Source organism: Pseudomonas sp. NPDC086112, assembly GCF_044746425.1.
Lineage (GTDB): Bacteria > Pseudomonadota > Gammaproteobacteria > Pseudomonadales > Pseudomonadaceae > Aquipseudomonas.
In genome coordinates this window covers 1-56,467 of record NZ_JBIVCD010000039.1, presented here as the reverse complement: position 1 = coordinate 56,467, position 56,467 = coordinate 1, and the positions used below count along the sequence as shown (strand labels likewise).

Annotated in this window: 54 protein-coding genes and 1 pseudogene; 30 read left to right on the top strand and 25 right to left on the bottom strand. The window is 57.8% G+C overall.

Annotation, left to right across the window (positions count from 1 at the left end):
• Positions 1-114: 114 nt before the first annotated feature.
• A complete protein-coding gene (locus tag ACIPLA_RS22875) occupies positions 115-387 on the top strand; it encodes a DUF4242 domain-containing protein (RefSeq protein ID WP_401176182.1) in 273 nt (90 codons plus the stop codon).
• Positions 388-423: 36 nt separating this feature from the next.
• Entirely contained in the window at positions 424-1,236 is an 813-nt protein-coding gene (locus ACIPLA_RS22870; RefSeq protein WP_401176179.1) for a class I SAM-dependent methyltransferase, read from the top strand.
• Positions 1,237-1,381: 145 nt separating this feature from the next.
• Here ACIPLA_RS22870 and ACIPLA_RS22865 read toward each other — a convergent pair whose 3' ends face one another.
• The 5 genes from ACIPLA_RS22865 to ACIPLA_RS22845 all read right to left on the bottom strand — a co-directional run bounded on the left by ACIPLA_RS22865 (position 1,382) and on the right by ACIPLA_RS22845 (position 4,979).
• Positions 1,382-2,308, bottom strand: a complete 927-nt coding sequence (locus ACIPLA_RS22865; RefSeq protein WP_218396655.1) for a universal stress protein — start codon at positions 2,306-2,308, stop codon at positions 1,382-1,384.
• A gap of 324 nt (positions 2,309-2,632) precedes the next feature.
• A complete protein-coding gene (locus tag ACIPLA_RS22860) occupies positions 2,633-3,019 on the bottom strand; it encodes a DUF488 domain-containing protein (RefSeq protein ID WP_095053438.1) in 387 nt (128 codons plus the stop codon).
• An 11-nt stretch (positions 3,020-3,030) separates the two neighbouring features.
• Positions 3,031-3,753 carry a phosphatidylcholine synthase gene (gene pcsA, locus ACIPLA_RS22855; protein WP_032830527.1) on the bottom strand — a complete coding sequence of 241 codons (723 nt, stop codon included), beginning with the start codon at positions 3,751-3,753 and terminating at the stop codon, positions 3,031-3,033.
• Positions 3,754-3,970: 217 nt separating this feature from the next.
• Complete coding sequence (locus ACIPLA_RS22850) at positions 3,971-4,336, bottom strand: VOC family protein (protein WP_401176174.1); 366 nt, start codon at positions 4,334-4,336, stop codon at positions 3,971-3,973.
• A gap of 190 nt (positions 4,337-4,526) precedes the next feature.
• Complete coding sequence (locus ACIPLA_RS22845) at positions 4,527-4,979, bottom strand: cupin domain-containing protein (protein WP_218396645.1); 453 nt, start codon at positions 4,977-4,979, stop codon at positions 4,527-4,529.
• A 180-nt stretch (positions 4,980-5,159) separates the two neighbouring features.
• Here ACIPLA_RS22845 and ligD point away from each other — a divergent pair, with 180 nt between their 5' ends.
• A complete protein-coding gene (ligD, locus tag ACIPLA_RS22840; RefSeq protein ID WP_401176170.1) occupies positions 5,160-7,784 on the top strand; it encodes a DNA ligase D in 2,625 nt (874 codons plus the stop codon).
• Positions 7,785-7,827: 43 nt separating this feature from the next.
• Here the strand turns inward: ligD and ACIPLA_RS22835 are convergent, their stop codons facing one another.
• Positions 7,828-8,109: a DUF3303 domain-containing protein gene (locus tag ACIPLA_RS22835; RefSeq protein ID WP_123499616.1), complete on the bottom strand. Its 282-nt coding sequence runs from the start codon at positions 8,107-8,109 to the stop codon at positions 7,828-7,830.
• A gap of 212 nt (positions 8,110-8,321) precedes the next feature.
• Complete coding sequence (locus ACIPLA_RS22830; RefSeq protein ID WP_008073195.1) at positions 8,322-8,723, bottom strand: hypothetical protein; 402 nt, start codon at positions 8,721-8,723, stop codon at positions 8,322-8,324.
• A 313-nt stretch (positions 8,724-9,036) separates the two neighbouring features.
• Here ACIPLA_RS22830 and ACIPLA_RS22825 point away from each other — a divergent pair, with 313 nt between their 5' ends.
• Positions 9,037-9,909 carry a DNA/RNA non-specific endonuclease gene (locus tag ACIPLA_RS22825; protein ID WP_401176166.1) on the top strand — a complete coding sequence of 291 codons (873 nt, stop codon included), beginning with the start codon at positions 9,037-9,039 and terminating at the stop codon, positions 9,907-9,909.
• 147 nt (positions 9,910-10,056) lie between these two features.
• On the opposite strand, the gene ACIPLA_RS22820 is transcribed toward ACIPLA_RS22825, so the two are convergent.
• From ACIPLA_RS22820 to ACIPLA_RS22795, 6 genes are all read right to left on the bottom strand, one after another.
• Entirely contained in the window at positions 10,057-11,283 is a 1,227-nt protein-coding gene (locus ACIPLA_RS22820) for a hypothetical protein (protein WP_401176163.1), read from the bottom strand.
• A gap of 576 nt (positions 11,284-11,859) precedes the next feature.
• Positions 11,860-12,627, bottom strand: coding sequence for a phosphonate ABC transporter, permease protein PhnE (gene phnE / locus ACIPLA_RS22815; protein WP_401176160.1), 768 nt, complete (start codon positions 12,625-12,627; stop codon positions 11,860-11,862).
• Positions 12,624-13,451: an ABC transporter permease gene (locus ACIPLA_RS22810; protein ID WP_218396635.1), complete on the bottom strand. Its 828-nt coding sequence runs from the start codon at positions 13,449-13,451 to the stop codon at positions 12,624-12,626. The genes phnE and ACIPLA_RS22810 overlap by 4 nt, the downstream gene beginning before the upstream one ends.
• On the bottom strand, positions 13,445-14,242 hold the full coding sequence (locus ACIPLA_RS22805; RefSeq protein ID WP_218396633.1) for a phosphonate ABC transporter ATP-binding protein: 798 nt from the start codon (positions 14,240-14,242) through the stop codon (positions 13,445-13,447). Before ACIPLA_RS22805 ends, ACIPLA_RS22810 begins: the two co-directional genes overlap by 7 nt.
• Entirely contained in the window at positions 14,239-15,090 is an 852-nt protein-coding gene (locus ACIPLA_RS22800) for a putative selenate ABC transporter substrate-binding protein (RefSeq protein WP_401176156.1), read from the bottom strand. Before ACIPLA_RS22800 ends, ACIPLA_RS22805 begins: the two co-directional genes overlap by 4 nt.
• 236 nt (positions 15,091-15,326) lie before the next feature.
• A complete protein-coding gene (locus ACIPLA_RS22795; RefSeq protein ID WP_123499602.1) occupies positions 15,327-15,554 on the bottom strand; it encodes a hypothetical protein in 228 nt (75 codons plus the stop codon).
• A gap of 325 nt (positions 15,555-15,879) precedes the next feature.
• Between ACIPLA_RS22795 and ACIPLA_RS22790 the strand changes: the two genes are divergently transcribed.
• On the top strand, positions 15,880-16,893 hold the full coding sequence (locus ACIPLA_RS22790) for a GlxA family transcriptional regulator (protein WP_218396629.1): 1,014 nt from the start codon (positions 15,880-15,882) through the stop codon (positions 16,891-16,893).
• Between the two features lie 112 nt (positions 16,894-17,005).
• Here the strand turns inward: ACIPLA_RS22790 and ACIPLA_RS22785 are convergent, their stop codons facing one another.
• Together ACIPLA_RS22785 and ACIPLA_RS22780 are read right to left on the bottom strand one after the other, a co-directional pair.
• Positions 17,006-17,386 (bottom strand): RidA family protein, encoded by a 381-nt coding sequence (locus ACIPLA_RS22785; protein ID WP_401176152.1) that lies wholly within the window; start codon positions 17,384-17,386, stop codon positions 17,006-17,008.
• A gap of 101 nt (positions 17,387-17,487) precedes the next feature.
• Positions 17,488-18,129, bottom strand: a complete 642-nt coding sequence (locus ACIPLA_RS22780) for an FMN-dependent NADH-azoreductase (protein WP_401176149.1) — start codon at positions 18,127-18,129, stop codon at positions 17,488-17,490.
• A gap of 95 nt (positions 18,130-18,224) precedes the next feature.
• On the opposite strand from ACIPLA_RS22780, the gene ACIPLA_RS22775 reads away from it, so the two are divergent.
• The 5 genes from ACIPLA_RS22775 (at position 18,225) to ACIPLA_RS22755 (ending at position 25,705) form a co-directional block, all read left to right on the top strand.
• Complete coding sequence (locus tag ACIPLA_RS22775) at positions 18,225-19,079, top strand: LysR family transcriptional regulator (RefSeq protein WP_401176146.1); 855 nt, start codon at positions 18,225-18,227, stop codon at positions 19,077-19,079.
• A gap of 298 nt (positions 19,080-19,377) precedes the next feature.
• Positions 19,378-20,598, top strand: coding sequence for a helix-turn-helix domain-containing protein (locus ACIPLA_RS22770; RefSeq protein ID WP_218396608.1), 1,221 nt, complete (start codon positions 19,378-19,380; stop codon positions 20,596-20,598).
• Positions 20,599-20,634: 36 nt separating this feature from the next.
• Positions 20,635-21,264, top strand: a complete 630-nt coding sequence (locus ACIPLA_RS22765; RefSeq protein ID WP_401176144.1) for a PQQ-binding-like beta-propeller repeat protein — start codon at positions 20,635-20,637, stop codon at positions 21,262-21,264.
• Positions 21,265-21,367: 103 nt separating this feature from the next.
• The gene (locus ACIPLA_RS22760; protein ID WP_401176141.1) at positions 21,368-22,090 is read left to right on the top strand and encodes a DUF2238 domain-containing protein; all 723 of its coding nucleotides are present in this window, start codon (positions 21,368-21,370) and stop codon (positions 22,088-22,090) included.
• A 414-nt stretch (positions 22,091-22,504) separates the two neighbouring features.
• Positions 22,505-25,705 carry a glycogen debranching N-terminal domain-containing protein gene (locus ACIPLA_RS22755; protein WP_401176138.1) on the top strand — a complete coding sequence of 1,067 codons (3,201 nt, stop codon included), beginning with the start codon at positions 22,505-22,507 and terminating at the stop codon, positions 25,703-25,705.
• 19 nt (positions 25,706-25,724) lie between these two features.
• Here ACIPLA_RS22755 and ACIPLA_RS22750 read toward each other — a convergent pair whose 3' ends face one another.
• Entirely contained in the window at positions 25,725-25,988 is a 264-nt protein-coding gene (locus tag ACIPLA_RS22750; RefSeq protein ID WP_218396600.1) for a hypothetical protein, read from the bottom strand.
• Between the two features lie 456 nt (positions 25,989-26,444).
• Between ACIPLA_RS22750 and ACIPLA_RS22745 the strand changes: the two genes are divergently transcribed.
• Complete coding sequence (locus tag ACIPLA_RS22745) at positions 26,445-27,506, top strand: hypothetical protein (RefSeq protein ID WP_401176135.1); 1,062 nt, start codon at positions 26,445-26,447, stop codon at positions 27,504-27,506.
• 16 nt (positions 27,507-27,522) lie between these two features.
• Positions 27,523-27,876: a DUF1428 domain-containing protein gene (locus ACIPLA_RS22740; RefSeq protein ID WP_008068166.1), complete on the top strand. Its 354-nt coding sequence runs from the start codon at positions 27,523-27,525 to the stop codon at positions 27,874-27,876.
• Positions 27,877-27,890: 14 nt separating this feature from the next.
• Here ACIPLA_RS22740 and ACIPLA_RS22735 read toward each other — a convergent pair whose 3' ends face one another.
• Complete coding sequence (locus tag ACIPLA_RS22735; RefSeq protein WP_192343516.1) at positions 27,891-28,085, bottom strand: hypothetical protein; 195 nt, start codon at positions 28,083-28,085, stop codon at positions 27,891-27,893.
• A 126-nt stretch (positions 28,086-28,211) separates the two neighbouring features.
• Here ACIPLA_RS22735 and thpR point away from each other — a divergent pair, with 126 nt between their 5' ends.
• From thpR to ACIPLA_RS22715, 4 genes are all read left to right on the top strand, one after another.
• Positions 28,212-28,751, top strand: coding sequence for an RNA 2',3'-cyclic phosphodiesterase (thpR, locus tag ACIPLA_RS22730; RefSeq protein WP_401176131.1), 540 nt, complete (start codon positions 28,212-28,214; stop codon positions 28,749-28,751).
• Positions 28,752-28,984: 233 nt separating this feature from the next.
• Complete coding sequence (locus ACIPLA_RS22725) at positions 28,985-30,376, top strand: AAA family ATPase (protein WP_401176128.1); 1,392 nt, start codon at positions 28,985-28,987, stop codon at positions 30,374-30,376.
• The gene (locus tag ACIPLA_RS22720) at positions 30,373-31,032 is read left to right on the top strand and encodes a DarT ssDNA thymidine ADP-ribosyltransferase family protein (RefSeq protein WP_401176125.1); all 660 of its coding nucleotides are present in this window, start codon (positions 30,373-30,375) and stop codon (positions 31,030-31,032) included. The genes ACIPLA_RS22725 and ACIPLA_RS22720 overlap by 4 nt, the downstream gene beginning before the upstream one ends.
• A 7-nt stretch (positions 31,033-31,039) precedes the next feature.
• On the top strand, positions 31,040-32,902 hold the full coding sequence (locus ACIPLA_RS22715) for an ADP-ribosylglycohydrolase family protein (RefSeq protein WP_401176122.1): 1,863 nt from the start codon (positions 31,040-31,042) through the stop codon (positions 32,900-32,902).
• 241 nt (positions 32,903-33,143) lie between these two features.
• Here ACIPLA_RS22715 and ACIPLA_RS22710 read toward each other — a convergent pair whose 3' ends face one another.
• The 5 genes from ACIPLA_RS22710 to ACIPLA_RS22690 all read right to left on the bottom strand — a co-directional run bounded on the left by ACIPLA_RS22710 (position 33,144) and on the right by ACIPLA_RS22690 (position 38,419).
• Positions 33,144-34,241: a polyamine ABC transporter substrate-binding protein gene (locus tag ACIPLA_RS22710; RefSeq protein ID WP_401176119.1), complete on the bottom strand. Its 1,098-nt coding sequence runs from the start codon at positions 34,239-34,241 to the stop codon at positions 33,144-33,146.
• 131 nt (positions 34,242-34,372) lie between these two features.
• The gene (locus ACIPLA_RS22705) at positions 34,373-35,257 is read right to left on the bottom strand and encodes an ABC transporter permease subunit (protein WP_218396593.1); all 885 of its coding nucleotides are present in this window, start codon (positions 35,255-35,257) and stop codon (positions 34,373-34,375) included.
• Complete coding sequence (locus ACIPLA_RS22700; protein ID WP_401176201.1) at positions 35,254-36,135, bottom strand: ABC transporter permease subunit; 882 nt, start codon at positions 36,133-36,135, stop codon at positions 35,254-35,256. Before ACIPLA_RS22700 ends, ACIPLA_RS22705 begins: the two co-directional genes overlap by 4 nt.
• A 29-nt stretch (positions 36,136-36,164) precedes the next feature.
• Positions 36,165-37,307, bottom strand: a complete 1,143-nt coding sequence (gene potA / locus ACIPLA_RS22695; RefSeq protein WP_008011735.1) for a polyamine ABC transporter ATP-binding protein — start codon at positions 37,305-37,307, stop codon at positions 36,165-36,167.
• Positions 37,308-37,657: 350 nt separating this feature from the next.
• Positions 37,658-38,419, bottom strand: a complete 762-nt coding sequence (locus tag ACIPLA_RS22690) for a gamma-glutamyl-gamma-aminobutyrate hydrolase family protein (protein ID WP_401176116.1) — start codon at positions 38,417-38,419, stop codon at positions 37,658-37,660.
• A 280-nt stretch (positions 38,420-38,699) separates the two neighbouring features.
• Between ACIPLA_RS22690 and ACIPLA_RS22685 the strand changes: the two genes are divergently transcribed.
• The 10 genes and pseudogenes from ACIPLA_RS22685 (at position 38,700) to ACIPLA_RS22640 (ending at position 50,576) form a co-directional block, all read left to right on the top strand.
• Positions 38,700-40,076, top strand: coding sequence for a glutamine synthetase family protein (locus ACIPLA_RS22685; RefSeq protein ID WP_008011729.1), 1,377 nt, complete (start codon positions 38,700-38,702; stop codon positions 40,074-40,076).
• Between the two features lie 323 nt (positions 40,077-40,399).
• Positions 40,400-41,890, top strand: a complete 1,491-nt coding sequence (locus ACIPLA_RS22680; protein ID WP_192343522.1) for an aldehyde dehydrogenase — start codon at positions 40,400-40,402, stop codon at positions 41,888-41,890.
• 52 nt (positions 41,891-41,942) lie between these two features.
• A complete protein-coding gene (locus ACIPLA_RS22675) occupies positions 41,943-43,241 on the top strand; it encodes an NAD(P)/FAD-dependent oxidoreductase (protein WP_401176111.1) in 1,299 nt (432 codons plus the stop codon).
• Positions 43,242-43,793: 552 nt separating this feature from the next.
• Positions 43,794-44,342: a cupin domain-containing protein gene (locus tag ACIPLA_RS22670; RefSeq protein ID WP_008011722.1), complete on the top strand. Its 549-nt coding sequence runs from the start codon at positions 43,794-43,796 to the stop codon at positions 44,340-44,342.
• Between the two features lie 300 nt (positions 44,343-44,642).
• Positions 44,643-45,110 carry a GNAT family N-acetyltransferase gene (locus ACIPLA_RS22665; protein ID WP_401176107.1) on the top strand — a complete coding sequence of 156 codons (468 nt, stop codon included), beginning with the start codon at positions 44,643-44,645 and terminating at the stop codon, positions 45,108-45,110.
• A 180-nt stretch (positions 45,111-45,290) separates the two neighbouring features.
• Positions 45,291-46,286 carry an L-tyrosine/L-tryptophan isonitrile synthase family protein gene (locus ACIPLA_RS22660; RefSeq protein WP_401176104.1) on the top strand — a complete coding sequence of 332 codons (996 nt, stop codon included), beginning with the start codon at positions 45,291-45,293 and terminating at the stop codon, positions 46,284-46,286.
• On the top strand, positions 46,286-47,002 hold the full coding sequence (locus ACIPLA_RS22655; RefSeq protein ID WP_401176101.1) for an HAD family hydrolase: 717 nt from the start codon (positions 46,286-46,288) through the stop codon (positions 47,000-47,002). The genes ACIPLA_RS22660 and ACIPLA_RS22655 overlap by 1 nt, the downstream gene beginning before the upstream one ends.
• Before the next feature lie 27 nt (positions 47,003-47,029).
• Positions 47,030-48,790 (top strand): L-tyrosine/L-tryptophan isonitrile synthase family protein, encoded by a 1,761-nt coding sequence (locus tag ACIPLA_RS22650; RefSeq protein ID WP_401176098.1) that lies wholly within the window; start codon positions 47,030-47,032, stop codon positions 48,788-48,790.
• Between the two features lie 232 nt (positions 48,791-49,022).
• A pseudogene (locus tag ACIPLA_RS22645) lies at positions 49,023-50,176 on the top strand (polymorphic toxin type 44 domain-containing protein).
• Positions 50,154-50,576 (top strand): hypothetical protein, encoded by a 423-nt coding sequence (locus tag ACIPLA_RS22640; protein WP_401176096.1) that lies wholly within the window; start codon positions 50,154-50,156, stop codon positions 50,574-50,576. Before ACIPLA_RS22645 ends, ACIPLA_RS22640 begins: the two are co-directional and overlap by 23 nt.
• A gap of 42 nt (positions 50,577-50,618) precedes the next feature.
• Here ACIPLA_RS22640 and ACIPLA_RS22635 read toward each other — a convergent pair whose 3' ends face one another.
• On the bottom strand, positions 50,619-50,912 hold the full coding sequence (locus ACIPLA_RS22635; RefSeq protein WP_123495364.1) for a fructose-bisphosphate aldolase: 294 nt from the start codon (positions 50,910-50,912) through the stop codon (positions 50,619-50,621).
• Positions 50,913-51,502: 590 nt separating this feature from the next.
• On the opposite strand from ACIPLA_RS22635, the gene ACIPLA_RS22630 reads away from it, so the two are divergent.
• Positions 51,503-51,853 carry a hypothetical protein gene (locus ACIPLA_RS22630; protein WP_218396572.1) on the top strand — a complete coding sequence of 117 codons (351 nt, stop codon included), beginning with the start codon at positions 51,503-51,505 and terminating at the stop codon, positions 51,851-51,853.
• A gap of 15 nt (positions 51,854-51,868) precedes the next feature.
• Complete coding sequence (locus ACIPLA_RS22625) at positions 51,869-52,291, top strand: HD domain-containing protein (RefSeq protein WP_401176092.1); 423 nt, start codon at positions 51,869-51,871, stop codon at positions 52,289-52,291.
• A 132-nt stretch (positions 52,292-52,423) separates the two neighbouring features.
• On the opposite strand, the gene ACIPLA_RS22620 is transcribed toward ACIPLA_RS22625, so the two are convergent.
• On the bottom strand, positions 52,424-52,642 hold the full coding sequence (locus ACIPLA_RS22620; RefSeq protein WP_183678331.1) for a PLD nuclease N-terminal domain-containing protein: 219 nt from the start codon (positions 52,640-52,642) through the stop codon (positions 52,424-52,426).
• 507 nt (positions 52,643-53,149) lie between these two features.
• Between ACIPLA_RS22620 and ACIPLA_RS22615 the strand changes: the two genes are divergently transcribed.
• Positions 53,150-53,842, top strand: a complete 693-nt coding sequence (locus ACIPLA_RS22615; protein WP_401176088.1) for a formyl transferase — start codon at positions 53,150-53,152, stop codon at positions 53,840-53,842.
• A 362-nt stretch (positions 53,843-54,204) separates the two neighbouring features.
• Here the strand turns inward: ACIPLA_RS22615 and ACIPLA_RS22610 are convergent, their stop codons facing one another.
• A complete protein-coding gene (locus tag ACIPLA_RS22610) occupies positions 54,205-54,597 on the bottom strand; it encodes a VOC family protein (RefSeq protein WP_401176086.1) in 393 nt (130 codons plus the stop codon).
• A gap of 812 nt (positions 54,598-55,409) precedes the next feature.
• On the opposite strand from ACIPLA_RS22610, the gene ACIPLA_RS22605 reads away from it, so the two are divergent.
• Positions 55,410-56,467: filamentous hemagglutinin N-terminal domain-containing protein (locus ACIPLA_RS22605; protein WP_401176083.1), on the top strand; the 1,058-nt coding region annotated here is incomplete at its 3' end.

The window sequence follows — 56,467 nt, the reverse complement described above, 5'->3', positions numbered from 1 at the left end:
ATTTGGTGAACTCTCCGGACGATCGGCAGGACGCCGGCGTATCCGGGAGCGATAGTTTGTGGACGACGGGATCATTGCCGACCCTGTCATCACCCTCAAGAAAAGGACGTTGCCATGCCTAAATACATTATTGAACGCGAGCTTCCGGGCGCCGGCGCACTGCCGCCACAGGAACTCAAAGCGATCTCGCAAAAATCCTGCGATGTGTTGCGCGAGATGGGACCAGAGGTGCAGTGGCTGGAGAGTTACATCACTGGCGACAAGATTTACTGCGTGTACATCGCGCCGAATGAGGGACTGATCAGGGAGCACGCCCAAAAAGGTGAATTTCCCATCAACAGCGTTTCCCGGGTCATGAACATCATCGATCCCACCACGGCGGAGTGAGCCGGACGAGTTCCAACCCGCAACGGAGCAGATTTCATGAGTACCCCCATTGACCTCACTGCCCTGAAAAACCGTCAAATGGCCTCGTGGGCCAGCGGCGACTACGCCGTGATCGGCACCACCTTACAGATCGTCGGCGAACAACTGGCCGAAGCCTGCGACTTGCTCTGTGATGAGCAGGTGCTGGACGTCGCCGCCGGCAACGGTAATGCAACGCTCGCCGCCGCGCGCCGGGGCTGCAAGGTCACGTCCACCGATTACGTGGCCAAGTTGCTTGAACGCGGCGAAGACCGCGCACGGGCGGAACACCTGGACGTGACCTTTCAGGTGGCCGATGCCGAGGACTTGCCGTTCGAGGACGCCAGTTTCGATGCCGTGCTTTCGACCTTTGGTGTGATGTTTACGCCGGATCAGCCCAAGGCCGCAGCGGAACTGGCGCGGGTGTGCCGTCATGGAGGGCGGATCGGCCTTGCCAACTGGACGCCTGAAGGCTTCATCGGCCAGATGTTCAAGACCCTGGGCCGCCACCTGCCGCCACCGCCAGGAGCGCAACCCCCTTCGAACTGGGGCACCGAAGCCTGGTTGCACTCGCAGTTCGATCAGCGCGACTTTCAGCTCCAGGTGACACGGCGGTTGTTCAACTTCCGCTATCGCTCGGCCGCGCACTTTATCGACACCTTCCGCACCTGGTATGGCCCGGTTCACAAGGCCTTTGCGACCCTGCCACCCGAAGAGGGCGCGGCCCTGGAAAACGACATGACTGAACTGCTGAATCGCCTGAACCGGGCGGGAGAGCGGTCGCTGGTGGTGCCCAGTGAATACCTGGAGGTGGTGATTACACGGCGTTGAAACGACAACACAAATCCCCTGTGGGAGCGGGCTTGCTCGCGAAGGCGGACATTCAGTCAACATCACTGTTGAATGTAAGGTCCTCTTCGCGAGCAAGCCCGCTCCCACAGGGGTATGTGCAGAATTGACTACCTGACCAGGCCGATCACTCATCCAGCCTCTCGGTGTACACCACCCACACACTGCACGGCATTTTATACAGCAGATGTTCCACGGTGCTGCCGATCAACCGGCCCATGCCGCGATGACCGACCCGGCCCATGACAATCACGTCGACGTCATAGGTATCGGCGTAGCGAGTCAGCACCTTGGTCGGGCTGCCCATGAGCATGTGCCGTTGCTCCGGCGCGATGCCGTTGCGCGCGGCCAATTCGTTGAAGGCATCCTCCTGGAAGTCGAACAGGGTCTTGGCCTTGTCCGAGGCGAAAAAAGCCGAACCGTTCTCGAAGCTGAACTCGTCCGAGCTGATCGACGAAAGGTCATAGGCGTAGACCACGTCGAGCTCGGCATTGCAGGCGCTCGCGAGTTTTGACGCTTCGTGCAGAATCCGGTCATTGAAGCTTTTGTAGTGATCATCACGATGGAAGGGGTCCACCGCTGCAACGATCTTGCGCGGCAACGCATGCTTGGCATGGCTGACGAAGTGCAGCGGCACCGGGCATTCGCGCAGCAAATGCACGTCGAGAGGGGTAAAAACCAGCCGCGACAGCCGTGATTGGTGCTCCAGCGCCTTGATCAGCACGTCCATCGGCTGCTCTTTGAGGTGCGTCAGGATTTCCTCCAGCGGATTTTCGACCCAAGTCACCTCCGTGGTGACGTGCACTCCGATCTTGCGCAAGGGGCGAGCCTGTTCCTCAAGCCACTGGCGGTGACGCTCGACATAGCCCAGACGCATCTGCTCCAGAGCCTTTTCGTTGACCAAGCCGGCGGTCGCCAGACCCTCCAGATAGTCGAAGGCCACGATATGCAGGGCCGCATCTTCGGCTTTGGCCAGCGCTGCGGCCCGGTCGAAGGCAGGGCTGTGTTCCATCAGGGGCGAGGCGACCAGCATGAAACGAGCTTGACCAGACATGACAAACCTCCCGTGGGTAAACGAGCAGACGACGGGCCCCCTGGATTGCGATGGGGAAGCGCCTGTGCGCCCGACGTGTGGTCATTCGATAGCCATTCAATCCTCTAAGTATTGACCATGATCAAAATCTCGTCCGCAAGCGCATCAGCGGGACAGGATGATGAAAGGGATCCGCGGTGTGCAGGCGATGGGTGTCACGCCGAAGTTCTAATGTGGGAGCGGGCTTGCTCGCGAAGATGGCCGTTCAGTCGATAGAGATGTCGCCTGACATTCCGCCTTCGCGAGCAAGCCCGCTCCCACAGGGATTTGTGGGGTTTTCTTTATCTAAACAACCTTCGCGCCCCGTGCCTCCAGCAACTCCCGTAACACGGAACGGTGGCAGTGAGCCTCGTCCTCGCAATAACACCCTACCGCCAGCGACGTTTGATGGGAGAGGGCGGCCAGCAGGTCGAGCAGTTGACTGGGCGCGGGATGGTTCATCTCGGCCTTGAACTTGCGCTTGAAGGCGCCCCAGGCCTTGGCATCTTCCGCCGCTTTGGCTTCAGCCACCAATTCGGGGCTGGGGGACAGCAGCGGTTGCCACACGTCGTAAAAATCCCGGCTGGCAAATTCGGCCTTCGGTACACCACGGGGCGGGCGGCGTACCGTGCCCAGGCGCAGCCCTTCATTCGCGGTGCGGGGTGAGCCGAGTTGGACGATGTGGATGGGCATGATCGCAGTGCCTATTTGAGCCGCGAGCTGTCGAACCACTCCAGCGCCGTGCGCCAGAAGCAGATCCCCAGGAAGTAGGCCGACATCAGCAGCCACAAACCCATCACCAGCGGATTGATGACCGGGTGGTTGACCACCAGCGACAAGCTGCACAGCAGCCAGATGGCCGTCACGGCAATGTTGATCGGCATGAACCGGCGCACGCGGAACGGGTGCAGGAATTTCATTCGGGTCACGGTCAACAGCGCCAGGCCGATGACGGTGAGCAGGGTGATCCACGGCGATGGATCGATGATGTACAGGCATAGCGCAACCACGTTCCACGCGGCGGGAAAGCCCTGGAAGTAGTTGTCTTTGCTCTTCATGTTGACGTTGCAGAAGCAAAACAGCGACGACACCAGAATCAGCGACACGGTCAGCAGCAGGGTGTAGTCCGGCAACGGGATGTAACGGTAGATGAACAGGGCCGGGATAAATACATACGTCAGATAGTCGATCACCAGGTCGAGGATCGAACCGTCGAAACTTGGCAGCACCGACTGCACATTCACCTTGCGTGCCAGCGCGCCGTCCAGACCGTCGACGATCAGCGCCACGCCCAGCCACAGCAGGCAATTGGTCGGCTGGTTCTCCAGCAAGGCGAGGGTCGCGAGGAAGGCTGTGACCACGCCAGTGGCGGTAAAACCATGGGCGCCCCATGCTTTTAGCCTGGCAATGTGTACGGTGGATATCACGGGGGCGTTCTCCAGAAAGTGAAGCAAGCCAATGATCACCCTGTTGTTTAGGGCGTCGGCAAACCGGGTCGGGTTGCAGGTATCGACCGGATTTGCAGGGATAAGGTTCACCAACCTTGAATCTTAGTCGCCGCGCAAAAAAATACCCCGGAAATATCCGGGGCATGTAGTGAACGCTGTACGCCTGCGCCTGACTGATGTCGAGGCGGGCACCGGCTCAGTGAGGGGAGAACACGCGCAGACGATGGTTATCCGGGTCAAGCGCGACGAAGGTGCGACCGAAGTCGAGTTCTGTAGGCGCTTGCACCATGGTCAACCCCAGAGCGCTCCAATCGGCATACAGCGCATCGACCTGTTCGGCGGACTCCACCGAGAACGCCAGCTCGGTGCCGCCGCCCGTTACATCCACGGCAGGCTCAGCCGTATGCCGTGACCAGAGCCCCAGCTTGTAGCCGCCATCCAGGATAAATAGCGCGAAAGCCGGTGACTCTTCCACGGGCTTGCGCTCCAGCAGAAACTCATAGAACCGCGCACTGACAGCGGGGCTTTCCACGAAAAGCAAAATAAAACGGGGAGTGATCATAGGGCTGCTCCATTCAAGGTGGGCGCAGCATAAAAGGAGGCAGTGTCAGTTTCTGTCAGGAGTGTGAAGGGCAAGGGCTGCACCCATGACGTCAGCCAGACGAAGTAGGAGCTGGCGAAGCCTGCGATCTTTTGATTTTCAGCGGTTTTGAAAATGCCCAAGATCAAAAGATCGCAGCCTGCGGCAGCTCCTACGCGTGTTCTGGTGATTTCGGCAGCAGAAACGTAACGCCAAAGCCTTCAGATATCTCCAGTATCCGAGGCAGGTCTTCAGGCACTTTGAGCTGATCCAACGCCGCAAAGAACTGACCGCCGCGTGGATCGGAAACCACACCGATCATTTTCGCGGTAGGGCTGATGTTCTTGTAAGCATGGATCGCCCCAGCGGGGATGTGCACGTAACCCCCGGGCGAGACGGTAGTGGATTGACCCGCGACGGTCACTTCGACCTGCCCATCGATGACATAAAACGCCTCGTCCCAAGGGTGAAAGTGCAGCGGTGGTCCGCCACCCTGCACACCTTCCTGGATATGCACTTCAAAGGGTTTGGTCAGATCGCCGCCGGCAAGAATAGTGATGGTCTCTCCAACAACTTTGACCGGCGCGGGCGTTTTCCCGGCTTCGATGACGTGAACCGTTCGCATGATTTGCTCTCCGAGGCATGAATCCCCCATCCGCTGAGTATATTCACTGCGTTGCGAGCCAGTGCCGAGGCACTGGTCCGTCTGTCCGGGCAATTTCAACGGCGATGGAATTTTCTTCCGGGCCAGTCGCTCTGCTGATGTAGAACCTGCCCACTCAGCGTTCGGCAACGAGCATCAGCCATGAACAAGAACCTGGACGATTACAACCGCATGCGCGATTTCTCGGCGACCTCGGAACCGGCCGCCGTCAAACGCTCGGGCAAAAAAACAGCGAAGGATCATGCGTTGCAATTCTGCATTCAGAAGCATGATGCCTCGCACCTGCACTATGACTTTCGCCTGGAGCTCGACGGCGCGCTGAAAAGTTGGGCCGTGCCCAAAGGGCCGTCGCTGGACCCCAAGGTCAAGCGCCTGGCCATCCATGTCGAAGACCATCCGCTGGAATACGCTACGTTCGAGGGCACCATTCCCGAAGGGCATTACGGCGCCGGCGATGTGATCGTCTGGGACCGTGGGGTGTGGATTCCCCTGGACGATCCGGCCAAGGCGTACGCCAAGGGCCGGCTGAAATTCGAGCTGCAGGGGGAAAAGCTTGGCGGCCTGTGGAACCTCGTGCGCACGCACATGCCGGGCAAGCAGGAACAATGGTTTCTGATCAAGCATCAAGACAGCGCCGCCAGACCTGACAGCGAATACGACGTGGTCGCCGCCGAGCCAGACAGCGTGCTCAGCGACCGTACAATTCTGGAAAAAAAGCACGGTACTGAAAAACCCAAACCGATCAAAAAAGCCCCGGCCAAGGCGCGTAAGGAAAAGTCGGCACAACTGACGGGCGCGCGCAAAGCCAAACTGCCGGAGCTGCTCAAACCGGAACTGGCGACACTGGTCGAATCCGCGCCAAGCGGCGAATGGAGCTATGAGATCAAATTCGACGGCTACCGGGTCATGGCGCGCATCGACCACGATGAGGTCAAACTCTTCACCCGCAACGGTCACGACTGGACCCATAAATTACCCGGGCAAGCCGAGGCATTGGCAGCGCTTGGCCTGGAGTCGGCCTGGCTCGACGGCGAAATGGTGGTGGCCAACGAGCAAGGCGTTCCGGATTTTCAGGCGCTGCAAAATGCGTTCGATTCCGGTCGAAGTGGCAGCATTGTTTACTACCTGTTCGACTTGCCCTACCTCAATGGCGTGGACCTGCGCGAAGTGCCTGTCGAGGAGCGCAGGGCGGCGCTGGCGACCGTGCTCAAGCCCAATGAAAACCCGCTGTTGCGATTCTCCGACGCATTCGGCGAATCCCCGGAGGCGTTGCTCAACAGTGCCTGCGAAATGAAGATGGAAGGACTGATCGGCAAGCGCCTGGGGTCGCCTTACGTGTCCCGGCGCACCCGTGACTGGATCAAACTCAAGTGCAAGCACCGGCAGGAATTCGTTGTGGTCGGCTTCACCGACCCCAAAGGCGCACGCAGTGCCTTTGGCGCGTTGCTGCTGGGGTTGCACGACCGCGACAGCGGAGAATTGCGTTATGCCGGCAAGGTTGGCACCGGGTTCAATGAGGCGACTCTCAAGCGCATTTACGAACAATTGAAACCGCTGCAGACGAAAAAGCCGTCGGTGGTCAATCCGCCTAGCGGTTTTGAAGCCAAGGGTGTGCATTGGCTTAAACCCACTTTATTGGCGGAAGTGGCCTTTGCCGAAATGACCAAGGACGGCTCGGTGCGCCACGCCGTGTTCCATGGTTTGCGTGATGACAAGCCTGCCAAAGAAATCACCGAGGAGTTGCCGACAACCGTGAACACATCAGCCTCGAAAACTGCCGCAGCAAAATCCGCAGCGAAGAACAAATCCGCCGCCGAGAAACCTGACGCCGCCGACCCGAAAACTGCCCAGTCGACTGTCGCGCCGTCGCAGATTGGCCTGGCCAGCGGCAAAGTGCGGATCACGCACCCGGACCGGGTGATCGACGCCAGCAGCGGCACGACCAAGATGCAACTGGCGCAGTACTATGCCAGCGTCGCCGAATGGATACTGCCGCAACTCAAGGACCGGCCGGTGGCGCTGGTGCGCGCGCCGGACGGCATCGCCGGCGAACTGTTCTTTCAGAAGAACGCCGAGCGCCTGGCCATTCCGGGGATTGTTACCCTGGACAAGGAACTGACGGGCCAACCGGTGATGATCATCAACAACGCCAAAGCGCTGATCGGCGCGGTGCAGATGAGCACGGTGGAACTGCACACGTGGAATGCCACGTCAGTCGATCTGGATAAACCCGATCGCTTTGTCCTCGATCTCGACCCGGATCCGGCGTTGCCCTGGAAAAGCATGATCGAAGCGACTCAGCTAACCCTCACGGTGCTGGATGAACTGGGGCTCAAGGCGTTTCTCAAAACCAGCGGCGGCAAGGGGATTCACCTGATCGTGCCGCTGACCCGCAAACACGGCTGGGACGAGGTCAAGGACTTCAGCCACGCGATCGTCAGCCACATGGCCAAATTACTGCCGGACCGCTTTTCTGCGGTGTCCGGACCGAAAAACCGCGTCGGGCGTATCTTCATCGACTACCTGCGCAACGGTCTGGGCGCCACCACTATTTGCGCGTATGCCGTGCGCACCCGCGAAGGGCTGCCGGTGTCGGTGCCGATCTTTCGCGAGGAGGTGGCCGAGCTCAAGGGTGGCAATCAATGGAACGTGCACAACGTGCATGAACGTCTGGCCGACATCGGTGACGAACCCTGGGCCGACCTGAAGAAAACCCGACAGACGATAACCGCCGAAATGCGGCGGCGGGTGGGGATGAAAAAATAGTGAATCAGAAGGAAGGCGGCGAGGGCACTCGCCGCCTCGACGACTATTGCTTGCCGACTGCGGCAGCCAACAGCGGCGCCACCTGTTCGTCGGTCAATGCGGCGTGGACTTCCATGCTCATGAGGTCGCTCCATTCCAGCACCCACTTCTGAATCGACACCGGATCACTGGCTTCTGCAATGCCAAAACCACTCGAGCCACCGACGGCATGCCAGCGCCCCAGCATCTTGACGCCTGCGGGTGGCGCGCCACCGGTCTTGAGAAAACGTTCGATTGCGCTATTACGCTGTTGCGGACTGATGGACCAACGGACCATGAATAACATCTGCCACCTCCTGCTACGGATTGGCACCTTTTATCTTCGCGCACATGGCTGGCGCCGGGCCACGGCCACGCTTGTGTTTCCAGTTCCGTCCTGGCTGGCCTGATACCCTTTCTCCCATCAGAAGGCATAGCAGCGGCCCGCATTTCGCGTACGACCGCTGATCCTCTTTCAGGACATTTGAAACGAACATATCGAGATAACAGCGAGAACAATCAGGCATCACGCAACAAGTCGTTGGCATTGAGCAGCTCGTAGGCAATCTCCGGGCGCTTCTCCAGCCCTCGACGAATCGCCGCCGGAATCGACTGACGGGTTTTGCGGCACAGGCCCGGCAGTTCGCCGAGGGTGATGTTGATGCCGCGCATGGTGCGCACTTCATTGAAGCCCGGGACGATCTCGACGCGCAGACCCAATTGCTCGTACATCCGGCGTTGCAGCCGCTCCAGATCGCCGAGGCTCTGGAGATTCTCCAGGCGCTCGACCAAGCGCTTTTCCTCCGATCGGGTCAGGCTCAGGATGCGCAGATCCGCGCCGGGGGTTTCCAGCAACGGCTCACGCTCGCAGATGCAGGCTCCGGGCGGGCAGGGTTGGCGGATTGGAAGAGAGGTCGTCATGGGGTTCAATCATAGAGCGCTATGATCGGGTTTGCCCATGGGGTTGTTGTGCCGTTGAGCGCGATGTCTACATTCCTCTGCCGATCGCTTCTTCGAAGAGCATCGACGAGTCGAATGTAAACGCTGCTCAGCACTAAAGTGACTTGTGATGGTCAATAAATCCCGCGCGAACCGACCGGATCCGCATCGACATTTTGATCAAGGACAGTGAAAGCATGCTCGCCGCAATATAATCAGCAACCGCCTCCACCAGGTTCCGTGAATCGGGACTCGCCGTACGTTTACCCCTCAATCCAATTCGAAGATTTAAAGCATGCACCTACGCAAAATTGCAGTTGGGCTGTCGGCCCTTGTTTTGCTCTCGACCGGGGCAGAAGCCCGCAGTCTGCTGGATCTCATCAAGCCGCCCACCCAGCATCAGGAGCAAGTATCCCGCTCGGGCTCGATCAGCCAGAACGCGGCCCTGGGCCTCTATTCGAACAAACAGAAACAGGCATCGTTTGACGGCTGCGCAGAGCTGTTCCCGGCTGCGCAACCGATCAACACGGCCACTGTGCCTGCAACAATGAAACCCCTGGCCCTGTGTTCCGACAACTTTGCGGTGCTGTACTCGCAAACCAGCAAGACGCCGTTGGTCGTGGTCGAACGCCTTAATGCCGCGCAGCTGCAGGATGCCAAAGGCGAGGAGCGCACCAACCAGTTCTACCCGGACCCACGCATCCCCAAGAGTGGGCGGGCAGAGTTGAGCGACTACCGTAGCCAACATCCGGCCGTGGACCGCGGCCATCAATCCCCGGCAGCCGATGCTCCGAATCCCAATGCAATGGCTCAATCCTTTGCACTGTCGAACATGGTGCCGCAGGACCCAACCAATAATCGGAAGATCTGGAGTAAGGTCGAGTCCGATGTCAGGAAGTTTGCCAAGCGAGCCGATGGCAATGTTTTTGTCTTTACCGGCCCGCTCTTTGATTCAGGCCATACCACTATCGGCGACAACAAGGTCTGGGTGCCGACCCGCCTGTTCAAGCTGGTTTACGACGCATCGTCCAAGCGTGCCTGGGCCTACGTACTGCCTAACGCTGAAACTCGTATCGAGAGACCGATGGACTATGACGCTTTCGTGAAGAGTACCGGGCTCAAATTGCTGGGGAATCTACCGGTCACAGGTTCCGTAGGGCGCTCTTGATGGCTTGATGAATTGCACCCCAAAGGCTGGAGGCAACCGATGGGGTGTTTCATTCACGGATAAATAGCGGCGGTTCAAAAGTTGCTGCGATTTTCCGATCCGCACTCTTTGGCGTTGGTTGCGGAGTTTGCTTTATTGCCCTTTCGTTCATTCATCCATTGCTCTTTCTTGCTCTTCCGACACCTCGATTTGAGGTTGATTGAGTCCCGGTGCGGCTGTATACCCGATACGTGAAGCGGCGTTGCCAGTCGCTCTCTGTAACTTTGCGTTTTCCTCCTTGATCCATGCATCCATTGCTTTTTCTTGCTCCGCCGATACCTCGTTTTGAGGTTGATAGTGCCCCGGCGTGGCTATATATCCACTGCCGTCATAACTGGGCTCGTCGTTTTTAACGGTGCCATCCTTCAAGCGCTCCGATGAACCAGCAATGCCTCCTAAACTTCTATCGTCCTTTTTAGTTTCAGTCGCAACCTGGCTTGAGTTCTGATTGGCAAAGTTTTCACTCGATTTAGCGGTGTTTGCGGTGGGTGTATCACTAGCTGTGTTAGATTTCAGGGTGGGGGCAGCGGGAGCAGAGACGGTCTCTACTCTAACTTTTGATTTGTTTTTATTCGCCAATTTATTTCTGCTTTTTTGAACTTTCTTAGTCGTTGAAAAAGCAGAGTTCAGTTCCTTTTTGTTCTTTTTAATAAGATTGTCAATTGGGACGTAGCTAATAATTTGGTTGGGTTTTCTTTTGATATTCGAGTTATAAAATTTCACCTGCTTCTGTGTTAGCTGGATACCAGCAATGGAGGGCAACCGAATGAGGCCAATAATCGCCTCGCGAGCAATGGCGTATGTAAGTTGATCAAAGCTGTAAACAACACTATTACTTGATTTTGGTAGGGTGGGGGAGAGTGTCATTACTTCAATGGCGCTATCATGCTTGGAGAGTGTTTTTCCTGCCACTAAATCTTTATATGTGTAAACAACGTTGCACTTCGTTCGGACTCCACTCCAGGTGTTGCTTACAGATACTGAAGATACTTCTGTGCTTATTTCAATGCGCCCACTGTAATGTCCAAATTCGATAAAGCGATCACTGTTATGAATTTCTTTCTGGGTCGCATTCTTGATAGCATTCCCCCAGTTTGAAATCTGTAATTCACCTGAAAAGCTATTGTCAATATTTACATTTTCTTTGTTTTTTATTTCTGCAGGAAGCACAATAACATCTACATTGTATGCAAAGTCATAATAGTCAATATCAGAAACAATGCTCTTGTCTCTTTCGCTTGAGATTTCTGAATAGTTTCTTATGTTGGCACAACTTGTAACTCCGAAAAAGCTAAAAGCCAGCAGGAGTAAGGCCGTTCTTTTTTTTATCGACATGTTACTCTCCTGGCTTTGTCGCTAACGTATAACAGTGATTAGACCGGATTCGGCGATAACGAAATAATAGAAGTCTCTAGATAACTCTGCGCTACCGATTCCGACTTTTTTTAAAAGTCCCTGTAAATCATAGGCCTATATTTCACGCCCAACACCTCAGCACCACTAGCCGATGACAGACCGCGATCAATAGGTGGTCGGGGAAACTGAGTGCACCCCTTGGTTTTGGGAGGCCGCGTTTGGCCCAGGCTGTCGTGACTGGCCGAAATCCCCCGGGCTGACGTTCAGGGAAAACGAATCCGTCGTCCTTTTCCCCGGCGTCAAACCAAGGTTTCGGTGAGAGCGGGGCCTATGTGTGTTCCGAATGGAATTGCGCGCAAAGGTGCAGTACTTTGTATTTGTAGCACCCTCGTGTCGCAGTCCTGTCCAGGTTGAGAGGTCGCCTTCATGAACAACATCATCTACATCGTAGGGGTCGTTGTGATCGTCGTGGTTATCCTGTCGTTCCTCGGGTTTGCATAGCTTCGAAGACCCACTGAACGATTGCCGGGCGCCTTGCAGATGCATCTGAAGCAGTCAAGCCTTGACCCACCGTTGACGGCTCCAGCTGCTCAATGTATCGACCGCGAATACCAGTAACAGCATGGCCAGAATCACCGTGCTGGCTTGCGCTTCCTGGAACAGGCTGAGGCTGACATAGAGCATTTGCCCCAAACCACCGGCGCCGACGAAGCCGAGCACACTGGCCATGCGGATATTGTTTTCCCAGCGGTACAGGACGTAGGCCAGTAGCTGTGGCAACAGGTTGGGCAGTGTGCCGTAACAGAAAGCCCATACGGCGTTGCCGCCCTGCAAGCGGATGGCTTCGGCCGGTTCCGGCGGGGTGTTTTCCAGCGCTTCGGCGAACAGCCGACCGAGCACGCCGGTGGTGTGCAGGGCTAGCGCCAGGGTACCGGCGTTGGGGCCGAGGCCGGCGGCGAGGACCATCAGCGCGGCCCACACCAGTTCCGGAACCGCGCGCAAAGCGTTGAGCACCAGACGCGACGCGCTTTGCAATGGCCAGCCGAAACGCCCGGCCGCAGGCAATGCCAATAGCAGACCGAATACCGCCGCGAGCAGGGTGCCCAGGGCAGACATGGCAATGGTTTCCAGAGCACCGTGGCCGATGGCTTGCAGATGACCGGAGCTCAGGTCCGGGCTGAGAAAACGCTGCGCATAAGCACCCATCTGCTTCAGGTTGCCGGTGCCGCCCAGCTCGCCGAGGTCGATGCCCAGGTAGATGAACGAGGCGATCACCGCTGCGCCGATGCAGAGCAGCAGTGCCAGATTGATCAGGCGATTCATGCCAGCCTCCAGCGCAGCAGGCGGCTGAGTTGATCGGCGAGCAGCACCAGCACGAGGAACGTCAGTAACAAACTGGCCACTTCACCGCCGGCGAACATGCGCAACGACAGATCTATTTGCTGGCCCAGACCGCCGGCACCGACAAAGCCCATCACCACCGAGGCGCGGATGGCGCATTCCCAGCGGTAAACCGTGTACGACAGCAATTCCGCAGCGACATTGGGCAGGATCCCGTAGCAGAAGGCTGTGAGCCGACCGCTGCCCGATTGCAGTAGCGCGTGGGCCGGGCGCTGGTCGACCGACTCGAAAATTTCCGCATAGACCTTGCCCAACATGCCGCTGTAGGTAATGGCAATGGCCAGCACCCCGGCCGTCGGGCCGAGGCCGACGGCGCGCACGAACAGCAGGGCCCAGACGATTTCCGGCACGCTGCGCAGGAAGATCAGCAAACCGCGTACCGGCCAACGCAGCAGTTGGCCCCAATAGCTCGGGTGGCCGGCACGGGAGGCCGCAGACAGCGACAGAGCGCGGCTGGCCAACAGGCTGGCGGGGACTGCCAACAGCAACGCCAGGGCCATGCCGGCCGTGGCGATGGCCAGGGTCTGCAGGGTGGCTTGCAACAACAGCTCAATGAACGCTTCGCCATGGGCCGGTGGCCAGAAGGCGGACACAAACCGGCCCATCTCGCTCTGACTGTCACTCGCCACCAGTACGCTGAGGTCCAATTCGCTGAAGTGGATCCCTGGCCACAGCAGGGCAAGGGCCAGTAATGTGAACAGCAGGCGGGGCCGGGTGGCCGGATCTCGGGTATCACGGGTCAGCATCGGGGAATCTGCACACTCAAGGGCGCCGGAGCAATCGGTGGGGATAGCAGTTGTTCGTTGGCGTAAAGCTTGTCGAGCAACTCACGGTCGACTTCGCTGGCCTGAAGGTCGAACAGGATCTGTCCATCACGCAAGCCGATGATGCGCGAAAAGTGCGCCAGGGCCAGCTCCACCGCATGCAGGCTGGCGACCAGGGTGACGTTGTGCTGCCGGGCATGGCTGCAGAGCACCGAAAGCGTGTGCTGGGCCAACACGGGGTCCATGGCCGAAACCGGCTCATCGGCCAGCAACACCTCGGGCGCCTGGTACAACACGCGGGCAATGCCCACACGTTGCAGCTGTCCACCGGACAGTTGCTGGCATTGCGCGAACAACTTGTCACTCAGGTCCAGCCGGGCCAATGCCGCGCGTGCGCCCGGAATATCCAGTGGGTGCAGCAGGTTCAGCAGGCTCTTGCCCAGACCCCACTGACCCAGCTTACCGGCCAGAACCGCGGTGATCACGCGCTGGCGCGGTGGCAGGGGGGGCGACTGATGGATCAGGCCGATGCGCGCGCGCAGACGCTGACGCTGACGGGCAGAAAGCTGCCAGGCTCGCTCGCCGAGCACCTGCAGCTCGCCATTGCCCGGTCGCAGGGCAGTGGCCAGCAGGTTGAGCAGGCTCGACTTGCCCGCGCCGGACGGGCCGATGATGGCGACCTGTTCGTTTGCACCGATGTGCAGGTCCACGCCACGCAGCGCCTGGACACCATTGGCGTGGGTAAGGCTGACCTGGGTTAGACGCAATGTCATTTGAGCAGGTCGGCGGCGCGTGCGGCTTCCTCGATGCCCTTGTAGTTCTCGGGCTTGGTTTCGATGAATCGGCTGGCGGCCTGCAGATCCAGAATCTCCTTGTCCGCAGGCTTCGCCGGATCGAGGGCCAGGAAGGCAGCCTTAATCTTGGCCGCCAGCGCTGGATCGAGGGTCCCGCGCACCGTCCAGTTGTAGTCGAAGTAAGCCGGAGTGGTCGCAAACACTTTGACCTTGGTGGTATCGACCTTGCCGGCGGCGACCAGTTTTTCCCACACGCTGGCGTTCAGTACGCCGGCGTCGACCTTGCCGGCCTGGACCCAGGCGACAGTGGCGTCATGGGCACCGGAGTAGCCGACGCGACTGAAGTAGGTTTCAGGCTTGATGCCGTCCTTGAGCATAAAGTAGCGCGGCATAAGACTGCCCGATGTGGAGGACACCGAGCCGAATGCAAAGGTCTTGCCCTTGAGATCGGCGAGGGACTTGACGGCAGGGTCGGCGGTGATGAATTTGCTGGTGAATTGGGCGTCCTGTTCGCGCTGTACCAGCGGAATGGCATTGCCGGTTTTCAGGCGTGCCTGCACGAACGTGAAGCCGCCCAGCCAGGCCAGGTCGATGCGGTCGGTAGCCAGCGCCTCGACCACGGCCGGGTAATCACTCACCGGCACGAACTCGACCTTCATGCCCAATTGTTGTTCCAGATAGGCGCCAAGTGGCTTGAACTTGCGCAGCAGTTCGGTCGGGGCTTCATCGGGAATCGCACTGACTTTCAGCGTATCGGCGGCCTGCGCCAACAGGGTGCAAAAAGGCAGGATCAAGCTGACGGCCAACGCCAGGGTACGCTTGAGCATGGAAAATCTCCGGTGTATGAACAAAAGAATGTCGAGGCGCCAGGCAGGCCTGGCGCTTTGTGAGGGTAGACGAAAGGGAGCGATATTGACCGGTTTTGGCCCAATTGCAATCTGTTGCATCGGCGGGTTGAATCCAAAACGCAAAGCGGTCAATTTCCGGAACGCATAATACCGTTTGGGAGATCACCCCCCACCAACGTCTGCATCATGATTTCTCTCGTTCCAGCGGCACCCTGCTAGTTACCGTCCGCCACCTTGCGTTCTATCTCCGCTATTTTTCGCCTGAGCTCTTCAGCCTCCAGCTCCCGGGCATGGGTTTGATTTATACCTTCGTTGTCGTTGTCGTTGTCGCTGTCCTCAAGCTCTGTTTCAACCACATCGTCGGGATTGCCAGAGGTATCGGCAGGCGGGATGTTCGAGGTCGTTTCTGATTCGTCGTCATTAACACGGTCATCATTGTTCATTTCGCTCACCTCCATTGGCCTATAAATTGGATTCATCGGTGTGGAGGGAGTTCGGGTTTTTCAGCCTTTATGACGCGGTTCAATGCTTACTGTTTTCAATAACGCCTCTCCCTTGCCTCAATGGCATGTCGCAAACGCTCTCTCGCGTGTCGTCCCCGGCCACAACACCATTTTCGTCGATGATAAAGACCCGCTTCGTCACGGCTTTCAACTGGCCTGATCGGTCGCATAATTGCGCTAGGGCTTTTTGAGCTTCTGCAGGTAGCATTAGCTTTATTAGCGCACCTAATGACAGGTTGGTTAACGTAACCGAGTGGGTCGAACATTGATCGAACGACGTCAATTCAGCGGAGGCATGAAGGGGAAAAACCTCCGCTATCTGAATGAAAACACTGGCGAGCCTGCTCGAATGACTCGGGCAGGCTTTTTGCTGCTCGAGCATTTCTCGCTGCCCGCGTTCACGCAAGCACTGGATACGATTGTCACCGCGAATCTTCTGCGCCCCGGGTTGTTCTCTTCCCGAACGTTCGGCTTGAATGAGGGGGAGGTCGTCAGCGACCTGGGCCTGGTCATTCGGCCGGATGCACGTATCGATTCTTCAGCCATTCACAACCTGGACCTGCTGGTCATTTGCGGTGGCTACAGGACAGAACTGAAGGCGACTGATGAGCTCATCAGCCTGTTGCGAGCGGCGGCAGATCAGGGTGTCATTCTGGCCGGGTTGTGGAACGGTGCATGGTTCCTGGGCAGCGCAGGCTTGCTCGATGGATACCGTTGCGCCATTCACCCCGAACATCGCCCCGCACTCGCGGAAATCTCCAAGGCGACCCATGTCACCAGTGAACCCTATGTGATTGATCGAGACCGGCTCACCGCGTCCAGTCCCTCCGGGGCATTTCATATGGCGCTGGACTGGATCAAGGAACTGCACGATAAAGCCCTGGTCGAGGGTATCGAGGACATTCTTGCTTTCGAGGAGTCTCGCTACCGGCGCATCAAACCGGCTGAAAATATCTGTGTGAGCGCGCCGCTGCGAGAGGTGGTCAAGCTGATGGATGCCAACCTCGAAGAGCCTCTTGAGCTGGAGCAGCTGGCAGTCTACGCGGGCCGTTCCCGGCGACAACTCGAACGCTTGTTCAAGGAGCAGCTCGGGACCACGCCGCAGCGATATTACATGGAGCTGCGCATCACCGAAGCGCGTCGACTCCTTCAGCACACAGAACTGTCCCAGGTAGACGTGCTGGTTGCCTGTGGCTTTGTGTCGCCCAGTCATTTCAGCAAGTGCTATAGCTCGTACTTCGGCTACAGGCCTTCCAAGGAAAAACGGCTGGTCAAATAGCCGCTTTTTTTGAGTGCATCACTCATTCCCGACGGCGCAAACCTGCCGTTGGGAATGAGTGATGCCGTGGCGGCCGCTCGCTGGAGCAGGTGCACCGGACAAGTCCGCAGACTTAGCCCTTGGCCGCCATCGCGGTGACTTCCACACGCATACCTTCGACCGCCAGAGAGGCCACGCCAACGGCGGCGCGAACCGGCCAGGGCTTGGCGAAGAAGCGCTTGTAGACTTCGTTGAAAGCGGCGCGATCGGCCATGTCAGTGAGGTAGATGGTCAGATGCAGCACCCGGTCCATCGAACTGCCGGCTAGCTCCAACGCTACCTTGAGCGCTTGCAGAGTGCATTCACTCTGCTCGGCGATGCCACCCAGCTCCAGACTGCCGTCGGCACGGGTGGGGATTTGAGTGGAGACCAACAGGCCGCCGAAACCGGCGACATCGGAGGAGATGGATTCCGGGTCTGGGTCGGGGAGAAAGGTGATGTCGCGATTTGCCATGAGGGTTCTCTTGCTTGAGGTGGTGAAAGGCGGTTGTGTATGGGGCAGCTGCTACGGGCGAACGCAGCCTTCTCATTACGACTTAACGTACCGCGGTCAGTTTACAGCACGAGACTATCTGCCAGCCTCATGGCCTGTTGAGTCGCGGCCTTACGCGCAGCCTGGTCAACGTCTTCCCCCAGGATGGTTTTCTCGACAATCACCGAATGCACATCGCTCACGCCGATAAATTGCAGCCAGGCTTCCACGTAGGGCTTCTGAAAGTCGAAGCGCTCCGCTGGCGTGATCGACTGCGCCGAAAAATCCAGGCCGCGGGCGTACATCACCACGGCGGTTTTATTGCGCAGCATGCCTTCCAGACCGCGCTCCGAGTCGAAGCTGAATAAAATGTCTTTCTGCGACACCAGGTCAATGAAGTGTTTGAGCTTGTACGGAATGCTGAAATTCCACAGTGGCACGGACATTACCAGGACGTCTGCGCGGTGCAGGAACCCGGCCAGGTCTTTCAAGGTGTTCCAGGCGTTTTGCTGCGCCGGGGTCAAGGGCGTGCCATTGAGCCCGGCGTATTTGGCGTCCATTGCCAGCTCATCGAATTCCGGCAACACCATGTTCCAAAGATCGAGGGTGAGGATTTCGGTGTCCGGGGTGTTTTCTTGATAGCGCGCAATGAAGCTGCGGGCGACTTCAAGGGAGGCTGACCGCTGTTTGCGCGGGGAACATTCGATATGCAGAAGGGTGGTCATGGCGTGTCTCGGGCGGGGGAAGTTGGACCATTGCAACATAGTTTTATTTGGAATATAAATCGTGAATAAATAAGCCATTAATCACGAATTGAGCTATGTTCGATATTCTGCTGTTAAAAACATTCGTCACCGTCGTCGATGAAGAGGGTTTCAGTCGCGCAGCCGAAAAGCTGCACCTGACCCAATCTGCGGTCAGCGGTCACTTGCGGCGACTTGAAGAGCAAGTCGGAAAACCGCTGTTGACGCGTACAACCCGTTCCCAGCAATTGACGCCCGATGGCGAGCGCCTGATCGCTTATGCGCGGACGATCCTCGCGCTGAACCGTGATGCCTGGGCGCAACTGACGCGCACACCGTTTCACGGGCGGGTGCGGATCGGGGTGTCGGAGGATTTTGTCGAACCGCGATTGCTGCGGGCCTTTCAGGATTTCGCGGCGCAGTACCCGGGCATGGAAATCGACGTGCAGGTGGGCATTCCTGGCACGTTGTTGAACCTGATGAAGCAAGGCGATCTTGAGCTGGTCATCGGTTCTCTGTGCGAAACCAGCGAAGCGGGGTTGCTACTGTGGCAAGAACCGCTGGTGTGGGCCTGGTCGGCGCAGCCCGTCACTCAGTTACCGACACCGTTGCCGCTGGCGCTGTTCCCCGAGCCTTGTCCTTATCGTGAGATCGCGCTGAGGCGGCTGGCTCAGGCGGGGATCGCCCAACGTACGGCGATGTCATGCACCAGCACCGCCGGGTTGCGGGCGGCGGCGCTGGCTGGTTTCGCGGTGGCGCCCATGACGGTCAGTCAATTGGGGCAGGGACTGGCGGCTCTGGGGGCGGAACAAGGATTGCCGGATTTGCCGGATGCGCAGTTTCGGTTGTTTGCCTCTGCTGAAGCGGATCAGGCGATTGTGGCGGCGCTCTCTCAGCTCATTGTGGAGTATTGCTCAACGCGAAGGGCTTGATCGTCATTTACGAGGCGATGATCGGCCCTGTAGGAGCTGTCGAGCCCGCGAGGCTGCGATCGGCTGCGAAGCAGTCGTAAAACCAGAACTCGCGGTGTATCAGGCAGACCGCGTCAGCCGGATTCACGGCTGCTGCGCAGCCGATCCCAGCCTCGCGGGCTCGACAGCTCCTACGGTCGATCGCAGCCTGGCGATCAAGTAAGCAGCTCCCATGGCGGATCGGCGTGCGGCCGGGCGGTCGTGAGATAGACTGATCAGCGGGCATCGGACGGTGGGGGTGACAGGTGGCGCGCTTCAGATGGATTCGCTGATCACGGCGGCAGCCCGTGCGCTCGCGGCGGGTGATCCCCTCGGCGCGCTGAACCGCATCGCCTTGCGCGACGATGCGCCTGCGCTCGCGCTTCGCGGCATCGCGATGGCGCAGCTGGGCGACCTTGTGCGCGCGAAGGCGCTGGTGCGCAGCGCCGCACGTGCTTTCGCGCCGAAAGAGGCGTTGGCCCGGGCGCGATGTGTCGTCGCCGAGGCCGAGATCGCGCTCGCCTCGCGGGACCTGAACTGGCCAACCAAGGCACTCGACGCCGCGCGGGCGACGCTTCAGGCGCACGGCGACCGGGTCAACGCCGCCCATGCGCGGTACCTCGAGATTCGCCGCTTACTGCTGATTGGGCACCTCGACGAAGCCGAACACCGGCTCGCCGAACTCGATCCGACGCCGTTACCATCCGCATCGAGGGCAGCCTACGAACTGGTCGTGGCAGGCGTTGCGATGCGTCGCCTGCAAACAAAAGCAGCGCGCGCGGCACTTGAACGGGCCGAGCGTGCCGCACAACACGCCGCTATCCCCGCGTTGACGGCCGAGGTCGAAAGTGCCGCCCGCATCCTCGACACGCCGGCGGCGCGGCTGATTGTCGGTGGTCAGGAACGGCCGCTGCTGCTCGATGAGATTGAAGCGTTATTGGCATCCCCTAAGCTGGTCGTGGATGCCTGCCGGTATGTCGTGCGTGACGCAGGCTCAGCGGTTTCACTTGCCCGGCGGCCGGTGCTCTTCGCGCTCGCCCGGGCGTTGGGCGAAGCGTGGCCCGCCGACGTGCCGAGGGAGACGCTGATTGCGCGCGCCTTTCGGATGAAGTTCGCGGATGACTCCCATCGCGCGCGGTTGCGCGTCGAGCTCGGGCGCCTGCGCGCAGCGTTGCACCTGATCGCTGATGTCGTCGCGACCCCGCGCGGGTTTGCTCTGGTGCCGCAGGATGCGCGTGACGTCGTGGTGCTGGCGCGGCCTGTCGAAGAGCAACATGCGACGCTGCTCGCCTTCCTCGCTGATGGCGAATCATGGTCGAGTTCAGCCCTGGCGTTAGTGCTTGGCGCCAGTCAGCGCACCGTGCAACGAGCCCTCGACACGCTGGCGGTGGCCGGCAAGGTGCAGTCATTCGGTCATGGCCGGGCCCGTCGCTGGATGACCCCGCCGGTTCCAGGATTCGCGACGGTATTGTTACTCACAGGGTTGCTGCCCAATGATTAGCATCCCTTCACCAACCCAGTGAACGAGGAACAAGACATGAAACATTCAACAGCCGAAATCATCCGCGAATACGGCCCTTTTCCAGGCGTCGACAGCGTCCATGGCGTCACCCATGACGGCCAGCAGGTCTGGTTTGCCTCCGGCGACAAACTCAACGCCCTCGATCCAGCGAGTGGCAAGACGCTGCGCTCGATCGATGTCGCCGCCCATGCCGGTACCGCCTTCGACGGTCAGCACCTGTTTCAGATCGCCGAGGATCGTATCCAGAAAATCGACCCACAGACCGGGCGTGTGCTCTCCACCATCCCCGCGCCCGGCGGCGGTGGCGACTCGGGGCTCGCCTGGGCCGAAGGGACGCTTTGGGTGGGTGAATATCGCGAGCGCAAAATTCATCAGCTCGACCCCCAGACCGGGGCAGTGCTGCGCACGCTCGAATCCAACCGCTTCGTCACCGGGGTAACCTGGGTCGAGGGCGACCTGTGGCACGGCACCTGGGAGGGTGACGAGAGTGAGCTGCGGCGAGTCGACCCGGCGACGGGCGAGGTGTTGGAGAGCGTCCAGATGCCAGCTGGCGTCGGGGTCTCGGGACTTGAGTTCGATGGTCACGACCGGTTTTTCTGTGGCGGCGGCAGCAGCGGGAAGGTGAGGGCGGTGCGCCGGCCTTGATAAGCGTTGGGGGCGGGTATCGGGCCGCAATACCCGCCCAGAAAAAACGAACTTGCGAAGCGGCCGCGTCTCGAATTTAAAAGACTCGAGAAGAAGGCGCCCAATGAGCAAGTCGATAGGCGCAAAAGACCTGAGTAGTCACAGCAGACCTCTGCCGGTCATGACGCCCAAGGAGCACCCGCGATACGACCTGGCGCTGTTGATTGCATTTCTTCTCATCGTCGCAGCGCTGGGTGTTTCACCCCATAGCCGAGTGGATTGGGTCCTGGAAAACCTGCTGGCCCTGCTGCTGGTGATGGTCCTGGTGGTCGTCTCTCGACGGTTCCGTCTGTCTGCCGTTTCCATCAGTCTGGTGTTCGTATTTCTCTGTATTCATGAACTCGGGTCGCACTACACCTATGCGCTGGTGCCCTACGACCGCTGGTGCTCAGCCTTGACCGGGGTCAGCCTGAACAAAACCCTTGGGTTGGAACGCAATCATTACGATCGGCTGGTCCATCTGACGTATGGACTCTTGATGGTGTATCCGATTCGGGAAGTGCTGGTGCGAATCACGCCGCTGCGCGGTTTCTGGGTTGGGTTTATCGCGTTGAACATCGTGCTGTCGACCTCGGCAGTCTATGAAATCGTGGAATGGATAGGTGGGCAGTTCCTGGGAAAAGACACGGCGAAGGCGTTTGTCGCTGCACAAAATGACCCATGGGACTCTCAAGCCGACATGGCGCTGGCCGTGGCAGGTGCGTTCTTTACGTTATTGGCTGTCTGGTTCCGGCGACGGTTGTTTCATCGAAACGCTCAATTAAATGCTTTCGAAGAGAATTCATAATATTTATAGAGTGTTCCAATTGAATGATGTCGATAAGCCGCCAATGTAAAACTACGGACCGCGCCAGGCCCCTTCATCGCCGTACTCCGGGGCTGAATGCACTCTGTAGCAGCTGCCTCGCGGGCTCGGCAGCTGCTACAGGATTAGGTCGTATTACCGGATGGAACTGTTGCAGCAGGCGTACCGTCAATCGAGGACAGGGCCACCAGATCTGACTGGAGGCAATGCCAGTCAGTCAAACCGCACAACCTGTGGGAGCGGGCTTGCTCGCGAAGACGGCGTTACAGTCAACATTGATGTCGCCTGACACACCGCATTCGCGAGCAAGCCCGCTCCCACAGGGATTTCGCTTAACTGACTGGCATTGAGTGCTGGAGGCCTTAATTCTTCGACCGAATGACGGAGGGCCTCTCCATGAGGATCGCTCAGATCGCGCCGCTCACCGAACGTTGTCCGCCCCGTTTGTACGGTGGCACTGAGCGGATTGTGTCTTACCTGACCGAAGAACTGGTGCGCCAGGGCCACGATGTCACGCTCTTCGCCAGCGGCGATTCGCAAACCTCGGCACGCCTGGAAGCGGGCGCGCACCAAGCCCTGCGGTTCGATCCACGCATCAAGGACGGGGCACCTCATCACATTCTGATGCTCGATCAAGTCCTGCGGCAGGCGGATCAATTCGACGTGATGCATTTTCATGTCGATATCTTTCATTTTCCGTTGATTCGACACTTGGCCGGGCGCAGCGTGACCACGCTTCACGGGCGTCTGGACATTGCGGATTACCAATCCTTTTACCCTCACTTTCCCGAGGTGCCGCTGGTCTCGGTGTCCAAGGCGCAACGCAGTCCGGTGAAGGGCGACGTCAATTGGGTGGGCAACGTCTATCACGGCATTCCGGGTGATCTGCTGACCTTCAACCCTGAACCGAGCGGCGACTATCTGGTGTTTCTGGGGCGTATCTCTCCCGAAAAGCGCCCGGACCGCGCCATCGAGATTGCCTCGAAGGCCGGGCTGCCATTGAAAATCGCCGCCAAGGTCGACAAGGCCGATCTGGTGTATTGGGAAGAAATCATCGCACCGATGATCGCCACCCATCCGAATGTCGAATTTCTCGGCGAGATCGATGAATCGCAAAAGGCAGATTTGCTGGGCAATGCTCGCGCCTTGATCTTTCCCATCGACTGGCCTGAGCCGTTCGGCCTGGTCATGATCGAAGCCATGGCGTGCGGCACGCCGGTGATTGCGTTTGGTCAGGGCTCGGTGCCGGAAGTGATCGATGAGGGGGTATCCGGTTACATCGTCGATGGTGTCGCAGGAGCGGTAGCGGCGGTGCAGCGGTTGGCAGAGCTGGATCGGCGCAAGGTGAGGGCCAGGTTCGAGGAGCGATTCACGGTCGAGCGCATGACCAATCACTATCTGGAGTTGTACCGCCATCTCACGGCGGGCAACACCTATGGCCATCCCTCCACGCCCTTCGATATTCCCGCCACCGCGTCGTTGCAAGAGCTGCGTTTGCGCAACCTGAAAAACAACGACACCTTCGCGGTGTTCGATCCCAATGGCGATGTGCTGTTTGCGGACGACAGCCCGCAAGGGATTTTCCATACCGATACCCGCCACCTTTCCGGGCTCTACCTGACGCTTAACGGCGCGCGGCCGCTGTTGCTCAGTTCGACGCTGCGTGACGATAACGCGATGCTCACGTGCGACCTGACCAACCCGGATCTGTTCGACAGCCATGGCGAAAAAATCCTGCACCACGATTTGATCCATCTGCGCCGTTCACGGTTCTTGTGGAACGGCTCCTGCTATGAACGCCTGACCCTGCGCAATTTCGATGATTCGCCCCAGCATCTGCAATTGAGAATTCAGTTCGCAGCCGACTTCAAAGACCTGTTCGAAGTTCGCGGCGCCCGGCGTCCGCAACGCGGCGAAGGGCACCGGGCAGAGATTACCGATGAAGAGGTGGTGCTTTCCTACACCGGTCTGGATCACAAACGGCGCATGACCCGCCTGCGTTTCGCCCCGGTGCCGGTAAGCCTGACCTGCGATTCGGCGTTGTTCGAGGTTCGGCTGGCCCCTGGGGAAAGCCAGTCGCTGTTCATGGACATCAACTGCGGCGTGCAAAATCCGCCGTTTACGGTGCGCCATGGGTTCTTTATTTCATTGCGCGATTCCCGGCGCGAGTTACGCACATTCTCTTCGCGGGCGGCCTCTGTGGTGAGCTCCCACGATGTGTTCAACGAGGCGGTCAGCCGCAGCGTGTCCGACCTCTACATGCTCATGACCAAAACCCCCGAAGGGCTATATCCCTATGCCGGCATTCCATGGTTTAGCACCGTTTTCGGACGAGATGCGCTGATCACGGCATGGGAGATGCTGTGGTTTGATCCCGGTATTGCCAAAGGCGTGCTCGGGCATCTGGCCGCCAACCAGGCAACCATCGTTGACCCCCATGCCGATTCCGAGCCCGGTAAAATCCTGCACGAGATAAGGCTGGGGGAAATGGCCGAATTGGGCGAGGTGCCGTTCCGCCGCTACTACGGCAGCATCGATTCCACGCCGCTGTTCGTCATGCTGGCCGCCGCGTATCTGGAACGCACCAATGACCTGGGCACACTGCGTCAGCTCTGGCCGAATATCGAAGCAGCGCTGAGCTGGATCGAGGAGTACGGCGACCGTGATGGCGACGGTTTTGTCGAGTATGGCCGGCAGTCCGCCGAGGGGCTGATTAACCAGGGTTGGAAAGACAGTCACGATTCGGTTTTCCATGCCGATGGGCAATTGGCCGTGGGTCCGATTGCGATTGTCGAAGTTCAGGCCTACGTGTATGGCGCCTGGACTGGTGCCGCTAAAATCGCTCGTCGGCTGGGTAATCCAGACCGGGCTCAACGCCTTAAATACAAGGCTCAACGCTTGCGCGAAGAATTCGATAACCGCTTCTTCGACGAAGAGCTGGGCACCTATGTATTAGCTTTGGACGGCAACAAGAAACCCTGTCGAATCCGTACCTCCAATGCCGGCCATGCCCTGTTCGCCGGCATCGCTTACCCGGAACGCGCGGCATCGGTCGTCAGCGTCCTGATGGACCGCTCATCCTTTTCCGGCTGGGGCGTGCGCACCGTCGCGTCTTCCCAGGCTCGCTATAACCCGATGAGTTATCACAACGGCTCCGTCTGGCCCCACGACAATGCGCTGATCGCGGCCGGCTTCGCCCGCTACGGTTACCGTCGGGACGCGGCGCGGATTTTCGAAGGTCTGTTCGCCGCGTCGACCTACATCGATCTGCGGCGCCTGCCCGAACTGTTTTGCGGCTTTGCCCGGCAACGTACCCAAGGGCCGACGTTCTATCCAGTCGCCTGCATGCCCCAGGCCTGGGCCGCTGCAGCGCCGTTGTCGATGATTCAGTCGTGCCTGGGGCTGAGCTTCAGGCCGAGGAAGCTCAACATCCTGTTCGACGAACCGGTGCTCCCGGCGTTTCTGGACACCATCGCCTTGCGGCGTTTGGCAGTGGGTGCTGAATGTGTGGACTTGATGCTCCGGCGCTCGGGGGAAAACGTCATGATCGAGGTTCTCAATCGCCAGGGGCCGGTGCGGATCTTGAGCACCAGTTAGCAAGATGGGCGCGAGCGTGTCAGAAGGTGAATGCTTGTGCCGACGAACGCTGAGCCATTTCAGTCTCCAGCAAATGCTCAACCAGCACATCATTCAAAAAGCGGAACTGATCGTTGAGCCCGACCACTTCGTTACTGAAGTGGTTGGCCGCTGCCGGCATCAGCAAGGCCTCGAAGTGCTCATCGAACACCAGCGCGACTGCTTTGCGAGACACGACCTGCTGTGAATAATAGTTGCTGCCGAATACCGGAAAGCTCACGGCGAGGCTGACGGAATGAATCATGATTTCGGCTCCTCGGTTTTACCGATATCCAGCACCAAGCGGGAAAACAGGGTCAGGGTAACGGTCGTCAGGGCCAGGCAGGTCAGGAGATGGATCAACATGGTTTGCCCCTCCGGTGCGGGGTTGAAACAGGGATGAGATTGATCCTGCACCTGATGGTTTTTTTGCGGAAGGCATTCGCGGCGATGGTGAATATTGATGTGAATGATGGTGGCGATCTTCGGTGGTCTTGAGGGCCTATTCGCGAGCAAGCCCGCTCCCACATTGGATCTCCTGCGTACACAAATTTTGTGTCCGACAGTGATCCAATGTGGGAGCGGGCTTGCTCGCGAAGGCGTCTTTGAGGGCGCCATCCATTCATCTGACGGACGGCCCTCGCCCCCGACCTATACTCAAATCAGTACGCTGTTTAGCGTTGGACACTCCGTTCGACGCAGTCTGTAGGACCCCGCGATCTTGAACCTGCGTTCGCTGATCGTCGCTGTGTTGGTGATCTTGGCGGGATGCGCCACGCCCACGCCTGCCCCGGTAATCGTGGTGCCGGTGGTCGTGTCCCAGAGCACCTGGCAGCAGGTGGACCGGGAGATTGTCGCCGCTTCGCAACAGGCCACCGAACAGGCCAGGGTCTACGCCCGCGGGTCCATGGAGCACTGGCGCACGCGGGTTTATCAGCAAACCGAAGAAGTCTTCATTCCGTGGTTCAGCAGCTACTGGACCCAGGAATGGCTGTCGATGAAAGTCAGCTGGTACGCCATCAATGCCGGAGACGAGCAGGATGCGGCGACCAAACGCCTGGCGGCCTATCTGCTGGAGCAATATCACCGGCGGGTGCTGGAACCGGTGGCGGTGGAAGTCGATCCCGACGCGATCCTTGGGCAGGCGACAGAGTTTTATGTGCAACTGATGGGGCAGCAGCTCGAAGTTATTTCCAAACGTCATGGCGTGCCAATGGCGCAGCTCAACGGTCGCATCCAGAAAATTCCGGCTATTTCACTGGGCCCGCCGCCAGCCCGTGACGCTTCGCTGTATCAGGTGGTGCATGCCGAACTCAGCAAATTGCCGGCCTACCTGGCGCTGATCGAGAAGATCCACACGGCAGGCGGCGAGAAGGGCATCGCCTCGACGGACGCCGGCATGGCGCCGGTGGCCAAGCGTGCCAGCAAGCGAATACAAGCCGAAATGGCCCCCCGAGGGGCGGCCAGTGCAGTGGCGGCAGTGGCGGGGAAGGCGGCCGGGGCGTTGATTTCCGTGGGGGTGGCGGGGGTGCGCGCAATTATTCAGGCCAACGATCGGCCCGATAGCGAAGCGCTGATCCGCAGCAGCCTGGGCAATTCGTTCGACAAGGCATGGGTGAAGCTGGTGGATAACCCCGCCACCGGCGTCATGGCCGGAACGCTGTACATGGCCAGGCAGATCGAGGGCAGCCTGGAGGAGACCGTAGAACCGTCGGTCGGTCTGGATGCAGGCACTGTCGATTTTAGCCACGTTGAATCGACTACCCAGCAGATCACCCCATAACCCGAGGAGAACGATCATGGCTTACGTAGATGGCTTCGTCGCTGCAGTACCCACCGCCAACCGCGAAAAATTCAAGCAACACGCACAATCCGCTGCCGAAATTTTCAAGGAAAGCGGCGCACTCAGCCTCGCCGAATGCTGGGGCGATGACGTGCCCGATGGCAAACTGACCTCATTTCCCATGGCAGTAAAACTCAAGGAAGACGAAACCGTGGTGTTTTCCTGGATCGTCTGGCCGGACAAGGCCACCCGTGACGCCGGAATGGCGAAACTCATGAGCGATCCGCGGATGCAGCCGGACGTCAATCCGATGCCGTTCGACGGCCAGCGGGCGATTTTTGGCGGTTTCGAGATGCTCGTCAAAGCCTGAACATTGTCGCAGGATCACTCCGGCGTCGGGGTGGTCCTGCAACTCTTGCGGTTACGAATCTGGCTGTCCGACGGCCGCTCCTTGATGAATTCGAAGCGCGGCTCGCCTTCGTTGTAGTGAACCAGCCAACCCCATTCCAGCTCGGACTCATCCTGGCCCGGCTTGGGTGGCACAGCCCACCATGGCTCTTTGCTGATGACCTGACGCATGGCGCCCTCCCGTCGATTCGGTTGCTTCAACTATAACGCGCCTGCCGGCAGGTGCCAGAAATGCGCTTGCTGGTGTGGTATCCCTTTGTAAAATCAAAGAGTCCCCGAAGCCTTGAGGTGGCAGACATGAGCGATGAATCCCGTGAGCCGTTCAAACGGCTGTTCTTCGCCCTCAACTGCGCCCCCGAACAACGCCGGGCCATTGCCCAATGGCGCAGCGCGCTGGAGCTCAATGTCGGGCGCCCGGTGCCGGCGGAAAACTTTCATCTGACGCTGCTGTTTCTCGGCACGGTGGGGATGGCGCAGATAGCGGGCGTCTGCGAGGCCGCCGCCAATGTCCAGATGCCCGGCGTGCCGTTGACGGTTGTGCTTGATCGTCTGGAAGTCTGGCGTCGCTCCGGGGTTCTGTTGCTGGCGCCCGAGCAGGCAGCACCTGAGTTGCTGCGGTTGGTGTATGCGCTGGAGCAGGCCATGTTGCCCTTTGGTTTCGAAGACACCCGGCGGGAATTTCGCCCGCATCTGACCCTGATGCGCGACTACCGGGCACCGGTCCCCGAATCCGCTACGCCGCCAGAGTTTTTCCTGCGCGCCGATCGCTTCAGCCTGTTCGAGTCCCATAAAGGCCGGTACATAGCGCTGGCCGAGTGGCCGCTGGTCGCTTCATAAGCCCACAAAAAAAGGCGCCCGAGGGATCCACTCCAAGCCCCCCGCCAGTTTGATCACGCTGATATGCGACAGCTTAGCTGTGGCTGAAAGAGCTAGATTGCATGCTGGACTTCGATACTCCGCTTCTCCTTCTCCAGTAGTACCGAGCATCTCTCACGGTTAAGAAAGCTTGGTGTAGCCAAATGCCACTACAAGGGCTAGGATTATGACTCTCCTTACCATGGAACGGTTATATGAAAGCTCTCAAGAATCTTACCGCCACTCCTGAGCAACTAGCCCTTTTCTCGCGAATCAATGTTGGCGTTGAGATTATAAAAGGGGCGGCCGGAAGTGGAAAGACCACTACAGCCCTTCTGAAGCTCAGGGCACTGACACCTACCTACGTCAACCGGAACAAAAAGAAAGATGATCCCAAACCCGTAAATATTTTGGTTCTTACATACAATAAGACCTTGAGGGGATATGTTCGCGAACTGACCTCGAGTCAAAATTTCGACAGGCTGGTTAACTTGGATGTCTCCACCTTCAATAGGTGGGCATTTCATAACTCTCACCCAGTCCCCAGTATTTTGAACTTCACTAATACTGATGACATTCTTAGAGCCTTTGCTGAACCTCTTAGTGGCGACACCGATTTTCTGGTGGATGAGGCCCGATACGTACTTGGCCGGTTTACCCCTGAGAGTCTCGGTGACTACATTGGTGCGAAACGGGAGGGACGGGGTATTAGCCCTAGGATGGAGCGTCCAGCTAGGCAGGTACTTCTGGATAAGGTGATCTACCCCTATCTGTCCGGAAAACAAACCATTTCGAAGCTAGACTGGAATGACCTTGCGGTAAACCTTAGCCGCAATAAGGTTGTTAATTACGATTTGGTTGTAGTTGATGAGGCGCAAGATTTTTCAGCGAATGAATTGCGCGCCGTCCTGAATCAATGTTCTCCAGACTCCTCCATCACTTTTGTTCTCGACAGTGCCCAACGTATCTATAGTCGTAGCTTCATATTTTCAGAGATTGGTGTGGTTGGTTACCCTAGTTTTAATTTGCAAAAGAATTACCGCAATACTCAACAAATTGCGATGTTTGCAGCCCAGTTGCTCGAAGGCCTCGAAGCTGATGAGAATTGGACGATTCCGAATCACACAAGCGCAACGCGTATAGGAGATAAGCCCCTTGTTCTCTTAGGAGAGCATGAAAATCAGGTTGCCTATGTGCTGCGGCATATTGAGGGGAATATTGATCTTCATGAAGAAAGCGTTGCTTTCCTTCATCCGAAGTTACATTTCCAAGAGCTAAAAACACAACTTAGTGCGAAGGGGATGGAATGGGTAAATCTCAGGTCTGAGGCCGAATGGCCAGAAGGCGATGTAAATATCGCACTCAGTTCTCTTCATTCGTGCAAAGGCCTTGAGTTCGATCACGTCATCATGATTGGACTAGACGGCCAGTTCGTAGACGTGCCCGGCTCACCTAGCGAGTACGAAATGGCAGCCAGAATGCGCCGCCTCATAGCTATGGCTGTGGGCAGGGCGCGAAAAAGCGTGATCATTGGCTTCAAATCCTCTGACGCTCCAGATATGATCCGTCGTTGCGATCCAAGCCTCTACCAAGGAGTCCAGGTGTGAGTGAAGTCGAAATTAGGAAACTGATTAAACAACGAAATATCAAGTCGGTTGTTCACTTCACGACAAACAGTGGCTCGCTAGGGACTTTTGCGTCTAAAGCATTAAAGTCACGCCAATTGTTAAATTCAGACGAGCAGCTCCAGCACATTTTTACACCGAACGCACTTTGCCGGGACCGAGATGTCAGATGGCTTAATTATGTAAATCTGTCAATTTCGCAGATCAATACCAACTTTTTCCAAGTGGCGGAGAATAACTGGCATCGTGAGAAAAACTTCTTTTGGTGTATTCTAGATTTTAGCCCTGAAATCCTTACTCATGATGGTGTTTTCTTCTCTACAACGAACAATATTTATAGTGATGTGCGGCGAGGCGAAGGTCATTTGGGGCTTGAAGCAGCTTTTGCACCTTTTGTAAGTCATTGGAATAGTAAAACCTCGAGCTCAGTGACACGCCCCGACAGCTACCCAGCACACTTACCTACATGTCGACAGGCGGAGGTTCTCTATCCCAAAGAAGTGTCGACAGAATACCTGCAGCAGATTTATGTACGAAGCGAATCTGAAATAGACGAATTGATGGGGCAGATGGCAATAACATCACATCCAAACATCCCTATCCAAGTGGCACCTGAATTATTTGCCGGCATCAAGTGAGAACCTCATGTCAAACATTAGGCTGAAGCGCACCATATCATCCGCCTTGTGGTCGGCCTACGCAGATGCGTTGGGTTTTCCGACTGAGTTGGCTACTGAAAAAGCTGTCAAGCAGCGACTTGGCCAGTCTAGAGCTACTCGAACCGAGCAGTGGAGGCGTCAGATTGGCGGCCGTTTTGGTGCGATGGTCACTCTGCCAGCAGGTGCATACTCCGACGATACTCAGCTGCGGCTAGCAACCTCGCGTGCAATCCGCGGTAACGGATACTTCGACGTTGAGTCTTTCGCAAAAATCGAACTACCCGTCTGGCAAGCCTATAGCCTAGGTGCAGGCCGGGGCAGCAAGGCCGCAGCAACAGCTTTATGTAACCGCAGCAATACGTGGTTCAGCAACTTCTTCAATGGCTACACCAACGGCGGCGGGAATGGTGCCGCAATGAGAATTCAGCCTCACGTGTGGGCGGCAGAGGAGTTGGGTGACGTTAACGCCTATCTACCTGATGTAATTCGCAATGCAGTATGCACGCACGGGCATATGCGAGGTATTGCCGGGGCTGTAATACATGCGGTAAGCCTAGCCCATGCTATGCGCGAAGCACGGCCGCTTTCACCGGGGCAGTGGCCCGAGTTGGTCGCGTATGTTCGAGCGATACCGAACCACATTGCACAAGACTCTGACCTGTCTACGTTCTGGTTGCCTACCTGGGAGCAGAAGAGTGGCATAAGCTTGAAAGATGCGATTGAACAGGTCGCCCAAGAGTGGGAGATAACCTCAAAAAACGCCATCTCTGCGCTGAACTCAGGCCTGCACTCAACGATTCGTGAGCAATATGAGGGTATTGTGAAGTCCGAGAATGGGCTTAATCCCAAAGAGCGCGGTTCCGGTCTGAAATGTGCGCTTTTTGCAAATGTCGCCGCATGGCTCTGCACGAGTTCGGGCGCCCAAGAAATTATCAATATTGTCGCTAACCTCCTTGAGAGCGATACCGATACGATTGCTACCATGGCGGGCGCGCTAATCGGGGCTACGTATCCTGAGTCGACCTTCTTAGGGCCCATTCAGGACGAAGAATACATCCGCGCTGAAGCAGGACGGCTTTACGACGTGAGTCGTGGTGCTAAAGCCACCAGCTTTGCTTACCCTGACATTCTTTACTGGCAAGCTCCGCGTGTTGCAGTTGATGTTCTTAAATTTGATGGTGGCCAACTTTATTTTGAAGCATTAGGTGAGGTAACCCCTATTGGTCCTCCTCATATTGGACTGCAAAAAAATACAAGTTGGCAGTGGTTGAAACTAGAAACTGGCCAAACCATTCTAAGTAAGTTTCGTACCCAGATAGCATTTGGCGAAGCTTTAGAGCGACTAAACAGCTCGTATGATGTCACCCCTTCACTAAGCGAATCGAAAAACGTCAGAATCAAAAATCTTGATCTGTTTGGAGAAGAAGACGCCCCGATAGATAGTAAACTCGGGAGCGTTGCAGTGGAGTCGGAATCTGATTCACCGACAACCATATCGTCTAAACGAGAGGATGGTAAGCTCGATGAGTCTATGCAGCGGAAACTAGAAAGCAACCCTGAAACGGTAGCGGATTCGTTCTCACCTCCAAATGATAATTGGATTCTGCATTACGAGCCTGCCGTTCCAATGGGGATGGATATACTCACTTCGGAAGCTATCAAAAACTTTGACCCGCTACTGATCGGGCAGCATTTACTTTATCTTGCTGAACGGCCAAATGGTATCGAGCTATCTGCGGTTTATGCCGGCATTATTGCCAAGGCGAAAATTGCAAGGGTAAATCGGGAGAAGCAAAGGCAAGTTCAACCGAATGAGGATATCAATGTTTATGAGAAAAATTCTGAGTAAAGAAATTGCTGAAGTGTATATGCCATCAGGTACTACAGTTAAATAGGAGTTGGATATTCTGCACCACAAAAAAAGGCGCCCGAGGGCGCCTGAATTCACCTTAACCGAGGAAGCCAGGTGAAGCCGTTCTTCTTAAGAGGAGTGCAGCGGTGGTAAGGCGCTGCGTGAACGGAAAAAGGGAAAGCTGTAATGGATGAATGATCGTTCCCACGCGGGCGTGGGAACGATCAGTGAGGCGGGATTACTTACCCAGCTTCACCCGCGTCCAGCCCCGGGTCATGATCCGCTGGGTGGCAATCGGCATGTCAGGAATGGCATACAACGTCGCCATCACCGCTTGCGGCGGATAGGAACCCGGGTCGTCGCGAATGGCTTCATCCACCAGCGGCGTGGCCGCTGCGTTGGCGTTGCTGTAGCCGATATTGTTGGTGACCTCGGCGATGATGTCCGGGCGCATCAGAAAATTCATGAACAGGTAAGCACTGTCGACGTTAGCCGCATCCCGTGGGATGGCGACCATGTCGTAGAAGCTGCCGGCGCCTTCTTTCGGGATGCTGTATTCGATCTTCACCTTGTCGCCGGCTTCCTTGGCGCGGGCCTTGGCTTGCAGCACGTCGCCGGAGTAACCGACCGCTACGCAGATGTTGCCGTTGGCCAGGTCGGAGATGTACTTCGACGAATGGAAATAAGCCACCGACGGGCGAATCTTCATGAACAGCGCTTCGGCTTCGGCGATCTGTACCTTGTCTTGGGAGTTCACCGGGTAGCTCAGATAGTGCAGGGCGGCCGGGAGCATTTCTGTCGGTGAATCAAGGAAGCTGATGCCGCAGGCTTTGAGCTTCGCGGCGTTTTCCGGTTTGAACAGCAAGTCCCAGGAATTCACCGGCGCATCAGTGCCCAGCACTTCCTTGACCTTGGCCGGGTTGTAACCGATGCCGATTGAACCCCACATGTACGGGAAAGCATGGCCATTGTCAGGGTCGCTGGCAGAGGCGTTTTTCAGCAGCACCGGGTTGAGGTTTTTCCAGTTCGGCAGCTTGGATTTGTCCAGCGGCTGATAGACGCCAGCCTTGATCTGCTTGGCCAGGAAACTGTTGGACGGCACCACAATGTCGTAGCCGGATTTACCGGCCAGCAAGCGTGCCTCAAGGGTTTCATTACTGTCGAACACATCGTAGGTCACGCGAATGCCGGTCTCGTCTTCGAACTTCTTGACCGTGTCCGGGGCGATGTAATCCGACCAGTTGTAGACGCGCAATACCTTGTCATTGGCCTGGGCACCGGTAGCCATCGCGCCCAATAAGGACAGTGTCAGCAGAGTCCTGCCAAACATTTTCATCGGTACAACTCCATTTTCTTTTTATAGAACACAGTAGGAGCGAGGCTTGCCCGCGAAGAACGATGACGCGTAATGCCTGAAAAACCGCGGTGTATTCTTCGCGGGCAAGCCTCGCTCCTACAGGATTTTCACTAGGCCGTCGCTTCGACCCGCTGGTTTTTCGGCTGCTGCCAGGATTCGGTGGCGGTCTGATCCATGGCTTCCTGGATCGCCCGCTTGCGTGTGGCTTCCGCCTTGCGGCTGAAGTACCAGACCATGAACGTGACGATCGACACCGCCAACAGAATCAAACTGGCCACGGCATTGATCTCAGGCTTCACGCCCAGACGCACCGCCGAAAACACTTCCATCGGCAACGTCGTCGAGCCCGGGCCAGAGACGAAACTCGCCAACACCAAATCATCCAGCGACAAGGCAAACGACATCATGCCGCCCGCCGCCAGTGACGGTGCGATCATCGGAATGGTGATCAGAAAGAACACCTTGAACGGCCGCGCACCCAAGTCCATGGCTGCCTCTTCGATCGACAGGTCCAGCTCACGCAAACGCGCCGAAACAACCACCGCCACATAGGCTGCGCAGAACGTGGTGTGGGCGATCCAGATCGTGACGAGGCCACGTTCCTGCGGCCAGCCAATCAACTGCGCCATGGCCACGAACAGCAGCAACAGCGACAGACCGGTGATCACTTCCGGCATCACCAACGGCGCCGTCACCAGACCACCAAACAGCGTACGACCCTTGAAGCGCGTCACGCGGGTCAGCACGAAAGCGGCGAGGGTGCCCAACGCCACGGCGGCAATCGCCGTGTAGCAAGCGATTTCCAGGGAGCGCACCACCGAGCCCATCAGTTGCGAGTTGTCGAGCAGGCCGACGTACCACTTCACCGACCAGCCGCCCCACACCGTCACCAGTTTCGAGGCGTTGAACGAGTAGATCACCAGAATCAGCATCGGCAGGTAGATAAACGACAGGCCGAAAATCAGCATGAACTTTGAAAACCCGAAGCGTTTCATCCCCGTCCCTCCATCTCTTTGGCCTGGCTGCGGTTGAACAGCAGAATCGGCACAATCAGAATCGCCAGCATCACCACCGCCAGGGCGGATGCCACCGGCCAGTCGCGGTTGTTGAAGAACTCTTGCCACAGCACCCGACCGATCATCAGGGTCTCCGGGCCGCCCAACAGTTCCGGAATCACGAACTCACCGACCACCGGAATGAACACCAGCATGCACCCGGCAATGATCCCGTTCTTGGCCAGCGGCACGGTGATTTTCCAGAAGTTGTTGAAGTTGCTCGAACCCAGGTCCGACGCGGCTTCCAGTAAGCTGTGATCGTGCTTGACCAGGTTGGCGTACAGCGGCAACACCATGAACGGCAGGTAGGCATAGACCACGCCGATGTACACCGCCGTGTTGGTGTTGAGGATCTCGATCGGCTGCGACGTCACCCCGGTCCACATCAGGAACGCGTTGAGCAAACCGTTGTTGCTGAGTATGCCCATCCACGCATAGACGCGAATCAGGATCGCGGTCCAGGTCGGCATCATGATCAACAACAGCAGAACGTTCTGCGTTTCCTTGTTGGCCTTGGTGATCGCATAGGCCATCGGGAAACCGATCACCAGGCACATCAGCGTGCTTAAAAACGCGACCTTCAACGAACCAAAGTAGGCCGAGATGTACAACTCATCTTCGGTCAGCAGCGAGTAGTTGCCGATGTTCAGCAGCAGCTGAAACTTCTGTTCGGCGAAGGTGTAAATCTCAGAGTAAGGAGGAATGGCCAGGGCCGCTTCCGAGAAGCTGATCTTCATCACCAGGAAAAACGGCAGCAGGAAAAACAGGCACAGCCACAGGAACGGAATGCCGATGACCAGTTTGCGGCCGCTGGGCACCAGGCGCAGGAACTGCTGATTGAAGGTTCTCATGAGCGCAGTACCACGCCGCTGTCGTCTTCCCACCACACGTAAACCTGATCGTCCCAGGTCGGGCGCGCGCCACGGCGTTCGGCGTTGGCCATGAACGACTGGACGATTTTGCCGCCGGGCAGTTCCACGTAGAACACCGAGTGGCCGCCGAGGTAGGCGATGTCATGCACCTTGCCTTCGGACCAGTTGTATCGAGTCTCGGGCTTGAGGGTGCTGACCAGCATTTTTTCCGGGCGGATGGCGTAGGTGATCGACTTGTCTTGCACCGACGTGCTCACGCCGTGGCCGACGTAAATCTTCTGCTCAAGGTCCGGGCTGTGAATAATCGCGTGACCTTCCAGATCCTCGACCACCGTTCCGTCGAAGGCATTCACGTTGCCGATGAACTCACAGACCATGCGGCTGACCGGCGCCTCATAAATATCCACCGGGCTGCCGATCTGGGCGATCCAGCCCAGGTGCATGATCGCGATGCGCTCGGCCATGGTCATGGCTTCTTCCTGATCGTGGGTCACCATCACGCAGGTCACGCCGACGCGCTCGATGATCTCCACCAGCTCCAGTTGCATCTGCGAGCGCAGCTTTTTATCCAGCGCGCCCATCGGTTCGTCGAGCAGCAACAGCTTCGGCCGCTTGGCCAACGAGCGGGCCAACGCCACACGTTGACGTTGGCCGCCAGACAACTGATGCGGTTTGCGTTTGGCGTACTGGGTCATGTGCACCAGCCGCAACATCTCTTCGACACGAGCGTCGATTTCGCTGGCGGGCAAACGGTCCTGCTTGAGGCCGAAGGCGATGTTCTGCGCCACCGTCATGTGCGGGAACAGCGCGTAGGACTGGAACATCATGTTGATCGGCCGTTCGTACGGCGGCATGTCGGTGATGTCGACCCCGTCGAGCAGAATCCGCCCTTCGGTCGGGCGCTCGAAGCCGGCGAGCATGCGCAGCAGCGTCGATTTACCCGAGCCGGAACCGCCGAGCAGGGCGAAGATTTCGCCTTGATGGATCTCCAGGGACACATCGTCCACAGCGGTGGTTTCGTCGAATTTCTTGGTGACGCGGTCGACTTTCACCAACACCTTTTTCGGTGCCTGGTGACCTTCAAGAGCCTTCCTGTAGATGCTGGAGGCGTTTGCCATATGAAACTCCCAACAGGTTTCAGTCGTCGGGCCAACGCGGCCTGACTTAAGAGTGGATTGCAAACCCGGGCCGGACGATGCCAACGCGATCCCTGTAGGAGCGAGGCTTGCCCGCGAAGACGGTGTGTCAGTCGACATCATCGTTACCTGATACACCGCCTTCGCGGGCAAGCCTCGCTCCTACAGGGATTTGCGTTTATCTGTACCGGCCGGGCTTATTCGGCACCGCCATCCTGGCTGCCTGGTCGTACTTGTTGTTATTGCGGTTCATCTATTACGTGAGCGACCGGCGCGCAAAGGCACGCCCGCCAGACTCACGGGGGCAGTTAAATCGTTGAATGCTTTTGTAGTCAGCGCGTATTACGCAGCGCCGCCCTTTGCCGGCACGCGTCGCCAAACGCCTGGAAAATACTCAAGTAGGGGGGATTCGAAAGCACCTGCCATTCCGGGTGCCATTGCACGCCGACAGCGAAGGCCTTGCCGTGTTCGACGGAGATCGCCTCGATCAAACCATCCGGCGCGATCGCCTCAGCGCGCAGGCCGGGAGCGAGTCGGTCGATGCCCTGGCTGTGAATCGAATTCACCTGAAACACCTGCGGCAGGTCCAGCGCTTCGAACACGCCGCCCGGTTGCACATTCACCGCATGGGCCGGTGCGTACTGCACGGCCAAATCCGGGTGATTCGCCTCGCGGTGATCGAGGTGGCCGGGCAGTTCATGCACCTTCTGATGCAGGCTGCCACCGAACGCCACGTTCATTTCCTGAAAGCCCCGGCAGATGCCGAGGACCGGCACGCCAGCCGCGATAGCTGCACGCAATAAGGGCAGGGTGGTGGCGTCCCGTTGCGGATCGTGATCCGTACCGGGGGCACTGGCCGGGCCTTGATAGTGGAAGGGCTCCACATTCGACGGCGAGCCGGTCAGCAGCAGACCGTCGAGCTGCGCGAGCAGGTCATCGATTTCGGTCAGATCGCCTAGAGAAGGAATGACCACTGGCAACCCCAAAGCCGCGACGCTGACAGCACGCAAGTACTTGTCGCCGCTGACATGGTAGGGGTGCAGGCCAATCTGTTTGACGCACGCAGTAACGCCGATCAATGGCTTGAATGCCATTTTTATCACCTCGAAGTTTCACACTTGAACGAGCTTTTCCGGAGCTTAGCCTTGTTGATTTTAATTAACAACTCTCATGTAAAAAATTCTAAACGCCGCGCATCCGATCTTCAGGGTTTACGCGGTGCGCAAGACTGATCTGGCACTCTTGCGCCCAAAAAAGGCCCGAAAATAAAGGTTGAAAGGCCAAGTGTTCGCTATTGACTTCACTTTGCCTTTCGGATTGACTGGGCTCGTGAAAGGGTAGTGAACATAATAATTAACAGCTAATAGGTGCATCATGTCGGTCCCTCTGCGTGCCGTTCAACTCAACGAAGCAAACGCATTCCTTAAGAAATATCCTGAGGTTTTGTACGTCGACCTTCTGATTGCGGATATGAACGGTGTGGTGCGCGGCAAGCGCATCGAACGCACCAGTCTTCATAAGGTTTACGAAAAAGGCATTAACCTCCCGGCGTCACTGTTTGCTCTGGACATCAACGGCTCTACGGTGGAAAGCACCGGCCTGGGTCTGGACATAGGCGACTCGGATCGAATCTGCTTCCCCATCCCCAATACCTTGAGCATCGAACCCTGGCAGAAGCGCCCGACCGCGCAGCTGTTAATGACCATGCACGAACTCGAAGGCCAGCCGTTCTTCGCTGACCCTCGCGAAGTGCTGCGTCAAGTGGTGAGCAAGTTCGATGACATGGGCCTGACCATTTGCGCGGCGTTCGAACTGGAGTTCTACCTGATCGACCAGGACAACGTGAACGGTCGTCCGCAGTCGCCACGCTCGCCGGTGTCCGGCAAACGTCCGCACTCGACCCAGGTGTATTTGATCGACGATCTGGACGAATACGTCGACTGCCTGCAAGACATCCTCGAAGGCGCAAAAGAGCAGGGCATTCCTGCCGACGCCATCGTCAAGGAAAGCGCCCCGGCGCAATTCGAAGTGAACCTGCATCACGTCTCCGACCCTATAAAGGCCTGCGACTACGCGGTGTTGCTCAAGCGTCTGGTGAAGAACATCGCCTACGACCACGAGATGGACACCACCTTCATGGCCAAGCCGTATCCGGGCCAGGCGGGCAATGGTTTGCACGTGCACATTTCGATTCTCGACAAAGAAGGCAACAACATCTTTGCCAGCGAGGATCCCGAGCAGAACGCCGCACTGCGTCACGCGATCGGCGGTGTGCTCGAGACCCTGCCGGCGCAGATGGCGTTCCTCTGCCCGAACGTCAACTCGTACCGCCGTTTCGGCGCGCAGTTCTACGTGCCGAACTCGCCAAGCTGGGGCATCGACAACCGTACCGTGGCGGTGCGTGTGCCCACCGGTTCGGCGGATGCCGTGCGCATTGAACACCGAGTCGCGGGCGCCGATGCCAACCCGTACCTGCTGATGGCGTCGGTGCTGGCCGGTATTCACCACGGCTTGACCAACGAAATCGAACCGGGCCCACCGGTGGAAGGCAACAGCTACGAGCAGAACGAGCAAAGCCTGCCGAACAACCTGCGCGATGCACTGCGCGAGCTGGACGACAGCGAAGTCATGGCGCGCTACATCGACCCGCTGTACATCGACGTGTTCGTGGCGTGCAAGGAAAGCGAACTGGCCGAGTTCGAGAACTCCATCTCCGACCTTGAGTACAACTGGTACTTGCACACGGTTTGATGGGCCAAACACCCATCAAATGTGGGAGCGGGCTTGCTCGCGAAGGCGGTGTGTCAGGCGCCATCAATGTTGGATGTGATGGCCTCTTCGCGAGCAAGCCCGCTCCCACAGGGGATTGGCGACGTGCATAGGTTTTGCAAACAACACCGATCAACTGTGGGAGCGGGCTTGCTCGCGAAAGCGGTGGATCAGTCAATGCTGATGTCACCTGACACACTGCCTTCGCGAGCAAGCCCGCTCCCACAGGAAATCGTGGTTTTCTGATCGTTAATTGGTCGGCTTTAGTCCGGCGACTACTTATTCCTCTGCGTAGAGTCACAACCATGACAAACACTCGCAGCGACTGGGAACAACGCTTCCAGTCCCTCACACTAGAAGGCCGCGCATTCATCGACGGCCAATACTGCCCGGCGCTCAGCGGCGACACCTTCGAATGCATCAGCCCGGTCGACGGCCGCTTCCTGGCGAACATCGCCAGCACCGACGAAGCCGACGCCAATGCCGCCGTGCAGGTCGCACGCCGCACATTCGAATCCGGCATCTGGGCGCGGTTGGCGCCCGCAGAACGCAAGCGCATTTTGATTCGCTTCGCGGACTTGATCCTGGCCAACCAGGAAGAACTGGCGCTGCTCGAAACCCTGGACATGGGCAAGCCGATCAGCGATTCCATGAGCATCGACATCCCAGCGACCGCCAACGCGATCCGCTGGAGCGCCGAGGCCATCGACAAAATCTACGACGAAGTCGCCGCCACACCGCACGACCAACTCGGCCTCATCACCCGCGAACCCGCTGGCGTGGTCGCCGCCATCGTGCCGTGGAATTTCCCGCTGATCATGGCCAGCTGGAAGTTCGCTCCGGCCCTGGCGGCAGGCAATTCGTTCATCCTCAAGCCTTCGGAAAAGTCACCGCTGACGGCGATTCGCATCGCGCAGTTGGCCCTCGACGCCGGCATCCCCAAAGGCGTGTTCAACGTCTTGCCAGGTTTCGGTCACACCGTCGGCAAAGCGTTGGCGTTGCACATGGACGTCGACGTGCTGGCCTTCACCGGCTCCACCGCGATTGCCAAGCAACTGCTGATCTACGCCGGGCAAAGCAACATGAAACGCGTCTGGCTGGAGGCGGGCGGCAAGAGCCCGAACGTGGTGTTCGCCGATGCGCCGGACTTGCGCGCAGCCGCTCAGGCAGCGGTCAGTGCGATCGCCTTCAACCAGGGCGAAGTCTGCACCGCTGGCTCACGTCTGCTGGTGGAGCGCTCGATTCGCGAGCAATTCATTCCGCTGCTGGTGGAAGCACTGCAAGCCTGGAAACCGGGCCACGCCCTCGATCCTGAAACCACCGTCGGCGCGGTCGTCGATCAGCGCCAACTGGACAACGTGCTGCGCTACATCCAGATCGGCAAAGACCAGGGCGCGCAACTGATCGCTGGCGGCAATCGTACCCTCGCAGACACCGGTGGCCTGTACGTGGAACCGGCGATTTTCGACGGCGTGACCAACGCCATGACCATCGCCCGGGAAGAAATCTTCGGCCCGGTGCTGTCGCTGATCACCTTTGACACCGCGGAAGAAGCGCTGCAGATCGCCAACGACAGCATCTTCGGTCTCGCGGCCGGCGTATGGACCAGCAACCTGAGCAAGGCCCACACCTTCGCCCGTGGTTTGCGCGCCGGCAGCGTCTGGGTCAACCAGTACGACGGCGGCGACATGACCGCGCCGTTCGGCGGGTTCAAGCAGTCGGGTAACGGTCGGGACAAATCGCTGCACGCGTTCGACAAATACACCGAACTCAAAGCGACCTGGATCAAGCTCTAACACTTTTACAGCGACGGTCGCAGGCGAGCGTTTGCGGTCATCGGAGAAACCTATGAAACAAGACTCTGTTAAACAAAAGCATGTAAACAGCTACTACGCCGCCACCCGCAATCAGACCGGGGATTACCCAACTCTGGAAGAACTGGTGGACTGCGACGTCTGCGTGATCGGCGCCGGCTACACCGGTTTGTCCTCGGCGCTGTTCCTCAGCGAAGCGGGCTACAGCGTGACCGTACTGGAAGCCGCCAAAGTCGGCTTCGGTGCCAGCGGCCGCAACGGCGGCCAACTGGTCAATTCCTACAGCCGCGACGTCGATGTGATTGAAGAGCGTTACGGCGACAAAACCGCCGAAGTGCTCGGCAGCATGATCTTTGAAGGCGCCGATATCATCCGTTCGCGCATCAAAGAGTACGACATCCAGTGCGACTACCGCCCCGGCGGCATCTTCGCAGCGCTGAACAAAAAGCAACTCAACGGCCTGGCCGAGCAAAAGAGCAGTTGGGAGCGCTATGGCAACAAGAACCTGAGAATGCTCGACGCCGCTGACATCAAGCGCGAAGTGGGTTGCGACAACTACGTCGGCGGCCTGCTCGACATGCAGGGCGGCCACATTCACCCGCTGAACCTGGCCCTCGGGGAAGCAGCCGCGATCATCCGCCTGGGCGGCAAAATCTACGAACAATCCGCCGCCGTGGAAATCACCTACGGCGAGCCGATCACCGTGCGCACCGCCAAAGGCGTGGTACGGGCCAAGTACCTGCTGATCGCCGGCAACGCCTACCTGCCTCAAGACCTCGACAACCGCGTTACGCGCAAAAGCATGCCCTGCGGTTCGCAAATCGTCGTCACTGAGCCGTTATCCGAAAAAGTCGCCCGCAGCCTGATCGCCAACAACTACTGCGTCGAAGACTGCAACTACCTGCTCGACTACTACCGCCTCACCGCCGACAACCGGCTGCTGTACGGTGGCGGCGTGGTCTACGGCGCCCGTGAGCCGGACGACATCGAGCAACTGATCAAACCAAAAATCCTCAAGACTTTCCCGCAACTCAAGGACGTGAAAATCGACTACCGCTGGACCGGCAACTTCCTGCTGACCATGTCACGCATGCCGCAATTCGGCCGCATCGAGAAAAATGCCTACTACATGCAAGGCTACAGCGGTCACGGCGTCACCTGCTCGCACCTGGCCGGCAAACTCATCTCGGAAATGATCCGCGGCGACGCCGAACGCTTCGACGCCTTCGCCTCCCTGCCGCACATGCCCATGCTCGGCGGCCGCACCTTCCAGGCCCCGCTCACCGCCATGGGCGCCGCGTATTACGCGCTGCGTGACCGGTTTGGTATCTAAGTAGAACCTTGCCGGCGGCCATCCCAAAAATGTGCCGCCGGCCAATGCCCGTCATAGCAGGCACCACAACCCTGTGGAAGTGGGCTTGGTGACATACACAAATTTTTTGAACAACCCCAATCAACTGTGGGAGCGGGCTTGCTCGCGAAAGCGGTAGGTCAGTCGCCATCAATGTTGAATGTGATGGCCTCTTCGCGAGCAAGCCCGCTCCCACAGAGATCTAAGCCGAACACCGAATTGGTGGATCAACCGGGACCAAACTGCGGGAGCGAGCCTGCTCGCGATGAGGCCCTATCAGCCGCCATCAATGCTGCCTGACACACCGCCATCGCGAGCAGGCCCGCTCCCACAATTCCCGCACCTGATCGACCGGCATCAGGGGCCCGCCGGCTTTTTTCATAGCCGTTTATCGAACCTGCTGAGCAACACCAACAAACGTGATTTAATACCCGCCTTTCACGGTTCCGGGACGGGAAACGGCGTAATCCGCGGCCACCAGTCGCCCGCCACCCACCCCCATTACCCCTTAAGTATTCTTCGCATAAGGCTGTCATGGACACGGGCTCACGACTCAAATTAGTACGCGAAAGCTACAAACTGTCCCAGCGCGAGCTGGCCCGGCGTAGCGGCGTCACCAATGCCACCATTTCCCTGATCGAACAGAATCGCGTCAGTCCCTCCGTCAGCTCCCTGAAAAAACTGCTCGAAGGCATCCCCATGTCTTTGGCGGACTTCTTCACCTTCGACCAACCGCCCCGCGAGCACCAATACGTGTTCCGCGCCAATGAACAGCCGGATCTCGGGCGTCATGGGCTGCGGTTGCTGCTGATCGGCGCTTCGGTGCCGAGCCGGCAGATGCGGCTTTTGCGCGAGCAATACGCGCCTGGGGCGAGTTCGGGTGAAGAACCCATCGTGCATGCTGAGGGGGAGGAGTGTGGGCTCGTTACCCGTGGCACCGTTGAACTCACCGTTGATGGTCAGATCAGTGTGCTGAATGCTGGGGATGGGTATTACTTTCCGACGACGCTGCCGCATCGGTTTCGCAATATTGGGGCGGATGAGGCGGAAATCATCAGCGCCAACACCCCAGCGAACTTCTGATATCGATAGCGAACATCAAACCTGTAGCAGCTGCCGAAGGCTGCGTTCGGCGGCGAAGCAGTCGTAAATCCGAGGACTGTTCCTCATCATTGCGCTCTACGATTGACAACCCGAATCATCCAAAACACTATCAGCCCATGACCTACATACGCCGCATGAACATGATGTGCTCCTCCATGACCGCCTCTGGCGGGCCATGAGGTCATACGTTCACAGGATTTGACGTAATCACCCAAGGCCCCGCCAGAAATGGACGGGGCTTTTTAGTTCTCCGTCTACCGATGGCTAATGGAGAATGAAATGTTCGAGATTAGACGCGCCACGCACAACGATGCCCAAACGGCGTTCGACATTCGCCTTCAAGCGATACGGCATCAATGCGTCGGTGCCTATACCACGGAGCAAATGCTGGCCTGGACGGCAGGAGCGGCCAAGGACGGGTATAGCGACCTGATGAATAAACACTTTTATCTGGGCTGTATTCAGGGTGAGCCGGTGGCGACAGGAATGCTTGATCTGGAGAAGAGTGAAATCGGCGCAATCTTTGTGCTCCCGAGCTTTATGCAACGTGGCATTGGCTTGAGAGTCTTGGACTACCTTGAATGCCTGGCGCGGGATTTGGGGCTTAGGGAAGTCAATCTGGACGCCACTTTAAACGCCGCTGACTTTTACCGGCGCTGCGGTTTCGTTGGTCACGAACCAGCAATTTACCATTCGCCCTCCGGGCTTCAGCTGGCTTGTGTGCCGATGGTGAAAGCGCTTTTGTAGGCTTGGCATTGGTTGATAGCTTCACCGACGGCAGACCCGGAGGGGCTCGTGCAGCCCGCAATATTCCTGATTGCCACGATTGACAGTCGTAACGACTTGTAGGAATTTAGCCGCCCGCAGGTAAGGAATATCTGCTGACGGCCAAAAAATGGCCGTTATTCACCACACAAGGGATTGTCTATGCAGGGTTCAAACACCGTTGCTCAACAGGTGTGCGGTCAGCTGGTGCACGAGCGTCAGAACAACGCGCACATGAACATTGCCCAGCAAATTCTCGAATGCCTGTTTCGACGTCGTAGCCTTGCCCCGGGGCAGGATCACGAGCTTTCGTTGCAGGTGCTGGAACCCCATCTGACCAGGGTCATGCAAGCAGTCGAGAGCGGTCGCAAGGTCGAAATGGTCCTGCCGGCCTTTCCCGGCAAGTCGCCCAGCCGCAAGAAAACCCTCAGCCATCTGCCCGATCTTGCCGAACATCATGCCATCGACGAGTTACATCGCCTGTGCAATGAGATCCAGCAGATCTACGCACCGGGGGCGCTGATTCATATCTGCTCCGATGGCTATGTGTTCTCTGACCTGGTGCATGTTCCCGATGCGGACGTCAAAGCCTACACCGACGCTATCCAGGACTACGCCGAACAGCACTATCCCGGCACGTTCGCCCATTTCGATCTGCGGGATGCCTATCCTCCGCTTGATTGTCTGGACGCCATGCGTGAGGAGATGATGATCGAGCACGGCCAGTCATTGGTCTTGTTGCAGCAGCGTTTCAAGGATGATCCGCACATGATGTTGATGTACTGCGGCATCCATCGCTTCCTTTCCGAGGATTACTCGGGGCTCAAAGTATTCGCCGGCATGAGCCTTAATGCGGTGAAGAAAATCGCCAAGCCTGCCTCGCAGCGGGTGATCCAGCGCAGTGAAGCCTGGAGTGCGCTGTTACAGGCGCGCTACCCGCATTGCCTGCGCCTGTCGATTCACCCGCAACTGGCGGTGTCGACGAAAATCGGTATCCGGTTGGTGCCAACCAGTGACCTGTGGCGCACACCCTGGCATTCGGTGGCGATCAAGCGACGGGGTGTGGTCACCCTCGAAAAACGCAGCAATGTCGATGAGCGCTACCACCGCTTGGTGTTCCGCAAGGGGCGTCCTTGTCACTACGCCAGTGCTCAATGATGGCGTCTCGGTTGCGGGTCGAAGCCGTACTCTTCGATTTGGATGGGACCCTGGTCGACACCTTGCCTGACATCACCTGGTGCCTGAACCAGGTGTTGCTCGAACACGGTTGCCCGGCGCAGACAGCGGAAACGGTGCGGGGTTATATCGGCGGTGGGGTCACAGCGATGATCGAGCAGGTCGCCACGGGGTTTGGCATTGCCGATGGGGCCGCGATGCACCAGCGCTATGTGACGCTCTACCAAAACAACCTGGTTCAATTTTCCCGGCCGTTCAGCGGTGTGCTTGCCTTGCTCGAAGGCTGTCGCCAGTTACAAGTGCCGCTGGCTATCGTCACCAACAAGACCGAGGAAATGGCCCTGCAAGTAGCCGATGCGCTGCTTCCGCAGAATGCCTTCGGGACGATTCTGGGGCACCGCACGGGCAGGGCGCTCAAACCTCAGCCGGAGGTGGCATGGGAAGCCGCCCGACGGTTGTCGGTTGATCCGCAACACTGCTTGTTCGTCGGTGACACCGAGATCGATCTGAAGACCGCCCGTGCTGCAGGCATGTACTCGGCGGCGGTCAACTGGGGCTATGGCCTGACACCTGACTTGCAGGCCCTGGCCCCGAACTTCTGCTGCGAACAGCCGGCCGGATTGCTGCGCATTCTGCAGCAAGTCTGCGGTACGGCGCATGCATTCACCGAGCATGGCGACACCGTTAAATCCTATTGATACACACACTCTCAAGGAAGTTGTTCTATGGAACATAGAGACGCCTGGATCGCTGCCGTCAGCGATTTGCTCGCGGGTTATCTGCTCAAAGGCACGGATGATTGTTTCGACACACAAGGCAGAGCGCATCTCGCGTTACGTTTGGGGCACTGCTTCGATCAGGGCCTGCCGGTGCGTCTGGTGCTGCCAGGTTTTCCCTGCAAGTCGCCAAACGCCACTGACCAGACATTCGGCGTGCTGCCGGACTACGGCGAGGTCATCGCCATCGAGCGCCTCGACCAACTCGGCCAAGCCATCGCCGCGCTGCACGCACCGGGTTGTGTGGTCTCGATCCTCAGTGACGGAACGACGTTCAACGACATCGTCGGCGTGGCCGACGACGTTCGCGAGACCTACAACCGGGCTTTGCGTGACCTGTGCACCACCCATACGATTCAGTGGGTCAGCATGGAAGACCTGTTCCCACAGGCCCAAAGTGCCGAGTCGGTTCGCGCCAGCCTGATCAAGCAGGCCCGTCTGCCCTGGAAAAACCTTGGGGATTTGATCGAGCAGAGCCGGCACGATGAATCCCTCAGCCAGGCGCATGACCACCTCTGCAGTCACCTCTACAACGACCTGCGGCTGTGCCGTGAAGACGGGCAGAGCGAGGACGAGTACCTGCAGCAAATCAACTTCAAAGCCTACCAAATGATGTTTCGCGGGCAGGCATTGAATGCGGCAGTGGATCGTTTCTTCGGCGATGACATTCGCTTGTCGGTCCATCAATACAGCAATGCCGGACCCAAATTCACCTTCGGCCTGGCCGAAGGGCTGACCCGTGTCGACAGCCCCTGGCACGCCGTACCGGTGTGCAACCTCGATGGCAGCCAAACCCTTCGCGCCCGCGCCCAGGTCGATCTCGATCATCATGTGCTGGTCACCTTTGAGGGGCGGCCATGGCTCTACCACCAAACAGAAAACCCGCAGGCCCAAGGTTTCGAATACGAACTGCAAAAACTGCCGCTGTTTGGCCTGGTGGTGCGAGACCCGTTGGGGCTGGGTTTCGAACGACTGTCCACGGGCCTGCTGGAAGCACTGGTGGAAACCTTCGGTTTCGTCTGCCTCAAGGGCTGCCGCTTCGATGACCAGGACAGTTTTGCTCGCAGCTGCGAACGCTTTGGCGCGCTGTACGAATGGGCCTTCGGCGCCGTGCACGTGGTCAAGCCTGCGGACAAACCCCAAGGCGTGGTGCACTCGCTGGAGAAAACGCCGTTGCACTGGGACCTGAACATGCTGCCCGACAGCGACGCGCAGGTTCAGCGCAACCCGAAATTCTGCGCCAGCAAATTCATGCTGTATTGCAAGACCGCGCCGCAGCCGGGCGAGGGCCAGACCACCATCGTCGACAGCCGAAACGTACTGCGCAAAGTCGGCCAGCAAGTCGCCCGACAATGGCAGGACGTGAACATCACCTACTACACCAAAATGACCTACTTCGGTGGCTCACCGCGTATGTACAGCCTGGTGGATCATCACCCCCGCAGCGGCGAACTGATCCTGCGTTACCAAGAGGGCACCGACTCGACACTGCAGACCCTGAGCCAGAGAGTCGAGGATCATGATGAGTTGAGTCAGCAGGCACTTCTTGAACAGGTCAACGCGCTGGTTTATGACCCGGAGTGCCTGATTGCTCATCAATGGAGCGAAGGTGATCTGGTGTTGATCGACAACTATCGGACGCTGCATGGGCGGTTGCCGATGTCGGCGGGTTCTTCGTCGCGGGAGTTGTGGCGGGTGCAGGTTTACTGATCGTTGTTGTCTGGGAGGCCCTGGAGACAGGGCCTTCTTCTAGACCCTTTTCTCATCACTGCGCGATGAAGTCGCGAATCGTTCCATCTTTCCTGCCCAGCAACGACACGGAGCGGGAAAACGAAGCAAAGATTTCAGGACGCGTCCTACAGCCAGCGATCAGTTTCCTCAGTAACGTCATTCTGCCCCAGCCTCAGGCCGGGATTTCCCAAGGATGAACAAGGAAGGCTGAATGATCTCTTCTGCACGACTGGGCGACAAACACGTCTGCCCTGTACCAGGTCACGGTACTACCCCTATTGCCTCCGCCAGCGCTGACACGAATATCAACTTCATGGGTTCAGCTCGTGTAGGCGATACCTGTGGTTGTGGGGCGGTCATCACCACTGGTTTTCCCTCCATTCAAGTGAACGGGCGTCCCATGGCTCACTTGGGTAGCCCTACCAGTCATGGCGGAACGATCATCACCGGGTCAAGCGATGTTGGCGGCGGGTTTTTTATGGGGACTGTTCCCGGTGCGTCAATCATCAACTTCGCTGTGCTGGGAGCCATCCGCCCCGATGGCACGGTTGATGATGAACGCATGGCCACTCTGTTGGCTGATCCGAGGCTGACAGAGAAGGCCACTGCTGCCAATGCACTTGTGGATCCGAATGCTGCACCCAGGAAACAGGAGGCCGAGAAACCGGAGCCTGTTGTTTGTAATCATCCCGACCAAATGGAAGAGCTGGCCAGCTATATCGCCGGTGAGATGAATCGCAACATTCACGACCCGGCTGTGTTGGAGATGAAAAGGCTCATTGGCTATGACTCCGACGTGGCGGCAAAACAGTTTGCGGAATTGCCATTGCTTGCTCGCCTGGGCGGACCACCAAATTACGGCAGCATCGCAAAGGCGCAGAAAGTTGCAGCGGCGGCGATCTGGACTAAGAAAGTTGGGCAGAATCAGGAGTGGGACCACAAGCCCAAACTGAAAGCGCTATTTGGCACCTTCTGGCACAAGCAGGGGAAGTACATGTACTTCTACGATATCTGGTCGAACATCCATTATGGATATGTCGGAATCATCGGCGGACTGTCTGAAAGCGTGTTGTTGGATGGCGCCGGGGCTGAGCAAATCGCCTCGGACACCCTGAGGAAGGGCGAAGAATGGATAAAAAAGCCCCGAGAGAATTGGAAACTGCCCGGCCCACACGCAACAGCCAGTCCATGGAGGAATTGCGATCATGGGACGACGTTGCTGATAGGGTATCGATCAGTATCGGCGTGAAGCTGGCCAACGAATACCCTAATGGTGGGATAACAGCAAAGATGATCATGGACGAAGTATTAGCAGTAGCACCAGAGAACTGGGGAGAGGGGATTGACGATCACGTATGCGAGTAAAGGACGATATGGATATGCATGGTTGTTGTGCATTCCGTTGCTTCCAGTATTGTTCTTTGTAGGACAGACCATTCTTGAGCCGACAGTGACCGTTCACTACGCCGAGAACGGTAAGGAAGAGCTCAAGTACATCTGGAACGTGCAACATCGGATATACAAAGGACGGATGCAGCCTGGAGGTGGTACGTCGGATAACGGCCTTATATTTCCAGGCGAAGACTTTTTCATGCAGTTGGATTGGTGGGGTGACAAGGGCCGCCATCATTGTGTGTACATCACGCCAAAATGGCCAAACACTGACATCTATCTGGATTTGAACGGGAACATCGACACTGAGAAAGGAGTCGGGACAGATGAAGACCGCTTGGATCAGTGCAAGGGTGATGTAGCAAAACCATAAGCTGAAAAACCCGCAATGACGCGGGTTTTTTTATGGCTCTGGTTACTGCCCCTTGGGCGCATCAAACCCACGCTGCTCAATCACCCGAAACACATCGCTCACATCCTGGACCATGATCCGGGCGATGTTGGTGACGGTGTTGATGTCGTGCTCGGCGTAGTCGGGAAGGCTGGTGCAGGCCATGAGGTTGAGGTATTTGAGGACGGCGTTGAGGCGTTCGCTGAGGCAGTTGTGGAGTTCGCGTAGCGGGGCGTCGGCGTCGATGAGGAGGACGGGGTGGTCGGTGGCGAAGTGGGACATGGGGCTGTAGTGGCGGAGCGGCTTTTGAGTCGTCATGGTGTTAATCCTAATAAAAGTAGAATTGCCACCGTTCTGCTGCGAAACAAAATGGGTGGCAGCTATGCGCGGGTTCGCAGACCGGAGGATTAACACCAGGACCCGGCAGACCCGAAGGTCTCCCACGCACAACCGCCATAAAACGATACGCAGCCGGGAGTCGGCCGTGCCTGACGGAACAAGGTGTCAATCTTAAGGGCTGCGAAACCCTATCGCCAACTGATGTCAGCGACAGACCCACTCTAGGCAGCGATTTCGGTAGCCGCAACCGGGCTGTAGGACGCCAAAATTGTCATTTTGGCGAGGTGGCTCTTCCCCGTTCTATGTCGTAACGCAGTAAAACCGGGCGTTACGGTTTGTCTGAGGAAATGGGCTAGCAGGGTTTGGGGCTGCTTCGCAGCCCAGCGGGAGCAAGCTCCCTCGCCACAATCGGTTATTTCCTACGAGATTTTCGGACTTCAAAATCCTCGCCGTGCCTTCATCGAATGTTCAGGCGCGGGATTTTCGGTGGTGGAGTACGCTGACTTCCGTTCTGCGCTGCCGCCGTCGTAGACTGAACGCCAACGGGAATTCAAGGATGGAACGCGCCCATGATCGAAATCGGCAGCCGCAACAACGCCCCCACGCCACAGCACCAAACCCAGGACATTTACCTCTTTCACATCGACCTTTCCCGCCCCGACACGCCTTTTTGTTTCGAACAGTCCATCGGTGGAGGTCATTGCGAGCAGGGTGGGGCGGCGTGGTTGGCGGTGTCGGCGCTTGAAGCCTGGCCGGGTGAGTGGCGTCTGCATTTGCAGAAGTCTGGTTGTGGCTGGGTCGCTGAAGTGGTGGAGAGGCATCCTGGCGTCGATCAGGCGACGCTGGTGTCGATGATTCTCGAACGCCACGCTGAGGGCGCCAAGCGCAACATTCATTTCAGCGGCCGTTACGGCGTTTAACCCGAGGAGAATCCCATGAGTCAGACACTGGAACGCGCCATTGCCATCGCCGCGGCGGCGCATGAGGGGCAGGTGGACAAGGGCGGTGCGCCTTACATCCTGCATCCGCTGAAAGTCATGTTGCGGGTGAACACGCTGGAAGAGCGCATCGTCGCGGTGCTGCATGACGTGGTCGAAGACTGCGGCATCAGCTTTGACGATCTGCGCAAGGAAGGCTTCAGCGAAACGGTGCTGATGGCGATTGCGTCGGTGACCAAGGTGCCGGATGAGTTGTACGAAGAGTTTATCGAGCGCGCGGCGCAGAACCCGATCGGGCGGGTGGTGAAACTGGCGGATCTGGAAGAGAACAGCGACTTGTCGCGGATTGCCCAGCCGTCCTGGGAGGATCTGGAGCGCGTTGAGAAGTATCGGCGGGCGATCGGGGTGTTGCGTTCGTAGTGAGTGTTGGCACCGCGTCGCCGGCGTGAGTGCCGGAGGTGTTCCAGCCAGAAGCGACAAAGCCCCAAATCATCAGGGCTTTGTTCTTTGAAACTGCGCAGTTCGCAGATCGTTACCGCACGCCGTCCGACGTTATTGTCTGGCCTGCGGTGAATGCGGGGTCTGTGCAATGTGCTTCGGTCCCGCCAAGGCCCATGCGATCAGCCCGAATAGCGGCACAAACACGATCACCACCATCCACACCAGTTTGTTGCTCGATTTGCCTTCGGCTTTTCGCACCCTGTTGATCGCCCACAACTCAATCAGTACAAGTACTGCTGCGAGCACGATCCAGATTGTTTCGATTTGCATTCGTCACCTCCTGATAGTCATTCAGTTAGGCGAACGGGTGGGGGCGGGGTTCATTAAATTTGGGGTGGCTTGGGACCGCAATTGCACTCCACTTGACCACCCGTTTGCTCATTTGCATTCGTTCTGACCACCGATTGCATCGGATTTCACCAGCACGCTTTGTAACCATGATCGGCAGAGAACGGCCAGGAGCTGCTGGGGGCGTAGCAATGACGAAATAGCAACTATGCTAGGTCTGATGCCGGAATTGATCGAGCAGTTCGGGCCTTCCGTCCATACGTCATGGCAAAACAATGGAAATGGGATCGATCCGCTTGTGTTGAATTGGCCGTTGCTGCATCTCAAGGCAGGTCTGCCGGAGGAGGTCTGAAGTTGCGAATCGCTTTTTTGGTGAACAGGGACGTGGAGAGCAATCTCACTCTCAATTTCCTGTTGCCCGAGATTCACGAGAGCACAGTGGGAATATTCCTCTCGGAGAGAGTGGGATCGGGCAGGAAGGTGCCACGCATGCTCGGACAACTGGCATTGATCGAGCAGGACTTCTTCAATGCCTTGGCTCCTGGGTTAATCGGATCGAGCGACCAGGTTAGCAGCGGGCATCGATTCGGTTTTGCAGAACTGCAGCAACGCTTTGGGGTTCCTGTGCGGGTATTGCCCAGCTTGAGGGATCCTGCGGGCCTGCAAATGCTGCAGGATGCGGGAGCGGATCTGTTCATCTCAATCCGCTTTGGTCAAATCCTGAAGAATGAAGCGTTGGCAATTCCGCCACGCGGCGTCCTCAATCTTCACTCTGGCCTCTTGCCTCAATATCGAGGTGTTCTCGCGACCTTCCGGGCGCTGCTGAACGGGGACCCTGAGATCGGTTGTACTCTCCATTGGATCGACAGTCCCGGCATTGATGTCGGTCGCATCATTGAGACTGCGCGTGTGGCAGTCGAAAAGGAGCGCTCCTTGCTGTGGCACATCCTTTCACTTTATCAACCAGGCGCGCGTCTCATCATGAACGCAATCAGGCGCTTGGAGAGCGATGAGCCCATGACGGGGACGTCTCAAGATCCATCTGCCGGGGCCTACTACTCCTTTCCCTGCGAGGATGACCTGATGCAGTTCACGACACTGGGGTGGCGGCTCTTCGATCGCGAGGACGTTTGGGATCTTTTCGAATCGTACGGATTTCCGTTGCGGATAAGCGCTCCTTGAGAGCTGAACGGCGGCAAGGCTTACTGAGGCCTTGTTGCTGTAGCATTGAAAAGCTCAAAACGACGCCGCAAAAGGTTGGCGTCGCTCAACGTCTGTGTTGGGTCGTTCTTTGCCGGTCATGTCCACGAATCGTGCTGGTCAAATCCGATGCAAATGACTGGTCAGGTCGAATGCAAATGGGTGGGCAAGTCTGTGCAATTACCCACCTTGGGAGCTTAAGATCAAAAGATCGCAGCCTTCGGCAGCTCCTACGCTGATCGGGTAGGGGTTTGGATTGGGGGCAGACCACAATTTTTCCATTCAACGATTTTTGAAATTGTGGACTGTCCCGGTGTTTCGATACTCCTTTGTTTGCCTGTCGCTCAAGCCTGAACTGGAGTGCAAAGCTCCACCAGCGTTCCATCCGGGCAGCGAACGTAGGAGATGGTTTGCCCCCAGGGTTTGACGAGCGGGGCGGCTATTTCGGTGGCGCCGGCGTTCAGCGCTTTGGCGTGGGCGGCGGCGACATCGTCGGTCACTAGGCCAACTTCCATACCCAATGGTTTGACAGAGGCGTGGGCCGAGATGTGACCCGTATTGAAGTTCATCGCCGCGAGTTCGTCGGCGGCGAAGGCCAGAGCAGTTTCCCCTGTTTCGAGTTCGCCGTAGGTGTTGGATTCGTGGAGGAATCGGGTGGTGATTCCGAATGCTGTTTCAAAGAATTGCAGTGAGGTGGGGACGTCCGGGACGTAGATGATCAAGTAGCCGAATTTCATGTGCGAACATTCCTTGTCGTGCCATTGGGCTGGCAAATCTAGCAGAAGTTGGAGGCAACTCGCTTGACTGATTCAAGCGTAAAAAACCGCAACTCAGTGCCGGTTTTTTACGCAGAAAAGCACGGTGATCAATGAGTTGATGTCCAGCCCGATAAACCAGTACACCCCAAACATTAGGCCCGAGCAGATCTACAACATGAACCACTCGCACACCCTGCCTAATGGAATTTCCACGATGTCGTGTATCGATCCGGATTCCTTTTACGGTAATCACTCGAATGTCATGGTGATCGATGTCGATATGACGTCAGCCAGGCAGACGGTGGGCTATAAGATTTTTCGCACAACCAAAACGAGTGCGGGGCCGACTGGGAAGTTTCCTCCCTTAGACGGGAAGGGGGATTGCGAGGGATCCCCTCCAAATCTATTCCAACAAAAACATGCACCTGTTGACGTACGTCGTCCCGCAATACGTGCTCAAGTCTCTCGAAGGCCATTGCTACAGTCATGGCACGAAATGCCCTCGCAAATCGTAAGGGCAACAGTCCTGAACCTTCGCTGATCTTCCTGCCCGAATGCATCCACAATTTGACGCCGGAATAATGGCCATATAATATCGCGCCACTATTGTGCTATCAGTCTCCCTCGCCACCGGTGAACATGCATTCACCCGCCTTCGTGACGAGGCTGTGCCCGATTTAGCTGTGCCTTTGTCCGCCAAATCGTCCCTGACGCGCTAGCCGAGCGCGAAGCGCCGATCTATTTCCGCGTGGATGTCTTCCTCTAAATTCTGCTTTAACGAGATTCAAATCATGGACGTTCGTCAACTGGCCTTTCTGGCTGGTCAGCCTTCTGCTGCCATCAAAAACCGCGAGCACTTCTGGGGCATGCCCAAGCCCGGGTTGGCGTTCCTGTTGGCCAACGTCATGTTTTGGCAGCCGATGTGGGCGCAGGCGGACGGGATTGTGGTGGCCTCGCCGGGCACCAGCCTTGGGCAGGCGGGCAACGGTGTACCGATTATCCAAATCGCCACGCCCAACGGCAGCGGCCTGTCGCATAACCAGTTCCACGATTACAACGTCGGCACCCAGGGCGTGATCCTCAACAACGTCGCCAACCAGACCGGCGCCACGCAACTGGGCGGGATCATCGTTGGCAACCCGAATCTCACCAACCGGGTCGCAGCACAAACCATCCTCAACGAAGTGGTCGGCGGTAGCCCGAGCCAGTTGCGCGGTTACACCGAAGTGGCGGGGCAGTCGGCGCGGGTCATTGTGGCGAACCCCTACGGCATCAGCTGCAACGGCTGCGGCTTCATCAATACCCCGCGCGTGACCTTGACCACCGGGAAACCGGTGCTAGACAACGGTCGGCTGGATCGCTTCCAGGTCGATCAGGGCAGCGTCACTATCGACGGCACCGGGCTGAATGCCAGCAACGTCGACCGCTTCGAAATCATCACCCGCAGCGCCAGGATCAACGCCGAGATTCAGGCCGGGAACCTGACCATCGTCGCCGGTCGCAATGACGTCAACGCCGACAGCCTCAACGCCACCGCCCGCGCCGATGATGGCAGCGCCAAACCGCAACTGGCCATCGACTCCTCGGCCCTCGGTGGCATGTACGCCGGGGCGATCAAACTGGTGGGCACCGAGGCCGGGGTCGGGGTGAAACTCGATGGCAATCTGGCCGCCAGTGGCGGGGATATCCAGCTCGATGCCAATGGGCATCTCAGCCTCGCGCAGACGTCGGCCACAGGCATCGTGAATGTCAAAGCCGCCAGCCTCGATGCGCGCGGCCCGGTCTACGCCGGCACCGCCGTCAACGTGCAAACCCAAGGCAACCTGACCAACCAGCAAACCCTCGCGGC

Excerpts from the sequence above, each read along its gene's own strand:
- ACIPLA_RS22875 (WP_401176182.1), top strand. The coding sequence starts at position 115 with ATGCCTAAATACATTATTGAACGCGAGCTTCCGGGCGCCGGCGCACTG.
- ACIPLA_RS22870 (WP_401176179.1), top strand. The coding sequence starts at position 424 with ATGAGTACCCCCATTGACCTCACTGCCCTGAAAAACCGTCAAATGGCC.
- ACIPLA_RS22865 (WP_218396655.1), bottom strand. The coding sequence starts at position 2,308 with ATGTCTGGTCAAGCTCGTTTCATGCTGGTCGCCTCGCCCCTGATGGAA.
- ACIPLA_RS22860 (WP_095053438.1), bottom strand. The coding sequence starts at position 3,019 with ATGCCCATCCACATCGTCCAACTCGGCTCACCCCGCACCGCGAATGAA.
- ACIPLA_RS22850 (WP_401176174.1), bottom strand. The coding sequence starts at position 4,336 with ATGATCACTCCCCGTTTTATTTTGCTTTTCGTGGAAAGCCCCGCTGTC.
- ACIPLA_RS22845 (WP_218396645.1), bottom strand. The coding sequence starts at position 4,979 with ATGCGAACGGTTCACGTCATCGAAGCCGGGAAAACGCCCGCGCCGGTC.
- ligD (WP_401176170.1), top strand. The coding sequence starts at position 5,160 with ATGAACAAGAACCTGGACGATTACAACCGCATGCGCGATTTCTCGGCG.
- ACIPLA_RS22835 (WP_123499616.1), bottom strand. The coding sequence starts at position 8,109 with ATGTTATTCATGGTCCGTTGGTCCATCAGTCCGCAACAGCGTAATAGC.
- ACIPLA_RS22830 (WP_008073195.1), bottom strand. The coding sequence starts at position 8,723 with ATGACGACCTCTCTTCCAATCCGCCAACCCTGCCCGCCCGGAGCCTGC.
- ACIPLA_RS22825 (WP_401176166.1), top strand. The coding sequence starts at position 9,037 with ATGCACCTACGCAAAATTGCAGTTGGGCTGTCGGCCCTTGTTTTGCTC.
- ACIPLA_RS22820 (WP_401176163.1), bottom strand. The coding sequence starts at position 11,283 with ATGTCGATAAAAAAAAGAACGGCCTTACTCCTGCTGGCTTTTAGCTTT.
- phnE (WP_401176160.1), bottom strand. The coding sequence starts at position 12,627 with ATGAATCGCCTGATCAATCTGGCACTGCTGCTCTGCATCGGCGCAGCG.
- ACIPLA_RS22810 (WP_218396635.1), bottom strand. The coding sequence starts at position 13,451 with ATGCTGACCCGTGATACCCGAGATCCGGCCACCCGGCCCCGCCTGCTG.
- ACIPLA_RS22805 (WP_218396633.1), bottom strand. The coding sequence starts at position 14,242 with ATGACATTGCGTCTAACCCAGGTCAGCCTTACCCACGCCAATGGTGTC.
- ACIPLA_RS22800 (WP_401176156.1), bottom strand. The coding sequence starts at position 15,090 with ATGCTCAAGCGTACCCTGGCGTTGGCCGTCAGCTTGATCCTGCCTTTT.
- ACIPLA_RS22795 (WP_123499602.1), bottom strand. The coding sequence starts at position 15,554 with ATGAACAATGATGACCGTGTTAATGACGACGAATCAGAAACGACCTCG.
- ACIPLA_RS22785 (WP_401176152.1), bottom strand. The coding sequence starts at position 17,386 with ATGGCAAATCGCGACATCACCTTTCTCCCCGACCCAGACCCGGAATCC.
- ACIPLA_RS22780 (WP_401176149.1), bottom strand. The coding sequence starts at position 18,129 with ATGACCACCCTTCTGCATATCGAATGTTCCCCGCGCAAACAGCGGTCA.
- ACIPLA_RS22775 (WP_401176146.1), top strand. The coding sequence starts at position 18,225 with ATGTTCGATATTCTGCTGTTAAAAACATTCGTCACCGTCGTCGATGAA.
- ACIPLA_RS22770 (WP_218396608.1), top strand. The coding sequence starts at position 19,378 with ATGGATTCGCTGATCACGGCGGCAGCCCGTGCGCTCGCGGCGGGTGAT.
- ACIPLA_RS22765 (WP_401176144.1), top strand. The coding sequence starts at position 20,635 with ATGAAACATTCAACAGCCGAAATCATCCGCGAATACGGCCCTTTTCCA.
- ACIPLA_RS22760 (WP_401176141.1), top strand. The coding sequence starts at position 21,368 with ATGAGCAAGTCGATAGGCGCAAAAGACCTGAGTAGTCACAGCAGACCT.
- ACIPLA_RS22755 (WP_401176138.1), top strand. The coding sequence starts at position 22,505 with ATGAGGATCGCTCAGATCGCGCCGCTCACCGAACGTTGTCCGCCCCGT.
- ACIPLA_RS22750 (WP_218396600.1), bottom strand. The coding sequence starts at position 25,988 with ATGATTCATTCCGTCAGCCTCGCCGTGAGCTTTCCGGTATTCGGCAGC.
- ACIPLA_RS22740 (WP_008068166.1), top strand. The coding sequence starts at position 27,523 with ATGGCTTACGTAGATGGCTTCGTCGCTGCAGTACCCACCGCCAACCGC.
- ACIPLA_RS22735 (WP_192343516.1), bottom strand. The coding sequence starts at position 28,085 with ATGCGTCAGGTCATCAGCAAAGAGCCATGGTGGGCTGTGCCACCCAAG.
- thpR (WP_401176131.1), top strand. The coding sequence starts at position 28,212 with ATGAGCGATGAATCCCGTGAGCCGTTCAAACGGCTGTTCTTCGCCCTC.
- ACIPLA_RS22725 (WP_401176128.1), top strand. The coding sequence starts at position 28,985 with ATGAAAGCTCTCAAGAATCTTACCGCCACTCCTGAGCAACTAGCCCTT.
- ACIPLA_RS22715 (WP_401176122.1), top strand. The coding sequence starts at position 31,040 with ATGTCAAACATTAGGCTGAAGCGCACCATATCATCCGCCTTGTGGTCG.
- ACIPLA_RS22710 (WP_401176119.1), bottom strand. The coding sequence starts at position 34,241 with ATGAAAATGTTTGGCAGGACTCTGCTGACACTGTCCTTATTGGGCGCG.
- ACIPLA_RS22705 (WP_218396593.1), bottom strand. The coding sequence starts at position 35,257 with ATGAAACGCTTCGGGTTTTCAAAGTTCATGCTGATTTTCGGCCTGTCG.
- potA (WP_008011735.1), bottom strand. The coding sequence starts at position 37,307 with ATGGCAAACGCCTCCAGCATCTACAGGAAGGCTCTTGAAGGTCACCAG.
- ACIPLA_RS22690 (WP_401176116.1), bottom strand. The coding sequence starts at position 38,419 with ATGGCATTCAAGCCATTGATCGGCGTTACTGCGTGCGTCAAACAGATT.
- ACIPLA_RS22685 (WP_008011729.1), top strand. The coding sequence starts at position 38,700 with ATGTCGGTCCCTCTGCGTGCCGTTCAACTCAACGAAGCAAACGCATTC.
- ACIPLA_RS22680 (WP_192343522.1), top strand. The coding sequence starts at position 40,400 with ATGACAAACACTCGCAGCGACTGGGAACAACGCTTCCAGTCCCTCACA.
- ACIPLA_RS22675 (WP_401176111.1), top strand. The coding sequence starts at position 41,943 with ATGAAACAAGACTCTGTTAAACAAAAGCATGTAAACAGCTACTACGCC.
- ACIPLA_RS22670 (WP_008011722.1), top strand. The coding sequence starts at position 43,794 with ATGGACACGGGCTCACGACTCAAATTAGTACGCGAAAGCTACAAACTG.
- ACIPLA_RS22665 (WP_401176107.1), top strand. The coding sequence starts at position 44,643 with ATGTTCGAGATTAGACGCGCCACGCACAACGATGCCCAAACGGCGTTC.
- ACIPLA_RS22660 (WP_401176104.1), top strand. The coding sequence starts at position 45,291 with ATGCAGGGTTCAAACACCGTTGCTCAACAGGTGTGCGGTCAGCTGGTG.
- ACIPLA_RS22655 (WP_401176101.1), top strand. The coding sequence starts at position 46,286 with ATGGCGTCTCGGTTGCGGGTCGAAGCCGTACTCTTCGATTTGGATGGG.
- ACIPLA_RS22650 (WP_401176098.1), top strand. The coding sequence starts at position 47,030 with ATGGAACATAGAGACGCCTGGATCGCTGCCGTCAGCGATTTGCTCGCG.
- ACIPLA_RS22635 (WP_123495364.1), bottom strand. The coding sequence starts at position 50,912 with ATGACGACTCAAAAGCCGCTCCGCCACTACAGCCCCATGTCCCACTTC.
- ACIPLA_RS22630 (WP_218396572.1), top strand. The coding sequence starts at position 51,503 with ATGATCGAAATCGGCAGCCGCAACAACGCCCCCACGCCACAGCACCAA.
- ACIPLA_RS22625 (WP_401176092.1), top strand. The coding sequence starts at position 51,869 with ATGAGTCAGACACTGGAACGCGCCATTGCCATCGCCGCGGCGGCGCAT.
- ACIPLA_RS22620 (WP_183678331.1), bottom strand. The coding sequence starts at position 52,642 with ATGCAAATCGAAACAATCTGGATCGTGCTCGCAGCAGTACTTGTACTG.
- ACIPLA_RS22615 (WP_401176088.1), top strand. The coding sequence starts at position 53,150 with ATGCTCGGACAACTGGCATTGATCGAGCAGGACTTCTTCAATGCCTTG.
- ACIPLA_RS22610 (WP_401176086.1), bottom strand. The coding sequence starts at position 54,597 with ATGAAATTCGGCTACTTGATCATCTACGTCCCGGACGTCCCCACCTCA.